Raw genomic sequence first — 54,193 nt, forward strand, 5'->3', positions numbered from 1 at the left:
TTGCGCAGGCTTCCATCGCCACGATGCAGGGCGGCTGCGCGCTCAACAGCTGGATCAGCTTCGTGCGGGACACCGTTCGGTTGAACAGAACCGCCCCGCCCCGATCCGTGCCGCAAACCTGGAAACTCCGCTTGGCCAGGTCGATCGCAAGGACATGAACATCTGGCATGTGCTCCTCCCCTGAAAGCGCCACCACGGCGCTGCCCGGACACAATACGTGCCCGCTGGAGGGGGCATCCACACCATCAGTTCATCCTGCTGGCCGTGGTCGATGGCCTGAAGGGCTTCCCTGAAGCGATTGCCGCGGCCTATCCCGAGACCATCGTGCAGACCTGCATCGTCCACCTGCTGCGCCACAGCATGGAGTTTGCGTCGTGGAAGGACCGGAAAGCCATCGCCGGTGCCCTGAAGACAATTTACGACGCCGTGGACGACAAGGCGGCCGCGGCGGCGTTGACCGCCTTCGAGGTCGGGCCTTGGGGCGAGAAACACGCCGCCAACGGCAAGGCCTGGCGCCGGGCGTGGCAAGAGGTCATTCAGTTCTTCGTCTTCCCGCGCGAAGTCCGGCGGATCCTTTACACCACGAATGCCATCGAGGCCCTGAACTCCAAGCTGCGCCGGGCAGTCCGCACCAGGGGCATTTCCCCAATGACGAGGCGGCCCTGAAGCTGCTGTTCCTGGTCTTGAACCGGGCGGAGAAAGATTGGAAAATGCCACCGCGCGAATGGATGGCTGCGAAGGCCCAGATGGCCGTCATATTCGGCGAGCGGTTCTCAAAGGCGATCAGCGCCTGAATGCGAAACCGCCCCCGCCGAGCACGAAATTCCTGACAGTCCCCCGCCGGCCTCGTGATCATCGTCGGGTACTCGACGGTGTCTTCTGGATTGCCCGAACCGGTGTTCAATGGCGGGATCTGCCCGAGTTTTTTGGCAAATGGTCCTCCGTCTACCGCCAGTTCCGCCGCTGGGCGCTCTCCGGCCTCTGGGATCTGCTGCTCGAAGTGCTGAACGACACCGAAGGGGTCGGCGAGACGGTTCAGATGATCGACAGCACCGTCATCCGGGCGCACCACTGCGCCGCCGGCGCAAGGGGGACTCCGAGACAGGGTCTCGGGCGCTCGCGAGGTGGGTTTTCGACCAAAATTCATCTCCGCACCAACGGCGCCGGCCTCCCCGTAGCCGTCGACATCGCGCCGGGCCAAGCCTCCGACTACACCGGCGCCCTGCCTCTCCTCGGCGCCGATGGGCCAGAGCCGAAGGTCCTTCTGGCCGATCGTGGCTACGATTCCGACCACATCCGAGAAGAGATGGAGGCTCGCGGCGTCACGTCGATGATCCCGACGCGTCGCAGCCGCAAGGTCCAGATCCCCGTCGACGATTACGTCTATGCCCTGCGAAACAGGATCGAGCGCTGCTTCGACAAGCTGAAGAACTCCCGCCGTCTCGCGACCCGATACGACAAGACCGCCGAGAGCTACCTCGGCTTCGTCCTCATCGCAGCCGTCAGGCTATGGACGCACGCGACGAGGTTCCGGTCATGGTGGGCCTGCGCCTGTTTCTGCCGGAGAGCTGGACCAGCGACCCCGACCGCATGAACCGGGCGCGTGTGCCGGATGCGCGCCAGTCCTATAAGACCAAGCCTGAGATCGCTCTGGAGGAGATCGACCGCATCCGGACGGCAGGCGTGCGCTTCGGCTGTGTGCTGGCCGACGCCGGCTATGGCCTGAGCGCCCCGTTCCGCCAGGGCCTGAGCGCGCGCGGCCTCATCTGGGCTGTGGGCGTGGGCGCGCGCCAGAAGGTCTATCCCGCCGGCGTGGCCCTGACCTTCCCCGTGGCGGGGCGGGGACGGCCGCGCAAGACCCCCGTGCCCGACGTGACCTCGCTCTCGGCGGAGAAGACGCTGGCGAGCGCCCCCTGGCGCACGCTGAGCTGGAGGCGGGGGACCAAGGGCCCGCTCAAGGCCCGCTTTGCCGCCGTGAGGATCATGGTGGCCGACGGACCGCCCCAGAGGATCGGCGCCATGGGGCAGCAGCATCAGCCGGGGGAAGACGCCTGGCTCATTGGCGAGCAGCGGTCCACTGGCGAGCGGAAATATTATCTCTCCAACCTTCCCGCCGATACGCCACTCAAGCGCCTGGCCGGCGCGGTGAAGGCGCGGTGGGCCTGCGAGCAGGCGCATCAGCAACTGAAGGAGGAGCTCGGGCTCGACCACTTCGAGGGCCGATCCTGGGGCGGCCTGCACAGGCACGCCTTGATGACGATGATCGCCTACGCCTTCCTGCAGAACCGTCGCCTGCGTCAGGCGAGCGGGGGGAAAAAGGATCTCCGGCCCCCCGCCGCAGCCGAACCTGCCAGCGATCCGCCAGGCCATCCTGGATCAGATCTTCACGCCGGACACACTCAGATGTCCACACTGCAGGGCGCGCCTCAGGCATAAAATGCCAAAGTAGTGATAGGGGAGTTGCATGCGAAGGGTGTTCGATGGGGGCGGATTTGACATCTGCAATGCACTGAAGCTGCGTCTGGCATGATTTATCCGCGCCCGACGATAAGTTGTTTATTGAATTGAAGATCCATACCCCGCCCCTGGGCACCATTTCCTTTTCCAGATATCTGAAAGCAAAGCTGTTCCGGCGTCTTCCGGCCGCGTGTGGCGCGGAAGAAGGCGCGGGAGGAGACATGCTGTCCTGCTGGACGGTGCCGCCAAATGGCGGTCCGTTCAGTCCCGGCGAGCCTTGGCGGTAGCGCCAGCGCTCTGGCGGTCCGAGCCGGCCACCGTCATCGCCAGCGCGGCGCCGGCCATCAGGCCCGCCGCCAGCATGACCGGCAAAGCGTGCCCCAACCCGCCCAACGCGCCCGACACCAACGAGGAAATGCCCCATCCCATGGCGGCCGTCGAGCCCACCATGCCCAGGATCCAACCTTGCCGTTCCGCCGCCACGCGGTCCGACAGCAGGGTCACGATCGAGGGATAGGCGACGTTCACGGTGATGCCGGCAATCAGCGCCACGGCATAGGCCTGATAGATGGAAGTCAGCATCAGGCAAAGCACCATGGTCGCCGCGTTCAAGCCGAGTCCCGCGACGGCCAAGCTGCGCATGCCGAACCGCTCGGCGAGCGCGGGCTGCACCAGCCCGTTGGAGATGCAGAAGCCGATTCCCATGATGGACATGAAGGCACCCACCTGGGTCAGGCTCATCTGGAGGCCGGAGGTGCCCATCAGATAGATCGAGACGAACACGAAGAAGCTGCCCCAGGCCACCTGCATCAGCAGGAAGCAGCCGAGGAGGCCGCGCACCGCCCGGTCGCCCGCCGCGTCTCTGAAACAACGCACGCCTTCCCAAATCGAAATGCTCGACCAGTCGACCTTCCGTCCGGGCTTGTCCGCCTCCCGATAGCTGGCCAGCAGCAGCACCAGGGCAATCAGCGTCAGCAGCGTGCAGAGGTGCAGCGGCGCCGAAAACGAGATCGTGGACAGCGCCGAGGCTACCACCGGCCCCAGCACGAAGCCAAGCGAGGAGAACAGCATGCTGTAGCTCAGGAGCCGGGCCTTGTTGCTGCCCATGTCCACCAGCGCCGCTTGCGCCGATGGCTGGGCGCCCGCGGTCGCGCCGCCGATCAGGCGGCTCAGGAACAGCAGCGGCAGCAGGTGCAGCTCGATCGCGATGCCGGCCAGCAGATTGCCCAGCAGCACGCCCGCCCCGCACAGCAGCAGCACCGGCCGCCGGCCCCACTGGTCCGACAGGCGCCCCAGCACCGGCGCCATGTACAGCATCATCAGCACATAGACGGCGACCAGCAGCCCGCTGACGAAATTGCGCAGCGGCAACGCGGCGTCCGGCAGGAACACCAGCGTCGCCGGCTCGATCAGCAGCGGGCCGAGCAGCGGAATGATCACGGTCGCGCTGATCGAATCGACCAGGATGAGCAGGAAGAGCGCGATCATGCCTGGCTGGCGACCGGCTCGTGCAGATGGGCTTCAAGGCTGGCACGCATCCGCTCGGCCAGGCCGCGGATGGTCTCCTCCCGATAATTGAGGGAGGAATACTGGAACCGGATCATCAGCTTGCCATCGTGGATGATGGCTACGAGATACAGCCAGAAATCGGCGGGGTTGTCGGCGAAGGCGTGGTTCTTGAGGTAGAGCAGATCGTCTTCGGGGGGCTCGAGCACCGCGCCGTGGAAGCTGCTGTCCCAGGTCTCGCCGAAGAAATTGTACAGGATGCCGACCTTGTCCTGCGCAGCGAGTTCGGTTCCGCGCGGGTGGTAGGCGCGCAGGGCGCCGTGGGCGATGCCGTGCTGCGGCATGGCGTGGAGCTGCCCGGCCACGTCGGTGAGCCCACCCGCCAGCACGATCGGTGTATGGGTGGTGAACCAGCCGCACAGGCGGGTGGGATCGACGTCGGCCACCACTGGCTCCCGGCCGTGGCCGACCACGTGCAGCATCAGGCGGTCCTGCCCCGATGCGTCCACCAAGGCGGCGGCGACGCGCTCATAGGGGTGGTTGGGCGCCTCATCCAGCATGGGGCTCAGGAGCGTGACGATGTCGCGCTGCCGGGCGCCGGGCTGGTGGCTGTCGGGCGTGAATGTCGGCCCTTGCTGGTCGAGCCAATAAGGCAACTGCGCCTCGGCCTCCGGGGTCGCCGCGAAGCGGACCAGCCCCTCGACCCAGGACTTGTAGGTGCCGCCCGACGGCGCCAGCGTCTGGCCGAGATACGCACGCTGCAAATCCGTCACTACCGCGCCCCAGGACAGGCCGTCGGTCACCAGATGATGGCAGATCAGCACCAGGCGCTGCCCCTGTTCGGTGGTGAACAGGCCTGCGCGCATGATCGGGCCCTGCGCGATGTCGATGGTCTCCTGCATCTGCGCGGCCCGCGCGCCGACTTGCGCCAGCGGGATGTCGGCGCACTCCAGCGGCACGTCCACGCCGGCCTCGGCATAGAATTGCTTTCCGTCCTTGAACCGGAGCCGAAGCGCATCGTGGTGCGCCACCAGCGTCTGCAAGGCGGCCTTCAGCCGCTCGGGCTCCAGCGCGCAGCGGAATGCGGCGGAGACGTTGAACTGCTGCGGCCGCTCCGTCGCCCAGGTGAAGTAGTAGCGCTGCATGGGGGACAGCGGTACCTCGCCCGTGGCTTCGTCGGCGCGCACGGTCCGGGCGGGCTCCAGATGCTGCACCAGCTCCGCGATGGTGGGCGTGCGCTGGAGCGCGGTGGGGTCGAGCGGAAGCCCCGCTTCCCGTGCCTTGATGCCAAGCTGTACGGCCAGCAGTGAATCGCCGCCGAGCGCGTAGAAATTGTCGTGGATGCCGACCGGTTCGTGCTTCAGTACGGCCTGCCAGATGTCCACCAGCGCCGCCTCGGTCTCGGTGCGCGGCGCCACATAGGGCAGCTCGCCCGGCATCTGCGCCACATCCGGCCGGGGCAGGGCCTTGCGGTCCACCTTGCCATTGGCGGACAGCGGGATCTGCTCCAGCGCCACGAACACCCGCGGGATCATGTAGTAGGGCAGGCGATCCTGGAGCGCGGCGCGCATCTGCGCGGCGTCAGGCGCCTTGTCCGACACCACGTAGGCCACCAGGAATTTGCCCTTGCCGTTGGGCTGCTCCTGCCCGTCCACGAGCGCGGCCTTCACGTCCGGCAACGCCTGGATCGCGCCCTCGATCTCGCCTAGCTCGATGCGGAAGCCGTTGATCTTCACCTGGAAGTCGGCGCGGCCTAGGAACTCCACCTGGCCGTCCGGCAGCCAGCGGCCGAGGTCGCCGGTGTAATAGATGCGCTCGCTGGTGGCTGGATAGGTGACGAAGGCGGCGTCCGTCTTCTCCTGGTCCTTCCAATAGCCGCGGGCCAGGCACACGCCGCCCATGAAGATCCGCCCCGGCATGAAGGGCGGGCAGTGGTTGAGGCCCGGATCGAGCACGAACATTTTCTGGTTGGGCATCGCCCGGCCGTAGGGGATGGTGGTCCAGATCGGATCCACCGCACCGATGCGATACCAGTTGGAGATGATCGAGGTCTCGGTCGGGCCGCCGACGCTCCAGATCGCCGCGCCGGGGGCGAGCGGGCGCATGCGCTCCGGCAGGTCGGTGGGGATCTTGTCGCCGCCCATCATGAACACGCGCATGCTGGGCAACGCTTCGCCCGACTGCACCCACATGTCCACATACATGGGCACGCTGGTCCAGATGGAGGCGCCATGCTGGCGCGCGATCTCCACCCAGTGCGGCGGCTCCAGGTGGCGGTCTTCGTCCGGTATCACCACGCCGGCACCGGCCGAGAGCATGCCGAAAATGTCGTAGACCGAAAGATCGAAGGCGAAATCGGAGAGCTGAAGCGACTTGTCGCCCGGGCCGATGCCATGCTGCTCGTTGGCGTTGCGCAGCGTGTTCATGACGCTGAAATGGGTCAGCGTCACGCCCTTCGGCTTGCCCGTGGAGCCGGAGGTGAACAGCACGTAGCAGATGTCGCCGATGTCGTTGACCGAGGCGAGGCGGGTGTCCGGCTCGTCCGCCCATGGCGCGGGGTCGTCCACCGCGAGGGCCGGCCGGCTGAGGCGGTCGATCACGCGCTGCTGGCTCAGCACGATCTCCACGTCGCCTTGCGCGATCACACTGTCCATGCGCTCGGCCGGCCAGGCGGCATTGATCGGCAGATAGCCGCCGCCCGCCTTCAGGATGGCCATGCAGGCCACTGCCTGCTCCCAGCCTTTCTCCATCATGACCCCGACCAGCGTGTTGGGCTTCACGCCCCGCCGGCGCAGAGCGTGCGCGATGCGGTTGGTCAGGCGGTCCATCTCGCCATAGCTGATCACGCGGTCGCGCATCAGCAGCGCGGGTGCCTCCGGTTGGCGGGCTGCCCAATCGGAGAAGGCATCGTGCAGCAATTGCAGGTCGGTGCGCGGGGCGGGCGGCGGTGTCCACTCGGTTTCGATCCGCTGCACCTCGGCATCGCTCGCGAGCTTCAACTGCGACAGCGGTGTCTCCGGATGGGCGATCACCTGCTCAGCGAGCAGCGCCAAATGTGCGGCCAATTGCTCGGCGAAGTCGCGGGTGAACTGCGCCGCGCGATATTGCAGCCGCACGTCCAGCCGCTCGCCCTCGGCGAAGCAGAGGAACAGGAGGTCGTTCTGGCAATCCACCGTCTCCAGCGGCAACGGCGTGCCCAGGGCGAACGGCCAGAGGGGCTTCGCCCAAGAGACGGAGACATTGGGCAGCTGAATGGCCTCCGAGGGCCGCGCCCGGCGCAGGCCCGCAATGACTTCCTGGAACGACAGACGGTCGTGCTCCCGGGTCGCGCGCCGCTGCTCCTGCACCTGCTGCACGAGCTGGGCGAAGGTGAGGTCCGGCGTGAAGCTGGCGGTGGCGATCAGTGAATTGACGAACGAGCCCATGGAGCGGGCGAACGGCTTGCCGCGCAGGTCGGTGGGATAGAGCACCGCCACCATCTCCTGCTCGGTGTAGCGGTGGACCAGGGCTTGGATCAGGGCGAGCGTGGTGATGAACGGGCTGACGTTCATCTGCGGCAGGGGGAGCGAGAAATAGAGATTGCCGTCGCTTTCGCCCCGGTAGCTCACGCGCCGTGTCGGCAGGCCGGCATGGAAATCGGATTGCGCCAGGGCCTGAGTCCAATAGGCGCGGTCGGCGTCATGTTCTGGGCTTTCCAGATAGGCGCGCTCATGAGCTTCCCAGGCTGCGGGATCGGGGCCGGGCTGCGGTGCCGGCTGGTCGTGATAGCGCGCGCCGACCTCTTCTAGCAGCAGCTGGATCGAGCCGCCGTCCAGCACCATGTGGCTGCCGTTGATGACGAAGATGTCGCCGCACAGCACGAACCGGAACAGCGGGCCGTTCTCCACGTCGAACGGCTGGGTGATCGCCCATTCCCAGCTGTCCGAACGCTCCAGCACCCGCGCCGGCGTGTCCCGGATCACCTGGTAAGGCTTGCCGTCCACCTCGTGAATCACCGAGCGCAGGGCGGGTTGGGCGTCGACCGTCTCGCGCAGCGCCCGCTCCAGCCGGTCGGCATCGACGCCGGGGTTCAGGCGGTAGACGAACGGCACGAAATAGGCCGAGCTGTCCGGGGCGCGCTTGCACTCCAGCCAGATGCGCTGGGTGACGATGGCAAGCGGAATGGGGGCCATAGCGACGTCCATCGTGGCGTTACCGATGCTGGCGCGCAGCGCGACCGCGCGGAGTGGATGGAGTGGGTGAGGCGGAGGTAAGCGGGCCGGATTGAGGCAGGAAATCGGCCGGCTGGCAAGGAGAATGAACCGGCCGTTGCGGGAGAGGCATCGGCGATTTGTTTGCTGGGGAGCAAGGATGCGCCGCGGAGCCCTGCGCCACTCTGCGCCCTTCCGATAAGGCAGGGGGAAAGTTCGATGGCTACCGATAAACGCACGTTTCCGCTCGCCTATTCCTGCTCGGGCTGCTCCAGCGCCGCGCAGATGGCGAATTACGTGGCGCTGTGCCTCGATCGCGCGGGCGATGCGGAAATGTCGTGCATCGCGGGCGTTGGCGGCGACGTGCCTTCGCTGGTCAGGATCGCCACGTCGGGGCGGCCGGTGGTGGCCATCGACGGCTGCCAGTTGCGCTGCGTGCGGCAGAGCCTGGCGCGTCACGGCGTGACGCCGGCCGTGGACGTGGTGCTGACCGATCTCGGCGTGAAGAAGCGCTTCCATGCGGAGTTCGACGAGGACGAGGCGGTCCGGGTCTATCGCAGCACGGTCGCCGCATTGCAGGCGCTGCGCCCGGGCACGGCCGGGTCCGGCGAGCGCCAAGACCGCTGAGCCCAGAGGCCTTCGCACGATCTGTTTGCGTGCCGACAAAGAAGGCGGGTCGGACAGACGTGAAGATCGTTGTGTTCACGAGACGACACCCCCATGCCGATGCCCCCCGCCCTCGACCCCGAACTGCTCTCGTGCCTTGAAGACGTGCTGGATCCGGAAGTGGGTCTCAGCGTCGTCGATCTCGGCCTCGTATACCGGGCATCCCGATCGACGGACGCGGTCGATGTTGCGATCTCGCTCACCACGCGGGCATGCCCGCTTGGCGAGATGATCCTCGACGATATTCGGGAGCGGATCAGCGAGCGATTTGGCGAGGTCAAGGTCGTGAACGCCAGTCTGGTCTGGGATCCGCCATGGACTCCGGATCGCATCACCGATCGCGGCCTGGAACGGCTCGGCCGCCCGCCCCGGAGACCTCCCGATGTGCACCTGCGAGACCACTGAAACCGTCATCGACGTCAGGCAGATCGCGCCGCGCCTGCGCCATCCGCTGATCTTCGGCACCTTCGGGCTGCTGGGCTCCGGGGAGGCGTTCCTGCTGGTTAACGACCACGACCCCAAGCCGCTCTTCTACCAGTTCAGCGCGGAATATCCCGGCCTGTTCGGCTGGGACTATCAAGAGGAGGGGCCGGATGTCTGGCAGGTCCGCATCAGCCGTCTCGCCGCCTGACGAGCGGCCGCTCGTCGGCGGCGCGATCCACGGGCGTAGGAGCCTGCGCGTCGGGCTGCTCGCCCTCGGCGCGGTGAGCATGATCGCCGGTCTGTGTGGCGGGCTCTGGCGCCTCGGCTGGACCCTGCCGCACGGCGTGGGCCTCGCCGCCCTTCACGGGCCCCTGATGATTTCCGGCGCCTTCGGTGCCCTCATCAGCCTGGAACGGGCCGTGGCGGTCGGTCGCGATTGGTCCTATCTCGCCCCTATCCTCGCGGCAGCCGGCAGCCTCGCGCTGCTGGCGGGCCTGCCGCCCGAGGTCGGGGCGGCGGGCTATGTGCTTGCCAGTGGTGTGCTGTTCGCCGCGACATTGCTCATCGCCTGCCAGCAGCCTGCTCTTTTTACGGCTGTGCTGCTGCTGGGGGCCGCCGCTTGGCTGAGCGGCAATGTGCTTTGGCTCCTCGGGCGGGCGGTTCCGGATGTCGCCGGATGGTGGCTTGCCTTCCTCATCTTCACCATCGGCGGCGAGCGGCTGGAAATGAGCCGGCTGCTGGAGCGTAAACGCGGAAGCGAGGTGCTGTTCCTCTTCGCGGCTGGCCTCGTCGCGGCGGGCGCGCGCAATGGCATCACGACCCATGACGGCGCGGTGCTGTTCGGGCTCGGCCTGCTGGGCACGGCCGCCTGGCTCGCGCGTCACGACCTGGCGATGAAGACCGTCCGCCTGTCCGGCCAGGCGCGGTTCTGCGCGACGGCCATGCTGGCGGGCTATGCCTGGATGGCGGTGGCGGGTGTCGCGCTGATTGCGCGGGGGCCGGATGTGGCGCCTTATGGCTATGATGTCGCGCTTCACGCGGTGCTGATCGGCTTCGTGCTCTCGATGGTGTTCGGGCACGCCTTGATCATCATTCCCGCCGTGGCGCGGGTGCGCCTGCGCTATCAGCCCGTGCTCTACGGGCCGCTGGCCCTGTTGCATCTCTCCGCGCTCCTGCGGGTGGCGGGCGGCCTGCTGGAAATAGAGGAGATGCGTCGCGTCAGCGGCCCGCTGACCCTGCTGGCGATGGTGGCCTTCGCCGCCTGCCTGTTTTATGGCGCACGCGCCAAGGGCCGCCGGCCGGTCACGGCGAACTGAGGGGGAGTGCCATGCGTCTGGAACGCGATGCCCATGGGGATTATGTGGTCGATGCGGTTTATCTCGCCGCGCAATTGTCGCTGACGCCCGAAGCCTTTCGGCGCCGCCAGGACCTCGGCCAGATCACGAGCCGGGTCGAAGCCGGCGAGGGCGACGATGCCGGTTCCTGGCGGCTGACCATTCGTGCCGGAGGAGCCGCCTGGCAGGCGATCGTAGACGGGAACGGAGAGGTGATCCGCGAAGTCGCGACCGAGGGAGCGCCCCTGGCCAAGCTCGTGCGGCGAGCGATGGTGCCACCGCTTCCCGGCAAATCCGATGCTGGTGAGCCGTAAGGGCTCAGGACCCCTGGTCCACTTGTCGTAGCGCTGCCGCGCCCGCCGTGGCGCAATTGGCGATCTCGACGAACAGCAGCGCCATTTCCTCGAATACGGAACGGTCGTTCTCACCCTCGGTGATCTGGTCGAGTTCGGACAGGAAGGCGAGCAGGGCGATGATGCGGCTCTTATGGTCACGCGCCTCGGTGATATGGTGCCGCGAGACCCGCCGCCGCTCCATGGCTGCGAAACGATCGATCGCCTCGGACAGCGATCTGCGGCAGTCACAGTCGAGCTCCACCAGGGTGAGGATGGTTTGCAGGCGCGCGATGAGGTGCCCGGTGTCGCTTTCCACTCGATGTGCCTGCGCCGTCACGATCCGTCTCCTCGCAGGGCCGCGCTCCGGGCCCCATGCCGATTGTCATTGGGCGGGGTCGCTGATCACGCTCCGCCGGCTCGGGCCCCCGCCACGCGGGATGCGCCCGGTATCCCGTGGAGGAAGCCGTTGGCGAAGGGGACGGCGGGATAAAGCGTGGCGAGCGCTTCGCTTCCCGCCTCCGCTTCGCTCCGGCCATCCAGGACATCACGGAACGTCCGTGCCACCTCCACCATGTCGCAATGCTGCGGCGACAGGCGCAGAGACCGCACGCCCGCGTCGGCCAGCGCGGGCGCATCGCCCAGGAGGTTGGCGCAGGTGTGGGACAGGGTCTGCACGCCATTGACGGTCAGGAAGCCGTCCCCGTCGAGCGTGCTGACAGGCAGTCCGTCCGGGTCCTGTTCGCAGATGAACCGGCAATTGTCCTTCGACAGGCCGTGGACGCGAGCGTGATAGCAGCGCGCGGAGATGGCGAGCGGTACCTTGCCGAAGGCGAAGACCTCGAAGACGGTGTCCGGCAATGCCGTCGCGATCGCACGGACCGAGGCGAGGGGGAGTTCCGGAGGAAGGCAGATGCGTTCCGCGCCCCGGCCGGCGAGGAAGGCGGCCGTCGCCTCGTTGTAGACGTTGACGAACGGGCCGATGGCGTGCCGCCGTCCCGCCAGGGCCGGCATGCAGGAGAGATCGTTCACCTCGACCAGATGTTCCGCCTCCACGAGGTCCGCCATCTGCCGGCGCTCACGCGGCAGCGAGACGAGGACCAGCGAGCCCAGCAGCACGGTCTTTCCCGCCGCCGTCAGCCGGTCGATCACCGATGGCATGTGATCGAGGAAGAACGGCAATCGCTTGGAGCAGACGATTTCTCCCACGACGACGGTGTCGACGGGGGCCTCGTCCGCCATGCGGAAGTAGAAGTCGCGCCAGGCGCCGGCATCCCAGTTGAACAGGACGGGACCTAGGGTCAGTCGCATACCGCCGTCCCGGCCCGCGGACGCGCCGGAGGGCGCCGCTTCTTCCGCTGTCTTCCCGTCAAGCCTTGCCATCGCACATTCTCTTGGAAACGGATTGTCGCCGTAGTGTCCGCGCATCGGGACGCTGGTTCGTTGCCGCGCCTGTCAATGCCCGCGCTTTCACCGCCACGTCTTGCGGTATGCGCCGACGGTGGTGGTCTGGCCTTCGGTCAAGGCGGTCAGCGAGGCCGCCTCCGCCACCACGCCCGCGTCCAGCGCGGCAATCGTCTGGCGGAACGAGCGCACGACGCTCTCGATATAGGCCCGGCTGCGTTGCCGGCCTTCGATCTTCACCGCCGTGACGCCGGCCTTGCGCAGGCTCGGCAGCAGCGTCGCGGCGTCGAGGCTGGCGGGTTCCTCGAAGATGTAGCCCGCCCCGTGGCTGGTGGCGAAGCGGCCTTTGCACAGGGTCGGATAGGCTGCCGGCTCGCCGTCCGCGAAGGCATTGATGGTGAAGGCGCCGAGCCGCGAGACGACCTTCCCCTGCGCCTCGCCGTAGGTCACGTGGCTCGGCGGGGAGCACACGCCTTGCATGTTCGGCGAGCGGCCTGTGGCGTAGGAGGAAAGGGAGCAGCGCCCCTCCGCCATCACGCACAGGCCGCCGAATACGAACGCCTCGGTTTCGCAGGCGATCTCGGAGGTGATGACGGCGATCTCGGGCACGGTCAGGACGCGCGGCAGCACCACCCGCCGCGCGCCGAACGCCTCCACGTAGAAGCGGATCGCGTCGGCATTGGCTGCGGCGGCCTGGACCGAGACATGGAGGCGCTGGTCGGGATGGTGCCGGGCGACATAGTCCATCAGGCCGACGTCGGCGAGGATCAGGGCGTCGGCGCCGAGCGCGACGGCGTCATCGACCGCCCGATGCCAGACATCGACTGCACCGGCGCGTGGAAAGGTGTTGATCGCCACCAAGACCTTGGCGCCCCGCTCGTGCGCGAAGGTGATCGCCGCGCGCAATTCGTCACGGCTGAAATTAAGGCCGGGAAAGTTGCGGGCGTTGGTCTCGTCGCGGAAGCCGCAATAGACCGCATCGGCACCGGCATCCACCGCCACCTTGAAGGCTGCGGGCGTACCGGCGGGGCAGATCAGTTCCATGAGGTCGCTCCAGCCTCGGGTCCGGCTGCTCGGCGAGGCGGCCGGAGCAGGCTGCGCAAGGCGCGCTCGGCCGGCGCTTTCAGCGGCCCCAGCCCCCTGACGACTTCGCCGACCAGGTCGATCTCCGCATCGTCGATGGCGTTGCGCAGCGCGAGAACGGCCTCCACATCGCCATCGACCCGCAGGTCGCGGGAGAAGAACAGGGCGTCGCCGTCGAAATCCCCCTCCACCAGCCCGATCAGGCCCGCCAGCGGGCCGGCGATGCGCACATTGAGGGAGGCCGGCAGAGCCCGCACCGCCGAGACGGCGGGGCTGTTGGGATGCGGCGTGAGAACGAAGGCGAACGGCAGGTCGGTCGGATCGATGCCGAAGGACTTGTCGGCATGGGCGCCCAGTCGCTCGAAGATCTGCGGATGATGCCGCCGAATCCGGGAGATGAGCACGGCGAGCACGGGCTGCAACGGCAGCAGCGGCAACGGTCGCATCAGGCTGGAAAGGAACGGCGGTACGGTCGGAATGGCCGTTTCGGAAGCGGGCATCGGGTCACCTCGAGGACGACGGATACACGCTCCGTCTGCCCCCTTGATTGCGCTGGCGCAAAGAGCAGGGCCGGCCCGCATGGGAGGGATGTCGCACCCCAGGAGGCCCCTTTGCTGCACCGAGACGTTGCGCCGTTCCGCGATCTGCGGAGCTTCCTCACGCACCTTGATCATGCGGGACAGGTGGTGCGGATCCATGAGCCGGTTTCCGTCGTGCATGAGATCACCGAGGTCCACCGCCGGGTGGTGAAGGACAACGGGCCGGTGCTCTGGTTCGAGCGCCCGGTTCGGCCGGATGGTTCGCTTTCGCCCATGCCCCTCGTCACCAACCTCTTCGGCACGGTGGAACGCGTGGCGTGGGGGCTGGGCATCCAGCCCGAGGCGCTTGGCCGGTTCGGCGAGGCGCTGGCCGAACTGCGCGAGCCGCGCCCCCCGCAGGGCCTGGCCGATGCGTGGCGGAAACTCCCGCTTGCCCGCGCGGCGCTGGCGATGCGGCCGCGGACGCGCTCATCCGCACCCGTGCAGGAGCGGATCCTCATCGGGCAGGACATCGACCTGCGGGCGCTGCCGGCGCAGATCTGCTGGCCGGGCGAGCCCGCGCCTCTCATCACCTGGCCGCTGGTCATCACCCGGCCGCCCGAGGCCTCGCCCGCCGACGAGGGCAACATGGGCGTCTACCGCATACAGATTCTGGGGCGGGATCGCGCGATCATGCGCTGGCTGGCCCATCGCGGCGGCGCCAAGCATCATCACCAATGGCAGGCGCTCGGCCGTGACATGCCAGTGGCGATCGTGATCGGGGCCGATCCGGGAACGATAATGGCGGCAGTCATGCCCTTGCCGGAAACCCTCGCAGAACTGAAATTCTCCGGCATCCTGCGCGGCGAGCGGCCGGTTCTCACGCCCTGTGTCACCGTGCCCCTGATGGTCCCAGCGGAAGCGGAGATCGTCATCGAGGGGCTGGTTTCGGCGGCAGAGACAGCGCCGGAGGGCCCCTATGGCGACCACACCGGCTATTACAACGCCGTTGAGGACTTTCCGGTGCTCACCGTCACGGCGGTGACGATGCGGCGGAACCCGCTCTATTTGTCGACCTTCACCGGCCGGCCGCCCGACGAGCCGTCGCGGATCGGCGAGGCGCTGAACGAGGTCTTCCTGCCCTTGGTCCGCCGCCAGTTCCCGGAGATCGTCGACCTGTGGCTGCCGCCGGAAGCCTGCTCCTACCGCGTGGCGGTGGCTTCCATCTCCAAGCGCTATCCCGGCCAGGCGCGGCGGCTGATGATGGGGCTCTGGTCCATGCTGCCGCAATTCACCTACACCAAGCTCCTCATCGTGGTGGATGCGGATATCGACGTGCGCAACTGGGCGGACGTGATGTGGGCGGTGTCGACCCGAGCGGACAGCTCGCGCGATCTCCTGACCGTCGCCGATACGCCCATCGACTATCTCGATTTCGCTTCGCCCAAGCCCGGTCTCGGCGGCAAGCTCGGTATCGATGCGACTACCAAGATCGGACCAGAGACTGAGCGGACCTGGGGTGAGGTGCTGGCCATGGATCCGGCGGTGACGGCGCGCGTGGACGCCATGTGGTCCACGCTCGGCCTTGCTCTCGGCGGGCAGGGCGGTCAGCGTGTGCCGCGCGCGGCCACCGACCAGGCGAAGGCAATGGCCATGGCCCCGATCCAGGCCAGCGCGGCCAGCGGATAGGCGAGGCCGGGAAACAGGAAGACGCCGGCGCGGGCAAGGCCGGCGAAGGACATCAGCGCGGCGGCTGAGCCGATGACCCCGGCGGGCATGGGTCTGCGGTCGCGCTGGACCGCGGTCTTCACCATCATGGTGACGGTGGTCAGCCCGATGCCGCCGATGGTGATGAGGTGGAGCGGCGCGCTCTCCGGCCACGGCGGGTCCAGCACCCGCGCTCCCAGCCCCGCGAGGCCGGCGGCGATGAAGGCCTGCGCCAAGACGAGGGCGAGCAGATCCAAGCTCGCAAGGCGCAGGCCCGCCCGCCAGTCGGCGAGCCGGGCCAGGATGGCGGCGCAGCCTATCCAGGCGCAACAGGCGAGCAGGGCGGCGGGCGCGCCGGCGAGAAGGGACAGGGCGGTTGCCAGCAACGCCGCCAATATCACCAGTTCGAGGCCGGGGCGCGGCGGAAGCCGCTCGCCGCCGGACCGCTGCGCCAGGCCCGACAATGCCGCGCCGAGGATGCGTCCGCCCATGGCCAGGATCAGCCCGACCACGGCGAAGACCGCCACCATGACGGCGGCCGCTCCGATCCGCGGGCTTCCTCCCACGGCCGGGACCTGCGAGGTGGCTTCGCACAGGAGGAGAACCGCCAGGGGAACCGGGAAGACGTAGTTCTGGCCGCGCTTGATCCCCCGCAGAAAACCGCGGGCGCCGATGATCGCGATGGTGCCCGTCGCGGCCATGGTCAGCACGGCCTGGGGGAGGGCGAATGGGTCGGGCGGAAGGAACCATGCCAGCCGCGCCGCGGTCCATAGGGCGAGGGCCGTGAGGATGGTTTTCGCCGTGGCCTTGGTGAACAGGAAGCCGGCCGCCACCGCCAGCGTGTAGCCGAAGACCAGTTCGTGCGCATGCCAGAAGGGGGTGGCGAAGCCGGGCGGCGCGAAAATCCAGACCCCGACGGCCGCGACGGCCTGGAGCATGGCGGCCGGAAAGAAGAGGTGATGTGCCGCGATCGCCATCCCGCCCGCCTCAAGGTTACGTGCAGGATCCCACGGCAGGAGCGGCCGATCCATGGCAATCCACGGTCGCCCTCCCTGCGGCCCCGCATCCTGCCGGGCGAGGGCAAACCGGTCCCGAATGGATGCCCGACGACCTCCATCCGGATACTAACTTCCGGCTCCGGCTGCGGCTGCGCGTCTGCGCGTCTGCGCGGGCTACTTGCTCGCCGTTTTCGTGGCGTCCAGCTTGCCGAACAGGGCGGCAAAAGTCTGCTTGGCCTTGCCGGGATGGCTGACCGTCTTGGCGGCATCCTCATTCCCGGGCTGCCCCACGACAATCAGGCCCACCATGCCCATGCCGTAGTGCGGCTTGCAGCGGACGCCGTAGACGCCCTCCTTGTCGAAGACGACCACCACCTCCTCGCTGATCTTGCCGGCGATCGGCTTTGCGCCCTCCGGCAGCATGCCGTCGATCGTCTCCACATTGTGGCCCTTGTCGGCCGGGACGAACTTGACGGTATCGCCGGGTTGAACCTTGACCAGGGCCGGTTCGAAAACCATCACGCCTTCGGCCCCGCGATTGAGCAGCTTCACTTCCACCTCGGCGGCCGAAGCCGTTCCCGCGGCGCTCAAGAGAGCGACCATTGCCCCGAGCATGAGAGCCTTACGCATCGTTCTTCTCCTGTCGAATGGGGGGCGTTTCGCCGGACATCCGCGACGTCAGCGAAACCTGTTGCGCGTTATAGGCAGAGCGGGTCGGGGCGTTCTTGTTGCGGCGCAAATACCCTGCGATTTATGCCTCGGTGGAACCGGCCGAGCCAGCGCCTGTTGACTGTTCGCCGGTGCGCGTTCGGCAGGACGAGGTCCGCGCGCATCCGGTTTGCTGCGGGCAGGCGGATTGGCGGCAGGTTCGCAGCTGCTTGACTTGGTGGGTCAAAAGAATATTCGAGGCCCTGCGCGGAACAGGCAGCGTGCCCTCTCAGGGAGAGCCATCGAATGGCAGCAATTGACCGTTCGCTCGTCGCGGAACTGCCCTTGTTCCAGGGCCTCGGCCCTGGCGATCTCGACGACATTCTCTCCATCGCACGCTCCGTCCGCTATCCGAAGGGCAGCAATGTCTTCACGCAGGATCAGGTCGCCGAATGGTTTTTCGTGCTGTTGCACGGCCACCTGCGGGTGGTGAAACTGACACCCGCCGGGCGGCAGGTCGTCGTGCGCCACGTGGTTGCCAGCGAGATGTTTGGCGTCGCGATGGCCATCGGCCGCTCCACCTATCCGGCCACAGCGACCGCCATCGTCGACAGCATCGCCTTGGTCTGGCCTTCGGCGGCCTGGTCGGGGCTGGTAGCGAAATTCCCGTCCCTCGCCCTCTCCACGCTGGCGACGGTGGGCGCGAGGTTGCAGGATGCCCATACGCGTGTGGTGGAAATGTCCACGGAGGAAGTCGAGCGCCGGGTTGCCCACGCGCTTCTGCGGTTGGCACAGCAGGCGGGGCGCAAGACGGAGAGCGGCATCCAGATCGATTTTCCCATCAGCCGCCAGGATGTCGCTGAGATGACCGGAACCACCCTGCACACGGTCAGCCGCATTCTGAGCGCCTGGGAGGACCAGGGCCTCGTGGAGGGGGGGCGCCAGAAGATCGTCATCCGCGATCCTCACCGGCTGTTCCTCCTGGCGGAAAGCTCATCGGACTAAGTCGATGGCACCACAACGGGCTTGCGGCCCCTCTCCGTCCTCCACGCCCTTGAGGGCGGCAAGGAAGACCCCTGGATCAACATGGTGCTCCCTGCATGCGTCCTCCACCGTGTGAAAGCAGCCGATCGGGCAGCCCACGCAGTGAAAACGGTGGTCGAGGAACACCCGGATGGTCTGCGGCCATCGTCGCATGATGTCGTCGACCAGCTGATCTGACGTGATCGGCATGGCGGCCTCCTCTCAGAGCTTCAAAGCTACGCCAAGGACCCGCTGGTCTCTTTGTCGCGGCACAACCATCCCGCGTGCCGTCTGTCCCGCCGAGATCAAGGCAGATGCGCCGCTCAGGCGGTCAAGGTCTCGAATCCTTGCGGGCCCAGGAGATGGACCTGCCCCCCGCCGATCGCCGCCAGCGTCCGCACGATGTCCTCGCGGGGCATCAGGCTGAACGCGGTGGACAAGGCGTCCGCCGCGGTGGCGGTCGGCAGGACCGTGGTCACGCTCCCATAGCGGCTGGCGCATTGCCCCGAATGGGGATCGAAGAGATGGTTGAGGCGACCGTCGGGATCGAAAACGAAACCGTAGGCCCCCGATGTCGCGACCGCCTGGTCGACAGCGGGCAAGGTCTTCACCGTCCGGCCCGGCGCGGCGGGATCGGCGATTGCCACCTGCCAGGGACGGCCCAGGGGATGGCTGCCGAGAACGCGCGTCTCCCCCATGTCCACGAGGCTGTGGTCGAGGCCCTCCGACCTCAGCAGGGCGACGATGCGATCCGTGACGTAACCCTGGGCGATGCCATTGAGCGTCAGTGCCGTGCCGCGGGGCATCACGATGCGATCCGCGTCCACCGAAACCCGCTGGTAGCCGACCCGCGCGAGCGCCGCAGCCCTGGCCTGCGGCGAGGGGCCGGAGGGATCGGCTCCGGCCGCCGAAAAATGATCGAGATAGAGGGTCCACAGTGGCTGGACCGTCGGATCGAAGGCGCCGCCGGTCACCTCCGCATAATGCAGCGCCGCCGTGAGGAGCTCCACCAGCTCCGGAGGCGGTCCCTCAAGGACGCCAGCCCGGTTCAGCCGGTTCAGCGATGATGTCGGCTCGTAGAGGCTGAAGATGTAGCCCAGCCGCCGCACTTCATTGAGCGCCCGCCCGATAAGCCGGTCCGCCGTGGCACGGACGGGATGGTGGATCTGCATGACGGCGTCGGCGCCGAGCGCAGTGCCCTGCCAGGTGACGAGATTCTCCTGCGCATGAGCTGCCCGGCCGGCGGGAAGGAGCGCCAGCCCGGCCGCCGCCGCACTGATGCCGATGAAGCGCCGGCGGGATGGTGCGTGAGCCATGGGTGTTCCCCTCAATTCTCGACATGGCGCGTCGGCGCGCCCGCGGGCAAGGCCTCGGTCTGGGTATCGCCGCCCAGCACATAGTCCCTCGGAACTTCCGAGAACCCGACCACGCGACCGCCGTTTCTGGCCGCAAATGCGGCTGCGGCGACAGGGTCCGAGAACGGCACCGCCTCATCCGCGCCCATGCCGCTTTTCTGCCGGCTGCCGATCACGAACACCGCCTTGCGGGCATCCACCCAATTGTCCGCGCCGGGGGCGTCCCAACTGGGTGCCTTGCCCATGTCGGAGACGTAGATCGCCAGAATGTCCTTGGGCTCCTCTGGGAGCATGGTGAAGGCGAAGGCGTCGCGGGCCGAGGAGAACCAGAACGGCGTGATCGCGCTGGCGACGATGATCTGCCCCTTGGGGCCGGGGTGCTCGAGCACGTTCATGCCGCAATAATTGCCGATCGCCTCGGCGGTAAGGCTCTGCGGCGGCGGCTGAACCGTCGCGGACTGCTTCTCGTTGCAGCCGAGAAGCGCCAGCGTTGCGAATGCGAGCGCGGCAGCCATCAGCAGCTTCATAACTCTCTCCTCGAGAATGCGAACGTCGCCAGAGCCAGCGGCAGGAAAACCCAGGCGGCGAGCGTGGCCAGCAAGACGCGCGGCCCCAGCCCGGCGGTTCCGGCCAGCCCGGCCATGCCGGCGAAGGTGCTGACGCTGGCGAAGCCGGTCAGGTTGAACAGGCGATAGGCGTCGGTGGGATTGAGCAGGAGCAGTGCGTTCAGCGCGCCGCCCGAAATGATCTTGCCCTGATCCACCACCAGAAGCCCCAGCAGCGCCATGTCGTAAATCAGCACGAACAGCAGCCAGATGCCGATCGCCAGCCCGGCTGCGGTGCCGCGATCGCGCGCGAGGGCACTGACGAGATAGCCGATAGCGATGAAAATCGCGCCGAGCAGGATGGACGAGCCGATCATCGAAGCGAATGCGAGCCAGCTCGCCGCATCCACCACGGCGCCGGTCAAGGCGAGCGCGAGCGCCGCGGCGCCATAGCCCAGCACGGTAGCGAAGGCGAGGATCGCGACGTGACCGACGAATTTGCCGAGCATCACCTGCCAGCGCCCGATGGGATAGCTCAGCATCAGGAGCATGGTGCCGCGCTCCATCTCTCCGACGATGGCGTCGTGCGAGATCAGCAGCGCGATCAGCGGCAGCAGGAAGATCGTCAGGCTGGAGAGGCTGACGATGACGACGTCAAGCGCCCGGACGCCCACATTGCCGGTCGGCGCGCTGCCGAGGAAGGTGAGTGACAACGCCAGCCCGGCCAGCAGCAGAGTGGTGGCAAGGACCCAGCGGTTGCGCAGGCCCTCCTGGATTTCCTTGCCCGCGACGATGAGAATGTTTCTCATGCCGGCATCTCCTGCGACATCAGGAAATGAGCATAGAGATCGTCAAGGGTTGGGGGGACGATGTCGAGGTCGTCGACCGTCCCGTGCGCGACCGAGCGCTTCAGAACCTCGATCTTCTGCTCCAGCCCCACCTGGACCTCCACGACATGGCCATTGATGCGGCGGCAGGTGCCGATCGGACCAACCCATTCGGGAATCGCCGCCAGACTGTCCGCCGGCGCGGCGATCCGGATGCGCACCGGCAAGCAGGCGATACGACGCAGGTCGTCCACGGAGCCATTGGCCACCATGATGCCGCGGTTCATGATGATCACCCGCTCTGCACGCTCTTCCAGCTCCGTGAGGGCGTGGGACGACAGGAGCACCGTCGCTCCACGGTCGCGCAATTCCTGGATGATCTCGTAGAAGCTGTGTCGCAGCGCCGGGTCCAGCCCCGTGGTCGGCTCGTCGAGCAGCATCACGGCGGGAGCGCCGATCAGCGCCTGGGCGAGGCCGAGCCGTTGGCGCATGCCCTTGGAGTAAGTCCCAACCCGGCGATCCGCCGCAGCGCCGAGGCCGACGCGATCGAGAAGATCACCCATCCGGGCCACCGGTTCGCGCTTCAGGCGGGCATAGAAGGCAAGCGTCTCCCGCGCGGTCAATGCGGTGTTGAAGGCGACGCTCTCCGGCAGGTAGCCGAGGCGCCGGCGAGCGGCAAATTGCCCGGCGGCGGGGTTCTCGCCCAGCACCTGGACCGTCCCGGCGGTTGGATGGATGAGCCCGAGCATCAGTTTCATCAGCGTCGTCTTGCCCGCGCCATTGTGGCCGACGAGCGCCACCGTCTCGCCTGGGGGGAGCGCGAGCGAAACCGCGCGCACAGCCTCGATGGCGCCGAAGCGGCGGGTGACGTCCTGGAGGTTTATCGACGCGGTCACGGCTGGGCTCCGTCGGTTCTCGGACGGCGCCCGGGCGGCGAAATCAGCGGATGGGTGTCGACGACACCTCCCGGCAGCAAGGCGGGGAATTGCGACTGGGCCCAACGGATCACCTGGACCGCGGGGCTGTTGGCAAGCACCTTGGCCTGCGGATTGGTCCACAGCACCTTGTCCATCAGGTCGTTCGGCCGATAGGCGGTCTCGGCGATGCCGTCCCCGTTCAGGTCGAACGCCGGATTGTCGCTCCAGTAATTGCCGCGCCCGCCCCTCGACCAGTCCAGATACCTGCTGCCCACGTATTTCACCTGGTTCTGGTTGCCAACGAAGGCGTTGCCGACGATCTCGTTGCCTTCCGACCCGGCAGTGAAATGAATGCCGATCTCGCAGCCTTCAAACCAGTTGTCGCGGAATCTGTTTTGGTTCGCATTATAGATGAAGACGCACTTCTCCGGTCCCACGCGGGCGCCCTGTGCACCGGTGGCGGGGGGCTCGTCGGGGGGCGCCATGCCGCGCTCCGCCGGATCAGTGGCGCGCATGCCGGAGGTCGCCCAGCGTTCCGCCGGCTGCACTCCGCCGAGCACCGCATTGCCGGTGATCTCGGAGCCGTTGGCGAAATTGAACAGGAAGCCGCGATCGCGGTCATGATCGGAGACGTTGCCGCGGACCACCAGCCGATTGGAGAACATCAGCGCAAAGCCGACGGTGTTTCCGACGGAGCGATTGTCCGTGATGCGGCTGTCGTTCGTGTACATATAATGAACCGCGAATCTCAGGTCGCGAAAGGTGTTTCCGCTGAACACGTTGTTCTTGCTGCTGATGGAAAATATGCCGTCGCGGCCGTAGCTGATGTCGTTGTCGAGCACCTGCGCACCGGGCGCGTTCCACACCGATACGCCGTTTCCTGCCTCGTTCACCCGGCCGGTCTTGATGCCGATGATGCGGTTCCGGCGCGCGACGGCATCCGGCGCGCCGTGCAGATAGATGCCGTAGAGATTGCCCTCCAGCACGTTGTTCTCGACCACCGCGCCGGCGGCGTCCTGCTCGACGAATACACCGGAGTCCATGGCCGGAAGATCTGTTCCGGATCCCCGGATGGTCAGGCCGCGCACCACCGCGCCGGGCGCCGACACGAGGATGACGTTGCCGGTCCCCGATCCCTCCACCACCGCGCCCGGCTCGCCCTCAAGGATGAGCCGATGGGAAACCCGCAGAGGGCCGAGATGCCTGCCCGCCCTCAGGGTAATGGTGTCGCCGGGAGCGGCATGGTCCAGCAAGTCCTGCACGCCCGCGTCGCCGGGCGCTACGCGGAGTTGTGCAGCCCATGCGGGCATGGCGAGGGTGGCGGCCAGTGCGGCCGCCACCCCCAATGCTGCTATATCGGACCTTACGGACACGGCAGTCTCACGCGTTCTTCGGCTCAACGAACATCCGGCCCCGCATTTCCATGTGCATGGCGTGGCAGAACCAGGTGCAGAAGAACTAGTACACGCCGGCGGCGTCGGCCGTGAACGTCACGGACGATGTCTGCTGCGGCCCGATCTCCATGTTGATGCCGTAGTTCACGATGCAGAAGCCGTGGGTCAGGTCTTCCACGTCGTCGATATTCGTGATGTACACGGTGACCTCGTCGCCCTGCTTGACCTGGAAGGTCTCCAGGCCGAACGCGGGGGCGCTCGAGGTCATGTAGACGCGGACCTTGTTGCCGTCGCGGATGACCGTGGAATCGGCTTCGAGGTTCACCTTGTCGAGCGCCGCCTGCTTGCGGGCGTCCTCAAAATATGGGTCGTCCCGCTTCCAGATGCTGGCGATCTTGCCGTCCAGCTTGGAGCGGTGGACGATCACCGCGTCATGCGGCTCGGCGAAGCTCGGCCCGTCGTGAACTACCACCATCTTGTCGCCGGAAATATCGATCAACTGGTCGTTCTCGGGCTTCAACGGGCCAACGTTGAGGAAGCGGTCCTTGGAGAACTTGTTGAGCGAGATCAGCCACCGGCCATCCGCCTCCTTGGTCTCGCCCATCGACGCATGGTTGTGGCCGGGCTGATACTGCACGTCCACCTTCTGCGAGACCGGATTGACCTTCTCGCCCTTGTAGGCGCGCTTCGCCAGATCGATGTTCCACTTGACCACCTGGCTGTCCAGGAACAGCGTCGTATAGCCGTTTCCGCGCCCGTCGAAGGCGGTGTGCAGCGGGCCGAGGCCGAGTTCCGGCTCCGCCACCACCACATCGCGCGGCTTGATCTTGTCATCGAACAGATTGTCGAACAGCCGGACGTCGAAGACGGTGACGGTGGGCGACAGCTTGCCGTTGGCCACCACATGGATGCCGTCGGGCGAGGTGTTGATGCCGTGCGGGCTGTTGGGCACCGGAACGTAGCGCGTATATGGCGACCCCTTCCGGCCGTCCAGCACCGGGACGCCGTTCATCTCCTTGAAGTCGCCCTTCTTCACCCCTTCCTCGATCCGCCTCAGGTTGAAGATGACCACCCAGTCCTGCTCCTTGGCCGTCATGTCGGCCAGGTTCATTCCCATCTCGGAATTGTAGCAGGTGGAGAAGGCGTACTTGCCCTGGAAATCGGCGTCCGTGTTGTCGAGGTTGCCGTCGACCACCACCTGCCAGGCGATCTTCATGCTGTCGCCGTCCACCGCGCTGAACACCGAGCGATACTGCGACTTGTCGTCGAGGACCTTGCCGTCGTTCGGCAGCGGCACTTCGTATTCGCCATTGCAGAACACGTAGCCGGTGCGCGGATACTTCTGCGGCCGCATGCCGTGAATGGTGTACTGGTTGGGCAGCTCGATGATCTTGTCGCACTTCATGACGTCGGTGCGGATGCGGGCGAGCCGTGTATTGGCCTTGTCGTTGATGAAGATGTAGCGGCCGTCATAGGTGCCGTCCGTGAACGACATGTGGGGATGATGGCAGTCACCGTTCATCCATACGCCCAGGCGCGTCTTCAGGCGCTCGCGGGTCGCCGGAAGGAGGCCCTCGGTCATGATCTTCCGGCTTTCGTTGGTCAGGCCCCAGCCGGTCGCGCTGCAACGGTTGAACACGGGAATCCGCATGAGCTCGCGCATGGAAGGCAGGCCGATGATGCGCAACTCGCCGGTCTGGCCGCTGGAGAAGAAGACGTAATATTCGTCGAGCTCGCCTGGGCCGACCTCGAACTTCTGATGGCCGGGACCGGCGGTGCGCGCGGCCTGGGCCGCGGCGGGGGAGGAGAGGGCGAAGGGCCCGAGGCCGGCGCCGGCGGCCGCGCTGGCCGCGCCGGCGACGACGGCCGTACCCAGAATGTGTCGACGATTGACGCCGGCGTTGTCATCTCTGTTGGTCATGGTGGACTCCAGGGCTCAAGAGGTGGGGGGAAGGGGCGCGTCCACGGTTGCGGGCCGATCGATCGGCCGGCCGTTGTGGGTAATGGTGGGCTTCGCTTTGCCGCCGCTGAGCATCGAGGGCGACGAAAGGGCTTCGAACCGCTCCCGTTTCAGGCGCACCTGGATCATGTGCGGGCAGCGGTGGTCGTCGTGGTAGAGCATCTGGCAGTGCATGCAGTAGATGCACTCGTTGACGTTGATGTGCCCTTCGGGGTGAATGGACTGAACCGGGCATTCCTTCGCGCAGCGCTGGCACGGCGATCCGCATTCGGACCACCGCTTCAGCCATTCGAACGTGCGCATCCGGCCGGGAATGGCGAGCGCGGCGCCCAGCGGGCACAGGTAGCGGCAGAAGAACCGCTCGATGAACAGTCCCGCACACAGCAGGGTGAGGGCGTAGACCACATATGGCCATTCGCGCGCGAACTTCAGGATGATCGCGGTCTTGAAGGGCTCGACCTCGGCCAGGGTCTCCGTCAGGGCGACGGAGTAGAGCGAAAGCCCGAACAGGCCGATGAACAGGATGTATTTTATCGGCCACAGTCGCTCGTGCAGGCCCCAGGGTACCGTGACCTGAGGGACCTTGAGCCACTTCGCCACCGTGCTGAGCAGTTCCTGCAATGCCCCGAACGGGCAAAGCCAGCCGCAGAACGGCCCGCGCCCCCAGAACAGTAGGCCCACCGCCACCGCCGACCACAGGATGAAGGTGAGCGGCGAGGCAAGGAAGAACTCCCATTTGAACCCGGTGATGAGGGCGCTGGTGAAGGTGACGACGTTCACCACCGATAGTTGAGCATTGGCATACCAGCCGAGCCAGACGAGGATGAAGAGCAGGAACGCCCGGCGCACCCACTCATAGACGGCCGGGCGGCGGACCAGCGCATCCTGAAAGAAGAAGATGGCCGTCAGGGCGAGGAGGGTGAATGCGGTCAGCCCGATGGCGGCGACGTTGCCGCGCCAGATCCGCATCCAGAGCGGATCCTCCAGCAAGTCTCCCGCAGGGGCCGCCTGTGCGGCCGGCGACATTGCGGATGCGGCCGCCTGGGGCGGGGAAGGGGCCGGGCGTTCCTGCTTGAGATAAGTGTCGGGGAGCGCATATCCCAGCTCGAACGTCTGGAAGGCCTTCTCGCGGGTGGCTGTCGCCCGCTGCACCAGGAGCTGGATTTGCCAGGGCGCTGCGGGGTCGAGGGTGAGCTCATTGGGCACCACGAACAGCGACACTTCGCGCAGAACGGGCGCGCCCTGGGCGGCAAGGCCACCGAGACGGGTGTGGTTGCGATCGCGGAAGCGGGTGCTGGATCCGTCCTGCAACAGTTCGATGCGGTCGAAAATGCCGCCCCGGACGTAGCCCGACCCCTTGAAGGAATAGGCGCCGTCCCCGGCGATCAGGATGGCCTGCTGGCCTGGCTTCAGCTGCGCCATCAGGCGGTCGTAGCCGTCGTTGCCCAGCAGGCTGCGGCCGATGGTGGGGACGGTGACGAGCGCGGCATAGAGATCGATGAAGACATCGTCCTCTGCGCCCGGCTCCGGGTTTTCTGCCGCGGTCTTGTTGCCGGCCTTAGCGAAGGCGTCGCTGACCTCGCCGATCGAAAGGTGGAGGCGGCGAACCGATCCGTCGCCGAGCAGGTCGTTCCAGTCGCGAATGTCACTCTTCGTGAAGTCGATCGCCTTCTGCGGGAGCGCCGCGCCGGTGCCACCGCCCGCCACGCTGCCCCCGGCCACCCGTCCGCTGCGGATGAGCCGCACGGCAGAGCGCACCACGCTGTCGGCCATGACCAGCACAGTGACGGTCGCGCCACTGACGATGTCGACCTGAGGCGGATTTTCGGCGCCCGTGGCGATCGGCCGGATGTCCCGGCCGATCAGGGAATTCATCGTGGCGATGATGCGCTGTACCGGAATGCCGATCAGGACGATCGGCTCCTTGTGATCCACCAGCTTTATGCCGGAGATGACACCGTTGGTGTCAATTCCGACAAGTAAGCTGATTGGCTTTCCTGAATATCCGGTCGCATTGGCGAAGTCGGTATTGAGATAAAGGTATCCGCGCAGCCGCTCCCCGCTGAAGACAGGAACGATGGGCGGCGAGCCCTCTGGGGGCCCGAAGCGATCCGCGTCAGCAAAAAACTCGCCCGGCTGCGCGGCTCCCAAATAATCCTTCAATTCAGCGGCAGCGTGGGCTGGCGCTACAAAGAAGACCGCACCTGCCGCGAGTACAATGATGCCGGCTAGGCAGGTCGTCGAAAATCGTATGCTCGCAAGCTGAACAGCCGCAAACAGTCGAATCCGCGCAAGCCAAACCAGGGCGCGAGATAGAACAGGCAATGGCCGACTCCACAGCGTCCACCGCCCGTGGCGGTGCTTCTCGTTCGGAGGTGCGGTTGGTCGCTACGCTGGGACCGGCGCCCGCCTCTGTTCAACGCCTAGCACAAGGCAACGATGCCTTTTTGAGCCACGACAAACATAACTCAGATAAGATGATTTTGTAATGACGTGAGCGATTGATAATTTCGGTCCCGGCGGAGGGCGAGGGCATGGCGCTGCTGGAATGCGAGCCTGGGGGCACCGTGCGCTCGCTGGCGGAATTTTTTGCGCTTGCACAGGCGATGGTAGCGGACGCGGCGGCGGGCTACGAAGCGCTGGCTGCCGCAGCCCGCGCGCGGGGGCAGGGAGCGGTGGCCGATCGGCTCGATACACTCGCGGGCGAGGAACATGTGCATCTGGCCAATCTCACCCGCTGGTCGGTGGATTTGCAGCATAAGATCCCGGACCCATCGGCGATGCCGTGGGCACCGCCGCACGCCATGGACCCGGAAGCCGGCGCGGAACTGGCCTCATCCCAGTTGATGACGCCCTATCGGGTGATGGCCCTGGCGGTTCGAAACAAGGGGCGAGCCTTCGCCTTCTGGAGCTACGTCGCCGCGCAGGCCGAGCCGCGCGAGGTCCAGGATGCGGCGGAAGCTATGGCGCGGGAGGAGCTCCGTCGAGCGGCGACCTTGCGGGTGGAGCGGCGTCAGGCCTTTCACGCGGCCCGGCGGACCGTGGCGGATGCCGCCACACCTGATGCGCGGGGCGAGGCTGAGCCGGTGAATACGATCGCCGCTCTGGAGACGCAGCTCGCCCAGCTCTTGGAACAACGTCTGCCGGCGCTGGAGGGGGCCATGGCCGACCGCTCCCGTGCTTTCATCGCCGACGGGCGCGCTGCCGCAATGGACATACGGGCCGCCGCCCCGGGAGCGATGGGCGATGGCCAGAACACGATGTCGGAGGTCGCCGAGCGTCTCGTCGCGCTGTATCTCGAAGCGGCGGAACGCAGCACGCATTACGCGCATCTGGTCTGGGCCCAGGCACGCGCCGAGGCGGCGCTGACCCGGCTGGCTTGGCTGCGGACCCTGCCGTGAGAGGGCCCCGGTGATGTGAGAACGTCCGTCCGATCTGCGCACCGTGGGAGAGCTGAGGCCGGGCATAAGCCCTCGCCCGGCCGGCCCTGCCTCAGGCGGCGTTCCGGCCCGCCATGAGCGCCGCCTCGATGGATGTCACCAGCCTCTCGAACGTCTCGGGCTGGGTCGATGCGGCGGCGAGGTCGCTGGCCCAATTGGGGTGGCGCAGCGTGTAAGTGGTGAAGGCCACGTGGGCGCCGGTCTTTTTCAGCAGATGGTCCGACACCCGCGAAGGCAGTGCCTCCCGCACGAAAAACAGAAGGCCGGGATGGCTTTTGTCGAATGTCGCAATCTCGCCGGATGCCTCGGCGTAGGCGCCTTCCGCGATCAGGCCAGAAACCCGATCGATCAAGTCTATCACTTCCGGCTTGTGCTTGCTCGTCCCAGTCACGCTGACCATCGTTTCGCCTCCTGCTGACGTCCCGCCGAGGAACGGTAGAAGTGATATGGGCGCGCGAAAGAGCGAGTCAACGGGATGGGCAGGCGGGGGCAATCGCAAGGCTGTGGCCATTCCGGGGCGGTCAGGAGGTGCGGTTGGCCGGGAGCTGAGCCGCCGCCAACGGGGAACCAAGCTGCGCCGTTGTGCGTTGTCCATGGTCTTGCAATGCGGGAAGGCTGCCCTTTCCGTGTCTCCACCGACCGTTGTGCGTCTCTCCCCACAGCGCAAACGCACCCGATGGGCCATGAACCTGCAGCACACGCCCGATGGCACAGAAGAGCCGCTGTTCCAGATCGAATCCCACGGGCCTCCGTCGCGCCCGCGCGGCACGCTGAAACAGGGCGATACGTTCGCGGTATTCGACCTCTATGGTGACATGGGCGTCTCGCCCGGCACACCGGATGGACTTTATCACGCAGATACCCGTCATCTCTCGCATTGGTCGCTGCTGATCGAGGGCCGCGAGCCGCTGTTCCTCGGCTCGACCATTCTCGACGGCAATGCCGGCCTGGCGGTCGATCTCACCAACCCCGACGTGATCGCTGACGGCCATACCCGCCTGCACAAGGACACGCTGCACGTGGTGCGCTTCTTCTTCCTCTGGCAGGAGGCTGCGCATGAGCGCTGTTCCATCCAGAATTACGGCAGCGAGGCGGTGGACGTGGTGTTCACCTATACGTTCGATAGCGATTTCATCGACCTGTTCGAGGCCCGCGGGGCGCGGCGGGTGAAGCGCGGCACTCCGCTTCCGCCGGTGATCGAGGGCGGGCACGTACGCCTTGCCTACCGGGGCCTTGACGAGGTCGAATACCATACGGAGATCGAGTTCCGCCCGCGTCCTTCCGCTGTACGCACCCGCAGCGCCGACTTCGCCATCCGCTTGGGACCGGGCGAGCGCACTTCGATCTTCGTCACCATCGCCACGCAGCCCGCGACCGAGCGGATGCGCCGCCCTTTCCTGCAAAGCCTTCAGCGGGCCTGCCGCGCCACCCGCACTGTCCGCGAGGACATGGCCCAGGTGGTGACCTCGAACCCGCAGGTGAACGGGGTGCTGGAGCGTTCCGCCGCTGACTTGGCCATGCTGCTGACGCAGACGCCGCAGGGCCTTTACCCCTATGCCGGCATCCCCTGGTATTCCACGACGTTCGGGCGCGACGGCCTGCTGACGGCCATCGCCATGCTTTGGGCCGATCCTGGCATCGCGTGCGGCGTCCTCATGCGTCTCGCCGCTTTGCAGGCGGCGACCACGGACCCCGCTGCGGATGCCGAGCCGGGCAAGATCCTGCACGAGATGCGGGGCGGCGAAATGGCTCGCCTGAAGGAGGTGCCGTTCGCGCTCTATTACGGCAGCGTGGATTCGACGCCGCTGTTCGTGCTCCTCGCCGGGCGCTATTACGAGCGCACCGGGGATTTGGAGACCATGCGCGCCTTGTGGCCGGCGATCCTGGCGGCCCTCGCCTGGATCGACGGACCCGGAGATCGCGATGGCGATGGATTCCTAGAATACCATCGCGCCACGGACACCGGCCTCGCCAACCAGGGCTGGAAGGATTCCTACGATTCCATCTTCCATGCCGACGGCACCCTGGCGAAGGGGCCGATCGCTTTGGTCGAGGTGCAAGCGTATGTCTATTCAGCGAAACTGGCGCTTGTTGACGTTGCGCAGGCCCTCGGTGACGACGTCTTCGCCGATCGGCTGAGGCGGGAGGCTCTCGCGCTCGCCCAGTGTTTCGAGGCCGCCTTCTGGGCGCCGGAGATCGGCACCTATGCGTTGGCGCTCGACGGCGACAAACGGGCCTGCAAGGTCGCGACCTCCAATCCCGGGCATGCGTTGTTCTCCGGCATTGTCCGCCCCGACAGGGCGGGAGCGGTGATCCGCCGGCTGATGGACAGCGATGGAGCGTCGGGCTGGGGCATTCGCACGGTGGCGCGGGGCGAGGCGCGCTATAATCCCATGTCCTATCACAACGGCTCCATCTGGCCGCACGACAACGCTGTCGCCGCGCTCGGCATGGCACGCTACGGACACACCCAGGCCGCCGTCGAGGTGTTCGAGGCGATGCTGGACGCCGGCGGAGCTATGGCGCTCGGCCGCCTCCCTGAACTCTATTGCGGCTTTCGCCGGCGCCACGGGCGCGGGCCGACGCTCTATCCCGTCGCCTGTGCGCCTCAGGCCTGGGCGAGCGCGGCCGTGCTCGCCTGCGTCCAGGCGTGCCTGGGCATCGAGTTCCGCCCCGCCGCCGAAGAGGTGGTGTTCCGCCGCCCCCGCCTGCCACGGATGATCGACGAACTGTCGATCCGCAATCTGCGCGTCGGGGGGACGCAACTGGACGTCACGATCCAGCGGCGGGGCTCGGATGTCGCCGTCGGCGTCGACCGGCGCTTGGGTGCGGGGCAGGCGATCGTTCTGCTTTGAGCCGGGGCGCGCCGCCGCGGCCGCCCCGACAGTTACAACGCCCGACAGAGGATTTCCGATGTCATCCATCCTCAGCGGCCGGCTGATTGCCGGTTTTCTGCTCCTGGCGCTGTCGTGCCCTGCGTCCATGGCTTTCGCCCAAGCGCCGGACGCACCGGCCGCCGTCACGCCTTCGGCGGTGCCGCCTCCAGTTGCACCATCCCCCGCCCCCGCGCCGGCCACGGAACCCACGCCGGCCCAGCCTGCGGCGGCTTCGTCCCCGCCGTCGCCGTCCGTCTCCGTGCCGCCACCCGCCACGGAGACGCCGGCCATGGTGATCGACGGCGCCGCCGCCGATACGCTTCTCGGAAAGCCGGTGCAGAGCGCTGCCGGCGAGGACATGGGGCGCATCGTCGATGTGGTGATCGACCGGGCCGGCGTGATGCGGGCCGTCATCATCGATTTCGGCGGCTTCCTCGGCGTCGGCAGCCGCAAGATCGCGGTGGACTGGCGCGTGCTGCATTTCCCGCCCGGCGGCGCCATGGACAAGGCGGTCGCGCAGCTCCAGCGCAATCAGCTCCGGAGCGCGCCCGTATTCAAGCAAGGCGAGCCGATCGTCGTGGTGGGGCGCGCGGAAGCGGCATCTTCGCCGGCATCGCCCCAGGCTATGCAGCCCGCTGCCGCGCCTGCGCCCGCGTCCGTCCCCCCCGCATCAAGCGGCCAAGCCCCAGGCGTGCCGCCCGCCGCAGCGGCGCCTTTGTCACCCACATCCGATCCATCGCCGAAGCCGTGACGTGAACAGCCCTCGGAAGGTGCAGGAACAGGACAGCGTGCCTGGTCCCCCCGGTGTGGACCCCGCATATCCAGACGGCGGCACGCCACCCTCGGCGCGCAGCCGGCATGGGCTGGACTGGTTCGTGTTCTGCGTGGCGGACATCCAGACCGGCTTCGGCCCGTTTGTCGCGGTGTTCCTCACCACGCAGAAATGGACACAGCTCGACATCGGCCTGGTGCTGACCATCAGCGGCCTCGTCAGCCTCGTCGGTCAGATCCCGCTCGGCGCGATGGTGGATGCAGTCTGCTCCATCCGCGCCATGGCGGTGCTCTCGCTGATCGCCATCGGGATCAGCGCCGTCGTCTTCGCCGCATGGCCGATCTTTCCCGTGGTCCTCGCCTCGCGCGTGCTGCATGCGGCGGCGAGCTGCGTTCTGGGGCTGTGCCTCGTCTCACTCAGCCTCGGCTTGGTTGGACCGGCTGGCATCAGCGCGCGCCTCGGCCGCAATGCCGCTTTTGCGTCGGCCGGCACCGGCGTCGCGGCGCTGACCATGGGCGGGCTTGGCTACTACGTGTCGAGCCAGGCGGTGTTCTTTCTTGCGGCGGCCCTTGTCGTGCCGGCGCTTACCGCTTTGCTGCGCATCGATGCGGCGGAAATCGCGGCGGCCCCGCGACCACGCGAGGCGAGCGGCGGCAGTTGGACGGCGACCATCGCGGGCGTGCTCAGCCTCGGGCGGAACCGGCGGCTGGTAATCTTCTGCGGCTGCGTGGTCATGTTCCACCTCGCCAATGCGGCCATGCTGCCTCTGGCTGCCAGCATGCTCACGCTACGCTCGAGCGAGGCGGCCACCGTCATGGTGGCCGCGGCGATGGTGGTGCCGCAATTCACCGTGACGCTCCTGTCCCCGCTGGTCGGCCGGGGCGCTCAGAGATGGGGGCGCCGGCCGTTCCTGCTTATAGGCTTCGCGGCGCTGGTGGTACGTGGCGCCTGCTTTGCGCTGACGGGCGAGCCCTATTTCCTGGTGGCGATCCAGGTGTTGGACGGCGTGTCCGCGGCAGTGCTTGGCGTACTCGTTCCGCTCACCGTGTCGGACCTCACCCGCGGCACCCATTTCAATCTGGCGCAGGGCACCGTGGGCTGCGCCATGGGGATCGGCGCCTCATTCAGTACCGTCATGACGGGATATGTGGCGGATACGATGGGAAGCTACACCGCCTTCCTGACCCTGGCGGTCGTCGCTGCGGCGGGGCTCGCGTTGGTGGCGTTGGTCATGCCCGAAACGCGACCGACCGAGGCTGGGGAGGGGCGGCAAAGTCGGGGCTGAGCGGAATGGAAACGGTTCGTGTCGATTTTGTTTCGATCGCGAGCCCCGAGATCGACCTCTGAGCAGTATTTCGGCGGAGTGGCTCTCCGCCCCGCCGAAATACTGATCGGGTAGTCATTTGTAGGTATCCGCTGCTCAGATGGCCGAGACGAGGTGCGGCCGCATGCGCCCGCCATCCACCATGCGGCGGTAGAGCGTCAGATAGCGCTCGGCCATGCGCCGCGCCGTAAAACGCTCCTCGAAGCGTTCGCGGATCGTCTCCCGCGAGAGGGTCCGCAGATCGCGGACGGCGCCAGCCGCGCTGATCTCGTCTTCCACCACGAAGCCGGTGACGCCGTTCTCGATCACCTCCGGCACCGAGCCGCGATTATACGCGATCACCGGCGTACCGCAGGCCATGGCCTCGATCATGACGAGGCCGAAGGGTTCCGGCCAGTCGATGGGGACAAGCAGGGCGTGGGCGCCGCTGAGGAAATCGGATTTCTGCGCGTCTCCGATCTCGCCGATGAACTCGACGCCCGGGCTGCCGATCAGAGGGCGGATCTGCTCCTCGAAATGATCTTCGTCCGCACGGTCGATCTTGGCTGCGACCTTGAGCGGGATGCCGCAGCGCTGGGCGATGCGGATGGCGCGGTCGAGCCGCTTCTCCGGCGAGATGCGGCCGAGGAAGGCGAGGTAGCTGGGAGCCACGGCGGTGGGCCTCAGCAGATCCGCCGGCAAGCCGTGATGCACGGTCTCGACCCAATTGGCATTGGGCACGGGCCGGCGCTGGGCATCGGAGATCGACACCACCGGAATGGAGGAGAAGGTGTTGAACAGCGGCTGGTGCTCCGGCAGGTCCAGGCGGCCGTGCAGGGTGGTGACGAAGGGCGTGGGCTGGCGCGACATCAGGGAGAAGGGATAATAGTCCATGTGGAAATGCATGATGTCGAAGTCGCCGGCGCGACGGTAGACATGCTCCACCATGGCCATGTGCAGGGCGTTGGGATCACGCACCGTGCCGTCCAGGCGCAGCGCGCGGGGCCACATAGCCTCCAGGCGGGCGGTGGTCACGGAATCCCCGCTGGCGAAGAGGGTGACGTCGTGACCCATGGCCACGAGTTCTTCTGTGATCCAGGACACCACCCGTTCGGTGCCCCCGTACAGCGTCGGCGGTACGGCTTCGGTCAACGGGGCAATCTGTGCGATTTTCATGAAACGAAAGCCCTTCGTCACAGTTAAGTTCACGGCCAGCCGATGACTGTCTGACTGGATCGGATCGGGCCGCCGTCTCAAGAACCGCGAACGGAAGGCAGGCCTTGTATCGCAATGCAGCATCCGCCCGAATGTTCCCGCGCAGCTCACGAATGATGCAAAAGGGCGCCAGGGCCGCCCCGGCTACCGCGCAGGACCTCACCCGCTTTGCTGAGCGCCCGATCGCGTTCCTGGGCCATTACGTGCGCCGACGTCCCATCAGCCATGCGGTGATCCTCATCGCAGTGCTCGGGGCGGTGGCCTGCTCGGTCAGCACGCAGTATGGCGTGAAATTCCTGGTGGATACGCTGTCGGGGGAGCCAGGCCAGGGAACCAGCCCATGGATGGCCTTCGCGCTGCTCGTGTCCTTCGTCGCCGCCGACAATCTGCTGTGGCGAGTGGCGAGCTGGACGGCGAGCTACGCTTTCGTCCACGTGACCGGCGATCTGCGCTCCGACCTGTTTCGCCATCTCACCGGGCATGCGCCGAGCTATTTCGCCGATCGTCTGCCGGGCGTGCTGACGAGCCGCATCACCGCCACCTCGAACGCGGCCTTCCAGATCGAGAACATGTTCGTCTGGAATGTCCTGCCGCCCTGCGTCGCCACCGTGGGCGCCATTGCCTATCTCACCCTGGTGAGTGTCCAGATGGCGGTGGTGCTGGTGGTGGTCGCGACCGCCGTGATGCTGGTCATGTTCCGCATCGCCTCCGCCGGGCGCCCTCTGCACCATGCCTTCGCCGACAAGGCGGCGGCGGTGGATGGCGAGATGGTCGACGTCATCGGCAACATGTCCCTGGTGCGGGCCTTCGGCGGCATCACGCGCGAGCATTCCCGCTTCGACACCACGGTGAATGACGAGATGGTGGCCCGTCGTCGCAGCCTGCTCTATCTGGAGAAGCTGCGGCTGACGCATGCGCTGGTGGTGGTTGTGATGACCCTGGCTCTGCTCGCCTGGGCGATCACGCTGTGGCAGGCTAGGCAGGCGACGGCGGGCGACGTGGTGCTGGTCTGCACGCTAGGGCTTTCCGTGCTCAGTGCCACGCGCGACCTCGCCGTGGCGCTGGTGGACGTGACGCAGCACATGGCCCGGCTTTCCGAGGCGCTGTCCACGCTGCTCTCTCCGCATGAACTGCGCGATCATCCGGAGGCGTCCGCTCTGGTGCCGAACGGGGCGAGCGTGACCTTCGAGGCGGTCTCGTTCCGCTATCCGGCCGGAAAGCAGGTGTTCGACGGTCTGAGCCTCCAGGTCGCGGCCGGGCAGCGGGTCGGGCTGGTCGGGCCGTCGGGCGGCGGCAAGTCGACTCTCGTGGCCCTGCTCCAGCGCTTCTATGGCGTCAGCCAGGGGCGCATCCTGATCGACGGGCACGATATCGCGCGGGCCACCGACGAGAGCCTGCGGCACGCCATCGCTGTGGTGCCGCAGGACACCGCCTTGCTGAACCGCACGCTGATGGAGAACATCCGCTACGGACGACCCGACGCCACCGACACGGAGGTGTGGGAAGCGGCCATCGCCGCCCGTTGCCGCCCGTTCATCGAGACCTTGCCGAAGGGCCTGGAGACCATCGTCGGCGATCGGGGCGTCAAGCTGTCCGGCGGCCAGCGCCAGCGCATCGCCATCGCCCGCGCCTTCCTGAAGAACGCGCCCCTGCTGATCCTCGACGAGGCGACGTCCGCCCTCGACACCGAGGCGGAGGAGAGCATCCGGGAGGCGCTGGAGAGCCTGATGACCGGGCGGACGGTCATCACCATCGCTCACCGCCTCTCCACGCTGCGGAACTTCGACCGTATCCTCGTGCTCAAGGGCGGCGCAGTGGTGGAGGACGGGGCGCCTGACGACCTGATGCGGCGCGAGGGCGTGTATCGCGAGATGATCGAGCGCCAGCGGGACGGGTTGGAGCAGATGGTCTCGGGCTAGAGCCCGCTCAGCCGGCCAGCGCCGCTTTCTTGGCGCGGGCTTGCTCCAGCAGCCAGCTCTGGTCGGAGCCGCAGATGAAGGCGCTGTAGCCCTCCGCCGTGCGCTGTGGAATCTCGACCGTGCCGGGGATGAACAGGCCGGCCGTGACGCCCGCCGCACGGCAGGCCTGGCCCACCGCATGCACCGCCTCCGCGACGCGCGGATCGCCTGTGCCGGCGGCGCCCAGCGACAAGGCGAGATCGGCGCGACCGACGAACAGGCAGTCCACGCCGTCCACCGCGGCGATGGCGTCGAGCCGATCTAGCGCCTCGGCATCCTCGATCTGGCACCAGACCGAGGTCTCGCCGTCCGCGGCCGCGAGATAGGCGTCGGCGCCCCGCGTGCCGTAGCCGCCGGCGCGGACGGAGGGGGAGAAGCCACGTCGCCCGGCATATTTCGCCGCCGCCACGGCAGCGCGCGCCTCCTCCGCCGAGCGTACATGGGGCACCAGGATGCCAGTCGCGCCCATGTCGAGGCAGGCGGCGATGGGCGCGGGATCGAGCCCGGCCACCCGCACCAACACGGGCAGCCCGCCGGCGCGGCCGGCCAGGATCATCCGGTCGAGGTCGCCGGGCGAGAAAGGGGCGTGTTCGGCATCGATCACCACGCAATCGAGGCCGCCCAGCGCCAGGATTTCCACCATCTGGTAGGAGGCCGACTTCACGAAGGTGCCGAGCAGCGGCTGGGCGAGCCGGGCGCGGAAGGAGTTGGCGGTCATCATGCGGCTCCAGCGCGCTGCTGCGCGCGGGCGTCGCGCTGGCGCAGCTCGGTCTTCACCACCTTGCCGTAATTGTTCTTCGGCAGGGCTTCGACGAACACATACTGCTTCGGCCGCTTGAAGCGGGCGATGCGCGACAGACAGAGGGCGTCGAGCTCTCCCTCCGGCGCGGTGCCCACCACATAGGCCACCACCACCTCGCCCCATTCGGGATCGGGCCGGCCGATGACCGAGACTTCCTGGACGGCGGCGTGGGTGAGCAGCACCTCCTCCACCTCGCGGGGATAGATGTTGGTGCCGCCGGAGATGATGAGGTCCTTGGAGCGGTCCTTCAGCGTGAGGTAGCCGGCGTCATCCATCACGCCCATGTCGCCGGTGTGCAGCCAGCCGCCCTTCAGCGCGCGGGCGGTGGCATCGGGATCGTTCCAATAGCCGGACATGACGGTCGGGCCGCGGCAGATGATCTCGCCGGTCTCGCCCGGCGCCGCGGGCCGCCCCTGGCCATCCACCAGCGCCACGTCGAGCATGGCGAACGGCCGGCCCACTGAGCCCAGCTTCTCGCGCCAGCGTGGATCGCGCCGGTTGGCGATGTCCTCGCGGCCGAGGGTAGTGATGGTCATGGGCGTCTCGCCCTGGCCATAGATCTGCACCAGATGGTCGCCGAACGCGTCGAGCGCGGCGATGGTGTCCTCCACATACATGGGGCCGCCGCCATAGACGATGGAGCGCAGGCGCGCGGGATCGAAGGCGATACCTGAGGCCACGAGCCGCTTGACCATGGTGGGCGCCGCGAACAGCGAGGTGCGGCCCCAGTGCGCGGCAAGGCCGAGCATCTCGTCGGGCTCGAAGGCGCCGCTCTCCGGCACCACGCTGACAGCCCGGCGCATCACATGGGCCATGATATAGAGGCCAGAGCCGTGGCTCATGGGCGCGCCGTGATAGAGCACGTCGCCCGGCGCGATGGGGTCCACCTCCGCCGCATAGGCATAGGACATGGCCGCGAGATTGCCATGCGAGAGCAGGGCGCCCTTCGGCCGACCGGTGGTGCCGGAAGTATAAAACAGCCAGGCCAGGTCGCCGTCGTCGCGGGGCGCGGCGGTCAGGGGTTCGGCGGCGAACAGCGCCTCATAGGCCGGGCTGCCGATCACGATGGCCTGGCGCAGGCTGTCGGGAGCGAAGGGGGCGATGGCGCTCTCGACGTCCGGCGAGACGAAGGCGATCCCGGCGCCGGAATGCTCCAGGATGTAGCCGAATTCCGCGCCGTGCAGCTTGGCATTCACCGGCACCGCGGCGGCGCCGGCGAGCCAGATGCCGTAGAGGATCTCCAGATATTGCGGCATGTTCTTGGCGATCACCGCCACTCGCCCGCCGGTGGGAACGCCGAGCCCCTCCCGCAGCGCCCTGGCGAGGCGCGCGGCGCGCCCGGCGAGCGTCTCGTAAGTCTGGTGGACGGCGGTTCCGTGGCCGACAGCGGCCGCCTCGGGGCACTCGCGCCCGGCGCGTTCCAGCCATAGTGCAAGGTTCATGGAAGTCCTCCCGGTGCGCGGCGCGGTCCGCTCAGGCGTATTCGGGGCGGCGGGGGGTGAAGACGTCGAGGTTGATCACGGGCTCATCGCCTACCACCTCGCCCCAGTGGCGCACGTTCGGCGGGATGACGATGACCCCGCCCGGGCCGACGAGGTGCTCCTCCTCGCCCACGAAGAAGCGGATGGTGCCGGAGACGATATAGGCGATCTGCTCGTGCGGATGGCTGTGCGGGCGGGGCTCGTGGCCCGGCATCAGGCGGTGCAGCGCGAGCGTGGCGCCGTCGCCGGACACCGCCTTGCGCTCGACGCCCTCGCGCACCGGCGTCCAATCCATCGCGTTCCAGTTGACGTTGGTGATGTCCATGAGAAAAATCCCTTGCGGTCAGGCGCTTATTTCGCCGCGCCCAGCAGGCCCGAGGGCCGGATGAAGAGGAACAGCAGCAGAACGGAGAGCGCGGCCACCGTCTTGAGCCCGGCGCCGAAGCCGAGGATGGCGAGCGACTGCACGAGCCCCAGCATGAGCCCACCGAGGAAAGCGCCGAACGGCCGCCCGAAGCCGCCGACGATGGCGGCGATGAAGCCGGAAATGGCGAATGGCACGCCCACGTTGAAGGCGGTGTACTGGGTCGGCGTGATCAGGATGCCCGCCATGGCGCCGAGCGCCGCGCTGATGGCGAACGCCGCCGCCAGCATACGCGAGACCGGGATGCCCTGGAGTGCCGCCGCCTCGCGGTTGATGGCGCAGGCGCGCATGGCCTTGCCGGTGCGCGTCAGGCGGAAGAAGGCGGCGAGCGCCGCCACCGCCAGCAGCGAGGAGCCGACGATCCACAGCAACTGGTAGCTCACCGCCACGCCGCTGACCTGGATCGGCGGCAGGTCGGTGAACATGGGCAGCGTCTTGGGCTGGTCGCCGCCCACCAGCAGGGTCACCCGCTCGATGACGATCTGCGCCGCCAGCGTGGCGAGGATCATGGTGAACATGGTCGCCTTGCGGTCCCACAGCGGGCGGACGACGACGCGCTCCAGCACCACGCCGAGCAAGGCGACGATGGCGATGGCGACGAGCGCCGCCGGCAGCAGGGGCAGGCCGTAGCGCTGCAGCAGGCCCTGGGTGAGCATGCCGCCCAGCATGACGAAGGCGCCCTGGGCGAAATTCACGATGCCCGAGGCATTGTAGATGACGCAGAAGCCGATGCCGATCAGCCCGTAGACGCAGCCGATGCCCAGCCCCGACACCAGCACCTGGGGAATGTAGGAGAAATCAGCCATGGCGTGCGTCCTTCCGGGCGATTGGGGCCGTCTCGGCGCTGCCGAGATAGGCGGCGATCACCGCCGGATCGACGCGCACCTCGCCGGGCGTGCCCTCGGCGATCTTGCGGCCAAAATCCACCACCACCACGCGGTCGGCGGTGTTCATCACCAGTGTCATATCGTGTTCGATCAGCAGCACCGTGGTGCCGGTCTCGGCGATGCGGCGGATGATGCGGGAGAGGGCGGCGGATTCCTCGCCGTTCAGTCCTGCGGCCGGCTCGTCCAGCAGCACCAGGCGCGGCTCGGCGGCGAGCGCACGGGCCATCTCCAGCAGGCGCTGCTGGCCGTAGGAAAGACCGGAGGCGGGCGTGTCCGCCTTCAGCTTCAGGCCGACGAAGGTCAGCAGCTCCAGCGCCCGCGCCTCCACCTCGCGCTCCTCCCGCCGGGCGGCGGGCGTGCGGGCGAGCGCAGCGAGGAGGCCGCTCCGGGTGTGCAGGTGGCGCCCGACCTTGACATTCTCCAGCGTGGTCAGGTCCTCGAACAGCTTCACCAACTGAAAGGTGCGTACGAGGCCGCGCCCGGCCACCTTCTCCGGCGCGAGGCCGGTGATGTCCGCGCCATCGAACAGGATGCGGCCGGAGCTCGGCGGCAGGAAACCGGAGATGAGGCTGAACAGGGTGGTCTTGCCCGCCCCGTTCGGTCCGATGACGGCGGTGACGCCGGCTTCCGGCACGGAGAAGCTCATGTCGTCTACGGCGACGAGGCCGCCGAAGCGGCGGGTGACGTTTTGCAGCACGAGCCGGTTCATGGGCGCCTCCGGATGCTGAAGAGGGAGGACAGGCCCTTGGGGGCATAGATCAGCATCACGATCAGCGCCGCGCCATAGGCGAGGTCCTGATAGTCCTTGAAGCCGCGGAAGGTCTCCGGGAGCAGGCTGATGATGAGCGCCCCCACCACGGGGCCGGCGATGGTGCCGATGCCGCCCACATAGAGCATGGTGAAGGTGAGGATGACCATGTGCAGCCCGAACACCTCCGGGCTGACGAAGCCCACCACATGCACGAACAGCGAGCCCGACAGCGAGGCCAGAGCCGCCGATAGCAGGAAGGCCAGGAGCTTGTAGCGCGCCACCGGAATGCCCAGCGCGCGGGCGGCCTCCTCGCTGCCCGCCACCGCGGACAGCGCGCGGCCGATGCGCGAACCGCGCAGCCGCGCGGAGAGGAAGGTGGCGCCGGCCACCACCGCCGCCAGCATCAGCAGCTGGCCGCGATCCGAGGTGATTTCGTAGCCGCCGATGCCGAGCGGGGGGATGCCGGAGAGGCCCATGTAGCCCTGGGTCACCGACTGCCATTCCACCGTGATCTCATAGACGATGAGGCCGATGGCCAGCGTGCCCATGGCCAGATAGTGACCCTTCAGGCGCAATGTCGGATAGCCGATGGCGCAGGCGGCCGCGACGGCGCCCAGCATGCCCGCGGCCATGGCCGGCAGCGGCTCCCAGCCATAGGTCGCCGTGAGCACGGCGGACGTATATCCACCGATGGCGGCAAAGGCGTTCTGGCCGAAGGAGACCTGGTTGGCGAAGCCCATGAACAGGTTGAGGCCGATCACGAACACCGCATAGATGAGCGCGAACGACACCACGGTCGCGGGATAGCCGCCGGCGACGGCGGCATAGGCGACCACGGCTGTCACGAAGCCATAGGGCAGGGCCACACGCCAGGACAGCCAGGAGCGGCGGGGCGCCTCAGGCGAAGTAATGCTGAGCGAGCTCGTCATAAGAGGTGATCTCGCGTGGATCGAGGGTGGCGACGATGCGGCCGACCGAAAGCAGGTAGGCGCGATTGGCGAGTTGCAGCGCCAGCGGCGCCTTCTGCTCCACCAGGATGATGGAGAGGCCCTCGCCGTTGAGGCCGCCGAGGGTGGCGAGGATCTCCTCGGTCACCCGCGGCGCGAGGCCGAGGGAGGGCTCGTCCAGCAGCAGGACCTGGGGTCCGGCCATGAGCGCGCGGCCGATGGCAAGCATCTGCTGCTCGCCGCCGGACATGGAGCCCGCCACCTGGGTGAGGCGCTCCTTGAGGCGCGGGAACAGTTCCAGCACCTTCTCGCGGCGATGGCGGAACTCACCGGCATCGCGCAGGCGATAGGCGCCGAGCTCCAGGTTTTCTGCCACGCTCATGGGGCCGAAGATGCCGCGCCCTTCGGGCACCAGCACCACGCCGCGCGAGGCCACCGCCACCGGATCGAGCCGGGGCAGGGGCGTGCCGCGCAGGCTGACGCTGCCGGCATTGGTCACGAGGCCGAGGATGGCGCGCAGCAAGGTGGACTTGCCCGCCCCGTTGGGGCCGAGCACCGCCACCAGCTCGCCTTCGGCCACGAACAGGTCGGTGGGGTGCAGTGCCTCCACGTGGCCGTAGCGGGCCGAGAGGCCGCGCGCCTCCAGCACCGGGATGGTGCCGGGGGCGGGGCTGAGCATGGCGGACGCCGCGCTCATTGCACCACCTTGATCTTGCCGTTCACGATGGTGGCGAGCACGAACGGGTTCTCGGTGATGCCCTGGTGCACCTCGGGCGAGAAGTTGTAGACGCCGGTGGTGCCCTGGAAGCCCTTGATGCCTTCATAGGCATCGCGCACCGCGGCGCCCTCGAACGACTTGCCCGTCTCCACCGCGGTGGCGGTGAGCATCAGGCCGTCCCAGCCGCGCGAGGCCCAGTTGGGATCGCGGTCGCCATACTTGGCCTTCCAGGGGCCGAGGAACTTGGTGATCTCCGCCTTCAGCGGCCCCTCGGGCAAGGCGTCATAGACCTGCGAGGGGGAGGCGACGAAGAAGAACTTGTCGCCCAGCACTTCGGCCACCGGGCCGAACACGGCAAGGTCCTCCAGGCTGGTGAGCAGCAGCATATCGGCGCCGAGCTGCTTGATGTTCTTGGCGGCGGTGAGCGTGGAGCCGCCCAGCCCGATCTTCAGCACGGCGCCGGCGCCGGCCGAGCGCATCTTGCTGATCTGCACCGAGAGGTCGGCGTCATCCTGCTTGTACTGCTCGATGGCGACGATCTCGATGCCGTACTTCGCCGCGACCTTTTCCGCCACGCTCTTCTGCAGGTTGGCATAGGGCGTGGGGTCGTGCAGCACGCCCACCTTGCGGATCTGCGTCTTGTCGCGCAGGTATTCCAGGCGCTTCTCCACTTCGAAGCCGGCCGGGGGCAAGGTGGAGAACGCCCATTTCAGTTGGTCCGGCTGCTGCGGCAGGATGGAGCACAGCATCATCGGCACCTTGGCGCGCACCAGGAGGCCGGCGGCGGCGAAGTTGCCCGCCGAGACGCAGCCGGACACGAACACCTGGGCGCCATCGGACGACAGCATTTTCCTGTAGACCGTCACCGCCTCCTGCGGCTCGGAGCGGTTGTCCTCCACGATCACCTGGATCTTGCGGCCCATGACGCCGCCGCGCGCATTGATCGCTTCGGCCGCGAGCTCGACGCCGTCGCGCCAGGCGCGATCGACGGTGGCGGCATAGCCGGTCAGGCCGGCGGAGATGCCGACCTTGTAAGTCTCCTGCGCACCGGCGGGCGCTGCAAGGATCGACGATCCGGCGAGCAGCGTTGCGGCGATGAAGGTGCGAAATGTCACGGCGTTCCTCCCGATGATTTTTCTTTGGGGTTGTCGCGGCCCGGCTCTTTGTGTCCGGGCCGCCTGCGCTTGGAGGCGGGGCTCGCTCGGGTTGCGGCTCAGGCGGCTTTCGGCGGGCCGAAGCCGCCGCCACCGGGGGTTTCCAGCACCACCACGTCGCCGGCCTGCATGGTGAGCTTCTTGGCCTCGCTCACCGACTTGCCGTTCACGAGGAAGCGCCCTGCCGCACCTGACGCGCCGCCGGCGATGCCGTCCGGCCCGTTCTCCAGCCGGCTGGGCACGGCGTTCAGCAGCCAGGGATAATCGGTGCGCATGTGGAACTGGATGGTCTGTCCGTCGCCCCCCTTCGTCCGGCCCGCGCCGCCGGAGCCGCGCCGCAATTCCTTGCGGTCGAACACGACGGGCATGGCCGCTTCCAGGATCTCGATGGGCACCGCCGCGACGCCGGTGGGATAGCAGGTGGCGCTGGGGCCGTCCTTCTCGGCCCGCGCACCCATGCCGCCGGAATAGTTGAACATGGAGGAGGTGAAGGGGCGCCCGTCCGTCTGCCTTCCCTGGATCTGGATGGTCCACACCGCGCCGGACCCTTCCGCCAGCACCCGCTCGGGCATGACCTGGTGGAGCGCCTTCAGGATCGGCATGGGCACATACATGCCCACCACATGCCGCGCGTTCACCGGCGCGGGATAGGTGCAGTTGATGATGGAGCCTTCCGGCGCCCGGATCTCGATGGGAGCCAGCGAGCCGGTGTTGTTCGGCAGGTCCGGGTTGAGGCAGGAGCGGATGGCGAACGTGGAATAAGCGTGGGTGTAGTTCAGCACCACGTTGATGCCGGTGGCGGTCTGCGGCGAGGAGCCGGCAAAATCGACGATGATGGAGCCGGTGTCGGTGTCCACCGTCACGGCGGTCTTCAATGTGATGATCTCACCGCCGGGCACGTCGAACTGGCTTTCGCCATGATAGGTGCCGGCCTTCAGCTTGCGGATGGCGTTGCGGGTGGCATCCTCCGAGCGCTGGATGATCTCGTCCGAGAGCGCCTCGATGTCGGCGAGCCCGGCGCGGCGGCACAAAGCGATCAGGTGCTCGGCCGCGGCCTGGCCGCTGGAGACCTGGGCTGAGAGATCGCCGAACACCGCATCCGGGGTGCGCACGTTGCGCCGGATGATGGCGTGCAGCACCTCCACCGGCTCGCCCTTCTCATAGAGCTTCAGCGGTGGGATCCAGAGGCCTTCCTCATGCACGTCGCGGGCGCCGGCGCCGATGCCATAGCCGCCGATGTCGGTGTGGTGGATGGTGGAGCCGATATAAGCGATCAGCCGCTCGTCGTCGAAGATCGGTGTGAGGATAGTGATATCGAAGAAGTGGCCCGCCGACAGCCACGGGTCGTTAGTGATGAGCACGTCGCCGGGCGCGCACTTGCCGTCGAACAGGCGCACCAGATGGGCGCCGGCGAAGGCCAGCGAATTGATGTGGCCGGGCGTGCCGGTATTGGCCTGCGCCACCATGCGCCCGCGCTTGTCGAACAGGGCGCAGGCGAGGTCGCCCGCCTCGCGCACGATGGGGCTGAAGGCGATGCGCTGGAGGGCTTTGGCCCGCTCCGTCACCACGCCGATCAGGTTCGACCACAGGATTTCCAGCTCGACGCCGTCCATTTTGAGTTCGGACATCTGTTTGTTCCTCAATTCTTGGTGGCGACGATGCAGCCGAAGCGGTCGATGGTGGCGGTCCAGCCCGGCGGGATGGCCGTGGTGGTCTCGCGCTCCTCGATGATGGCCGGGCCTGAGACGCTCTGGCCGGTGGCGAGGGTGGAGCGCTCGTAGACCGCCGCGTCCTGATCGTCCGCCCAGGCGTGCACCTTGCGGAAGGTCTTGGGCGTACCGGGTGCCTCGGAGGTGCGCATGGTGGCGTGGAAGGGCACTACCGGGCCGCGCGCGGTGACGCGCCAGGTGACGATCTCCATCGGCACGTGGGAGGGGTTCACGCCATAGAGATGGTGGTAGGCGGCGGCGAACAGATCGGCGATGGCGGTGGTGTCGCGGGCATCGCGCGGGTCCGCATCGAAGGTGACGTTCACCTCGTGCTGCTGGCCCAGATAGCGCATGTCGGCACCGATCAGGATGGTCACGTCGGCGGCCGGGCAGCCGGCCTCGCGCAACGCGGTGCGGCCTTCCGCCTCCAGGTCGCCGAGGATGCGGGCGACGCGGTCCCAGTCGAGGTCGTCGAGCCGGGTCAGGTCGGAGCGCACGAGGTCGAGCCGCACCGGGGTCACCAGTGTTCCGAAGGCGGAGAGCACGGAAGATTGGGGCGGCACGATCACCGCCGTGCTCAGCAGCAGATCGGCGACACCGCAGGCGTGCAGAGGGCCGGCGCCGCCGAAGGCGAACAGCGGCAGGCCGCGATAGTCCACGCCGCGATCAGTGGCGTGGGTGCGGGCTGCGGACGCCATGGCCTCGGTGACGATGCGATAGATGCCCCGCGCCGCCTGGACGCGGGAGACCTTCAGGTCGTCGCCCAGCCGGGTCATGGCGGCGTTGGCTGCCGGTAGATCGAGCGGCATGTCGCCGCCGAGGAAATTCTCCGCATCGATCAGGCCGAGGACCAGATCGGCGTCGGTCACGGTGGCGCCGGTGCCGCCGCGCCCGTAGCACGCCGGGCCCGGATTGGAGCCAGCGCTTTCGGGGCCGACCTTCAGCAGGCCGAGGTCGTCCACGTGGGCGATGGAGCCGCCGCCGGCGCCGATCTCGATGAGATCGATGGAGGGCACCGTGACAGGCAGGCCGGAGCCTTCCTTGAAGCGGTAGCGGCGATCCACCTCGAACAGGCCGGTGACCAGCGGCGTGCGGTTCTCGATCAGGCACGCCTTGGCGGTGGTGCCGCCCATGTCGAAGCTCATCAGCCGGTCGATGCCCAGCATCTCGGCGTAATGGCAGGCGGCGAGCGCGCCAGCGGCCGGGCCGCTCTCGATCATCCGCACCGGATTGCGGCCGGCGGTCTCCGCACCCACCACGCCGCCGGATGACAGCATGATCAGTGGGGTATTGGAGAAGCCTTCGTCACGCAGGCGCTCGCTAAGGCGGCGCAGATAAGGTTGCGAGATCGGCATGGCATAGGCGTTCACCGTGGCGGTGGAGGCACGCTGGTATTCGCGGATCTGGGGGGCCACGTCGGACGAGGTGCAGATGAAGGTGTCGTTCAGCAGCCGCTGCAGCTCGGTCGCCACCTTCGCCTCGTTGGCGCCGTTGGCGAAGGAATTGAGGAAGCAGATGGCCACCGCCTTGGCGCCCGAGGCGCGGATGGTGTCGGCGAGCGCGGCGATGTCCGCGTCCGTGGGCGCGGCCAGCACGGTGCCGTCGGCCAGCACCCGCTCCTTGATGCCGAAGGTGAGGTCGGCGGGAACCAGCGGCTCGGGGAATTCGATCTGCGGGTCGTACATGTCGTAGCGGTGCTCATTGCGGATGGCGAGCACGTCGCGGAAGCCATCGGTCACCACCAAGGCTGTGGGGAGACCCTTGCGCTCGATGAGCGCGTTGGTGACGACGGTGGTGGCATGCACGACCACGCCGTTCACCGCGTCGGCACTGACGCCGGCCTTGGCAAGCACCTGGTTAACACCGCGGAAGAAGCCTTCCAGCAAATCGTTGTGGGTGGTGAGCGTCTTGTCGACCTGGAGGCGCCCGTCGGAGTGGCGCAGCACGATGTCGGTGAAGGTTCCGCCGATATCGACGGCCAGGGAATAGGTCATGGGGTCAGCTTCTCCATCCGAGGCTTCTGGAGATGCGGCCGGCAGCGCCGGTCACCTCCATCACCTGCGCGTCTTCGGGATTGGGCGGGATGAACTGGGTCGCGCCGACGATGGCGAGCGAGCCGGCGAGCGCGCCGCGATGGTCGAACAACGGCGCGGCCAGGGTGTTCACGCCGGTGATGACCTCGTCCGGGGCGGTGGCCCAGCCACGGTCCTTCACCTTGGCGATCTCGGCGCGCAGCGAGGCGGGATTGCTGAGCGTGTTGGGGGTCCAGCTCTTCAGCGGACCGGCGAGCACCCGCTCGGCGAGGCTGGCGGGCCCGAAGGCCAGCCACACCTTGCCGTGCGCGCTGGCGTGGAAATCCAGCCGCGTGCCGGGGCGGGTGGCGAATTCGATCAGGGTGCGGCCCTGGACCAGCTCCAGCACCACCAGTTCATCGTCGATCAGCGCGCAGATGGTCACCGCGTGCCCGGTGCGGTCGCGCAGCTGCATCAGTTCGGCGCGGGCGGCGGAGAGCACGTCGAAGCGTGCCCGCAGGGCCTCGCCCAGCACCATGAGCTTCACGCCCGCCTCGTAGCGGCCGGTGTCGGGGTCCTGGCGCACGAAGCCGTGGCGCTGGAGCGTCACGAGATGGCGATAGACGGTGGCCTTGGAGGCCGAAAACGCCGCCGCGATCTGGGCGAGCGGCACCGGGCGGCTCTGTAGCGCCAGGTATTCGACCATGCGCAGCGCGAGGTCGAGCGTGCTCGTTCCGGTGGCCGAAGACGTCGCCTCGCCGGCGGAAGATGGCTTTTCACCTTCAGGCGCAGGTGTGGCGTCGCGGCGGACGCGCGTGGTCGTGCGTGGTGGCACGCTTCCATCCTTCTTGGCGTTTCCTCAGATGTTTCGTTTTGAATAATGAAACATCATTTTATTATCATCACGGTACGATGCGTTTTTTTCTTGGTCAAGAGCTTGCTGTGCTTTCTGGCGAGCCTCGGTCACGGCCACTTGTCATTGTGCGATGCAACCGTGCGGGTGGAGCAGGCGGGGCTGCGCACGGCATGCCGGGGCCGTCGCGCCGCATTCGATGCACGCGCCGTCTGCAACAGTGCTCCCTTGCTCATTAAACGACGTTGAGCGTCGCTCGCCGCTCCGCCGCTCCGCCGCTCCGCCGTGAGGCGAGGCGGGTGCGGAGGGCTGGGCGTCGGGGATTGCGGCTCGGCCGTCGTTGCGTCCGCAAGGGACGTAGGCTGCGGCTAAGGCGGTTCCGGTGGTCTTGGGAGTGGGGCGGCGCGCGGCGGTGGCGCTCGTGGCGGCGGCGGGCTCGACCCGTGCGGGGAGCAATGCTGGCGGCGGTGGAACTGAGGCCGGCGGAGCACCGTGGGGGCGCGCTGGGCGCCCCCACGGAAAGAGGTTACTCGGCGGCGATTTCCGCCAGGATCGGCTCGTCTTTGGGGGCGATGGGATGACCGGCGAGGGCGGCCTTCAGGCGGTCCTCGTCCAGTTCGCCTTCCCAGCGCGCCACGACGATGGTGGCCACCGCGTTGCCGATGAAGTTGGTGATCGCGCGGCATTCCGACATGAAGCGATCGATGCCGAGGATCAGCGCCATGCCGGCCAGCGGCACGGACGGCACCACGGAGAGCGTGGCGGCCAGGGTGATGAAGCCCGCGCCGGTGATGCCGGCGGCGCCCTTCGAACTGAGCATCGCCACCAGGAGCAGCAGGATCTGGTCCCACAGGCTGAGCTCGATGCCGGTCGCCTGCGCGATGAACAGCGCGGCCAGCGTCATGTAGATGTTGGTGCCGTCGAGATTGAAGGAGTAGCCGGTGGGAATGACAAGGCCCACCACCGACTTGCGGCAACCGGCCAGTTCCATCTTCTCCATCAGGCTGGGCAGCGCCGCCTCGGAGGATGAGGTGCCGAGCACCAGCAGGATCTCCTCCTTGATGTAGCGCAGCAGCGCGAAGATGGAGAAGCCGTTGTAGCGCGCCACCAGCCCCAGCACGACCAGCACGAACAGAGCGGAAGTGATGTAGAAGGTGAGGATCAGCAGAGCGAGGCTAGCCACGGAGCCGATGCCGTAGCGGCCGATGGTGAAGGCCATGGCGCCGAAGGCGCCGATCGGCGCGGCCTTCATGAGGATGTGCACCAGGCGGAACATCGCCTGCGAGGCCGAGTGCAGCACCTTCATGACCGGCTCGCCGCGGTCGCCGACCCCGGCGAGCGCGATGCCGAACAGCACCGAGAAGAACAGCACCTGCAGGATGTCGCCGGATTCCAGGGCGCTGATCGGCGTATTCGGGATGATGTTCATCAGGAAGCCGACGATGGTCGTGTCGTGGGCTTTGGCGGCGAAGGAGGCGGTCGCCTTGGGGTCCAACGTCGCGGGATTGATGTGCATGCCGGCGCCCGGCTGCACCACATTGGCGACGATCAGGCCGATGATCAGCGCGAAGGTCGAGAAGGTGATGAAGTAGAGCATGGCCTTGCCGGCCACGCGTCCGACCTTGCCGAGGTCGCGCATGCCGGCGATGCCGGTGACCACGGTGAGGAAGATCACCGGGGCGATAACCATCTTCACCAGCTTGATGAAGGCGTCGCCGAGCGGCTTCATTTCGGTGGCGAACGCCGGGTAGAAGTGGCCGAGCAGGACGCCGGCGACGATGGCGACGAGCACCTGAACGTAGAGATGCGAATAGAACCTGCGACGCGCGGCGGGAGCCGGCGCCGGAATGGCGTGCGCCATGGACGTTTCTCCTGTCGGCCCTTCGACGCCTCGGGAGTGCGGGCGCCGTGGGGAACCGGGTGGACTTTATGAGGCGGCCTGCGGCCCTCTCGTCCATGCCATGCGCAAGAGGCGTGCCAGACCCGCGCCGCGCGCGGTCAAAGGCAAGAGCCTGAATCTTAAGGAAAAGTTTCCGGATGAGAGGGGGACGTTTGACCTAGTGTGCGGAAAGTCGCACATTGCGGGCTTGAGAGGTGTGCGAAAATTCGCACAATTTCCAGGAATCAGCTCCCGTGACGTTCGATGTGCGCGACCGGCCGATTGCCGCTAGCCGGAAACCTCGCCCGGTTTCGTGGCTGTTTCTGGGCGTCGTCGCCATCGCCGGGCTGATCGCGCTCGACGCGCTGGCCCGGCGCGGGGCGGAGCGCTGGGCCCTCTCCCAGGTGCGGGTCTCAGCGGAAGCCGCCGTGGGGCTGCGGGTCGCCATGCTGCGCAGCGAGATCGAGAAGCAGCGCACCCTGCCGCTGGTGCTGGCCGAAGATCCGGGCGTGCGCGCCGCCCTGGAGCGGCCGGACGAGAGCCGCCTCCTGGCACTGGACAACCGGCTGGACCTGCTGGCGGAGGCGACGCGGGCGGGCGCCATCTATCTGCTCGACACCAAGGGGATGACCATCGCCGCCAGCAATTTCCGCACGCAGGAGAGCTTCGTCGGCAGCGACTATGCCTTCCGCCCCTATTTTCAGCGGGCCATGTCGGACGGACACGGGGAGCATTTCGCCTTCGGCACCGTGAGTCACCGGCCCGGCCTCTATCTCTCTCGTCGCCTGGAGGGCGCCACCGGGCCCCTCGGCGTGGTCGTCGTGAAAGCCGAGTTCGAGGCGGTGGAGGACGAATGGCGACGCTTCGCCGAGCCGACTTTCGCGACCGATGAGCGCGGCATCGTCCTAGTGGCCAGCGAGCGGGCGTGGCAGTTTCGCACCCTTGCGCCCGTTCCCGAAGCCGAGCGGGCCGATATCCGCGCCAGCCTGCAGTTCGGCGATGCGCCGCTGGACATGCTGCCGATCCGGCCGGTGCCGGAGCCGCCGGGCAGCGTCGTGGCCGACGCGCCCCCGGGCCTCGCCGGGCAGAGCTTCGTGGAGGTGGAGGCGGCGGTCCCGACTACGGGCTGGACCTTACATCTGCTGGCGCCCACCGCGCCCTCGCTGGCGCTCGCCACCACGGCGGCACGCTCGCTGGCCCTGCTGCTGGCAGTGGCGGGGCTGGGCTCGCTCGGCCTGTGGCTGGCCCGGCGGCGACGGCTGGAGGAAGAACGCGAGCTTCAGGCGACAGCCCGGCGCGAACTGGAGGCGCGCGTCGCCGAGCGCACGGTGGAGCTCAGCGCCGCCAATGAACGCCTGGTGGGCGAGATCGACGAACGGCGGCGCACCCAGGCGGCGCTCACCGAACTTCAGGACGAACTGGTGCAGGCCAGCAAGCTGGCGGTCCTTGGGCAGATCGCGGCCAGCGTGGCGCACGAGGTCAACCAGCCGGTGGCCGCCATCCGCACCTTCGCGGAGAATGCGCGCCTGTTCCTCGACCGGGGTGAGGCGGAGGCCGCGCGCGGCAACCTTTCCATCATCGGCGATCTGACCGAGCGCGTGGGCATCATCACCGGCGAACTGCGCGCCTTTGCCCGCAAGTCCCCGGCGGAGGTCACGCGGGTTTCGCTGCGCGAGGTCATCGATGGCGCCCGCCTCCTGGTGGGGCATCGGCTGCGACAGCAGGACATCACGCTCGACGTGGATATGGGCGGCGAGGAGATTGCTGTCGCCGCAGCGCCGGTGCGCCTTGAGCAGGTGTTCGTGAACCTGCTGCAGAATGCGGCGGAGGCCCTGGGCGAGCGCCCGGACGGACGCATCCGCATCGAGGCGCGCTCCGATGCCGGGCATGTCACCGTGACCGTGGCCGACAACGGGCCGGGCCTGCCGCCGGACGTGCGCAAGGCGCTGTTCATGCCGTTCGTGACCACCAAGTCCGCCGGCCTCGGGCTCGGCCTGCTGATCTCGCGTGACATCATCGCCGAGTTCGGCGGCACCTTCAGCGCCGGCGAAGCGGAGGGCGCCGTCTTCACCATGATCCTGCGGAGAGCCTGACGCCATGGATGTGGCCTTCATCGATGACGACGAGATCCTGCGTGCCGCCAATCTCCAGGCGCTGATGCTGGCCGGTCTGACGGTCGCGCCCTATGCCTCCGCCCAGGCGGCGTTGGAGGAGATTGATGCCACCTTTCCCGGCGTGGTGGTGAGCGACGTGCGCATGGCGCGCATCGACGGGCTTGAACTGTTCCGCCGCCTGAAGCGCGTGGACCCGCAGCTTCCGGTCATCCTGATCACCGGCCACGGCGACATCGCCATGGCGGTGGAGGCCATGCGCGAGGGGGCCTATGATTTCCTCGCCAAGCCCTATGCCGGCGATCGGCTGCTCGGCAGCATCCGTCATGCGTTGGAGAAGCGGCGGCTGGTGCTGGAAAATCGCGACCTCAAGCGGGCAGCGGAGGCCGGCGGCGAGGCCTTTCCGCTGTTGGGCGCCGATCCGGCCATGGAACGCCTGCGGCAGACCTTGCAGCAGCTCGCCGACGCGGACGTGGACGTGTTGGTGGAGGGGGAGACGGGCAGTGGCAAGGAGGTGGTGGCGAACCTGCTACACCGCCTCAGCCACCGGGCGGCGCGGCCGTTCGTGGCGGTCAACTGCGGTGCACTGCCGGAGACCATGATCGAAAGCGAGCTGTTCGGCCATGAGGCCGGCGCCTTCACCGGCGCGCTCAAGAAGCGGGTGGGGCGCATCGCCTTCGCCCACGGCGGCACGCTGTTCCTCGACGAGATCGAGGCCATGTCGCCGGCCTTGCAGGTGAAGCTCCTGCGCGTGCTGGAGGCGCGCGAGGTGACGCCGCTCGGCGCCAACGAGGCGCGACGCGTGGACATCCGCGTGGTGGCCGCCTCCAAGATGGACCTGCTGGACCTCGTGCGGACCGAGAAGTTCCGCGAGGACCTCTATTACCGCCTGCACGTGGCCGCCGTGCGCATCCCGCCGCTGCGCGAGCGGCGTTCGGATGTGCCGCTGCTGTTTGGCCACTTCCTCGCCAATGCCGCGCGGCGCTTCCGGCGCGATACGCCAATCGTCGGCAGGCCGGTGTTGAACCATCTCGATACGCACGACTGGCCCGGCAACGTGCGTGAACTGATGCACTATGCCGAGCGGGTGGCCCTGGGACTGGTCGACAGCCCGACTTCGACGCGGGTGGCGGAAGCGACGGGCCTCAGCCTGCCGGAGCGCATGGATGCCTATGAGGCGGAACAGATCCGCACCGCGCTCGCCGCCAGCCAGGGCGACGTGCAGGCCACCGTCAAGGCCCTCGGCATTCCACGCAAGACCTTCTACGACAAGCTGCACCGCCACGGCATCGACCAGAACGCCTTCCGCATCGCCAGATAGGATCTGATCCGACCCTAGGTGGTGTGGACAGTTACCTGATCCACAGGACGATGGCAGCGATTGTGACGATGGCGAGGTAGTTTCGCGCGGTCTTCTCGAAGCGGGTCGCGACACGCCTGAACTGCTTGAGCTTGGAGAAGCAGCATTCGATCAGGTGGCGCTGAGCGTAGAGGTGCCTGTCGAGGCTATGCTTCCTGGCGCGGGATGGATTGGACGGGATGACCGCCTGCGCGTTCCTTGCCGCGATTGTGGCGCGCAGGGCGTCGCTGTCATAGGCGGTATCGGCCATGACG

44 protein-coding genes and 4 pseudogenes are annotated in these 54,193 nt (G+C 67.5%); 17 read left to right on the forward strand and 31 right to left on the reverse strand.

The features are described from left to right. Positions 1 to 252: 252 nt before the first annotated feature. The 3 pseudogenes from YU1_RS30615 to YU1_RS30625 form a co-directional block, all read left to right on the forward strand. Positions 253 to 794 (forward strand): annotated as a pseudogene (locus YU1_RS30615) (IS256 family transposase); the annotation flags it as partial. A gap of 44 nt (positions 795 to 838) precedes the next feature. Next, a pseudogene (locus YU1_RS32885) lies at positions 839 to 1,513 on the forward strand (IS5 family transposase); the annotation flags it as partial. Positions 1,514 to 1,515: 2 nt separating this feature from the next. Next, a pseudogene (locus YU1_RS30625) lies at positions 1,516 to 2,436 on the forward strand (IS701 family transposase); the annotation flags it as partial. 282 nt (positions 2,437 to 2,718) lie between these two features. Here the strand turns inward: YU1_RS30625 and YU1_RS0121715 are convergent. Beyond that, a complete protein-coding gene (locus YU1_RS0121715; protein ID WP_029005875.1) occupies positions 2,719 to 3,945 on the reverse strand; it encodes an MFS transporter in 1,227 nt (408 codons plus the stop codon). After that, positions 3,942 to 8,135 carry a non-ribosomal peptide synthetase gene (locus YU1_RS0121720; RefSeq protein ID WP_029005876.1) on the reverse strand — a complete coding sequence of 1,398 codons (4,194 nt, stop codon included), beginning with the start codon at positions 8,133 to 8,135 and terminating at the stop codon, positions 3,942 to 3,944. The genes YU1_RS0121715 and YU1_RS0121720 overlap by 4 nt, the downstream gene beginning before the upstream one ends. 237 nt (positions 8,136 to 8,372) lie before the next feature. Between YU1_RS0121720 and YU1_RS0121725 the strand changes: the two genes are divergently transcribed. The 5 genes from YU1_RS0121725 (at position 8,373) to YU1_RS32170 (ending at position 10,890) form a co-directional block, all read left to right on the forward strand. Next, entirely contained in the window at positions 8,373 to 8,780 is a 408-nt protein-coding gene (locus YU1_RS0121725) for a putative zinc-binding protein (protein ID WP_029005877.1), read from the forward strand. Positions 8,781 to 8,873: 93 nt separating this feature from the next. Beyond that, the gene (locus tag YU1_RS0121730) at positions 8,874 to 9,224 is read left to right on the forward strand and encodes a metal-sulfur cluster assembly factor (protein ID WP_035716271.1); all 351 of its coding nucleotides are present in this window, start codon (positions 8,874 to 8,876) and stop codon (positions 9,222 to 9,224) included. Further along, complete coding sequence (locus YU1_RS0121735; protein ID WP_029005879.1) at positions 9,202 to 9,450, forward strand: DUF2249 domain-containing protein; 249 nt, start codon at positions 9,202 to 9,204, stop codon at positions 9,448 to 9,450. Before YU1_RS0121730 ends, YU1_RS0121735 begins: the two co-directional genes overlap by 23 nt. A 79-nt stretch (positions 9,451 to 9,529) precedes the next feature. Next, on the forward strand, positions 9,530 to 10,558 hold the full coding sequence (locus tag YU1_RS0121740) for a hypothetical protein (protein WP_051357163.1): 1,029 nt from the start codon (positions 9,530 to 9,532) through the stop codon (positions 10,556 to 10,558). A gap of 11 nt (positions 10,559 to 10,569) precedes the next feature. Next, positions 10,570 to 10,890: a DUF6522 family protein gene (locus tag YU1_RS32170; RefSeq protein ID WP_051357154.1), complete on the forward strand. Its 321-nt coding sequence runs from the start codon at positions 10,570 to 10,572 to the stop codon at positions 10,888 to 10,890. A gap of 4 nt (positions 10,891 to 10,894) precedes the next feature. Here the strand turns inward: YU1_RS32170 and YU1_RS0121750 are convergent, their stop codons facing one another. The 4 genes from YU1_RS0121750 to ubiT all read right to left on the reverse strand — a co-directional run bounded on the left by YU1_RS0121750 (position 10,895) and on the right by ubiT (position 14,093). Then, positions 10,895 to 11,248 (reverse strand): hypothetical protein, encoded by a 354-nt coding sequence (locus YU1_RS0121750; protein WP_051357156.1) that lies wholly within the window; start codon positions 11,246 to 11,248, stop codon positions 10,895 to 10,897. Between the two features lie 65 nt (positions 11,249 to 11,313). Then, positions 11,314 to 12,219 (reverse strand): ubiquinone anaerobic biosynthesis protein UbiV, encoded by a 906-nt coding sequence (gene ubiV / locus YU1_RS0121755; protein WP_029005882.1) that lies wholly within the window; start codon positions 12,217 to 12,219, stop codon positions 11,314 to 11,316. A gap of 159 nt (positions 12,220 to 12,378) precedes the next feature. Beyond that, positions 12,379 to 13,356, reverse strand: coding sequence for a ubiquinone anaerobic biosynthesis protein UbiU (gene ubiU, locus YU1_RS0121760; RefSeq protein ID WP_029005883.1), 978 nt, complete (start codon positions 13,354 to 13,356; stop codon positions 12,379 to 12,381). Continuing rightward, positions 13,347 to 14,093 carry a ubiquinone anaerobic biosynthesis accessory factor UbiT gene (ubiT, locus tag YU1_RS0121765; RefSeq protein ID WP_342447009.1) on the reverse strand — a complete coding sequence of 249 codons (747 nt, stop codon included), beginning with the start codon at positions 14,091 to 14,093 and terminating at the stop codon, positions 13,347 to 13,349. The genes ubiU and ubiT overlap by 10 nt, the downstream gene beginning before the upstream one ends. Here ubiT and YU1_RS30635 point away from each other — a divergent pair. Further along, the gene (locus YU1_RS30635) at positions 14,007 to 15,602 is read left to right on the forward strand and encodes a UbiD family decarboxylase (RefSeq protein ID WP_084540032.1); all 1,596 of its coding nucleotides are present in this window, start codon (positions 14,007 to 14,009) and stop codon (positions 15,600 to 15,602) included. The genes ubiT and YU1_RS30635 overlap by 87 nt on opposite strands. Here YU1_RS30635 and YU1_RS0121775 read toward each other — a convergent pair. Next, positions 15,521 to 16,597, reverse strand: a complete 1,077-nt coding sequence (locus YU1_RS0121775; RefSeq protein WP_029005885.1) for an NnrS family protein — start codon at positions 16,595 to 16,597, stop codon at positions 15,521 to 15,523. The two genes, YU1_RS30635 and YU1_RS0121775, sit on opposite strands and share 82 nt — an antisense overlap. A 195-nt stretch (positions 16,598 to 16,792) precedes the next feature. Next, positions 16,793 to 17,248, reverse strand: coding sequence for a pseudoazurin (locus YU1_RS0121780; protein WP_029005886.1), 456 nt, complete (start codon positions 17,246 to 17,248; stop codon positions 16,793 to 16,795). Between the two features lie 324 nt (positions 17,249 to 17,572). Between YU1_RS0121780 and YU1_RS0121785 the strand changes: the two genes are divergently transcribed. Beyond that, positions 17,573 to 18,271 (forward strand): Crp/Fnr family transcriptional regulator, encoded by a 699-nt coding sequence (locus YU1_RS0121785; RefSeq protein WP_029005887.1) that lies wholly within the window; start codon positions 17,573 to 17,575, stop codon positions 18,269 to 18,271. Here YU1_RS0121785 and YU1_RS30640 read toward each other — a convergent pair. The 8 genes and pseudogenes from YU1_RS30640 to YU1_RS0121825 all read right to left on the reverse strand — a co-directional run bounded on the left by YU1_RS30640 (position 18,260) and on the right by YU1_RS0121825 (position 27,510). Next, positions 18,260 to 18,499 carry a DUF1858 domain-containing protein gene (locus YU1_RS30640; protein ID WP_084540034.1) on the reverse strand — a complete coding sequence of 80 codons (240 nt, stop codon included), beginning with the start codon at positions 18,497 to 18,499 and terminating at the stop codon, positions 18,260 to 18,262. The two genes, YU1_RS0121785 and YU1_RS30640, sit on opposite strands and share 12 nt — an antisense overlap. A 113-nt stretch (positions 18,500 to 18,612) precedes the next feature. Continuing rightward, a complete protein-coding gene (locus tag YU1_RS0121795; protein WP_029005888.1) occupies positions 18,613 to 19,605 on the reverse strand; it encodes an FAD:protein FMN transferase in 993 nt (330 codons plus the stop codon). Positions 19,606 to 19,616: 11 nt separating this feature from the next. Further along, the gene (locus YU1_RS0121800) at positions 19,617 to 20,171 is read right to left on the reverse strand and encodes a nitrous oxide reductase accessory protein NosL (RefSeq protein ID WP_029005889.1); all 555 of its coding nucleotides are present in this window, start codon (positions 20,169 to 20,171) and stop codon (positions 19,617 to 19,619) included. Further along, the gene (locus YU1_RS0121805) at positions 20,168 to 20,998 is read right to left on the reverse strand and encodes an ABC transporter permease subunit (RefSeq protein ID WP_029005890.1); all 831 of its coding nucleotides are present in this window, start codon (positions 20,996 to 20,998) and stop codon (positions 20,168 to 20,170) included. Before YU1_RS0121805 ends, YU1_RS0121800 begins: the two co-directional genes overlap by 4 nt. Next, on the reverse strand, positions 20,995 to 21,912 hold the full coding sequence (locus tag YU1_RS0121810) for an ABC transporter ATP-binding protein (protein WP_029005891.1): 918 nt from the start codon (positions 21,910 to 21,912) through the stop codon (positions 20,995 to 20,997). The genes YU1_RS0121805 and YU1_RS0121810 overlap by 4 nt, the downstream gene beginning before the upstream one ends. After that, positions 21,909 to 23,243 (reverse strand): nitrous oxide reductase family maturation protein NosD, encoded by a 1,335-nt coding sequence (locus YU1_RS0121815; protein ID WP_035716294.1) that lies wholly within the window; start codon positions 23,241 to 23,243, stop codon positions 21,909 to 21,911. Before YU1_RS0121815 ends, YU1_RS0121810 begins: the two co-directional genes overlap by 4 nt. 70 nt (positions 23,244 to 23,313) lie before the next feature. Next, positions 23,314 to 25,248 (reverse strand): annotated as a pseudogene (gene nosZ / locus YU1_RS30645) (TAT-dependent nitrous-oxide reductase). Positions 25,249 to 25,263: 15 nt separating this feature from the next. After that, positions 25,264 to 27,510, reverse strand: coding sequence for a NosR/NirI family protein (locus tag YU1_RS0121825; protein WP_245263413.1), 2,247 nt, complete (start codon positions 27,508 to 27,510; stop codon positions 25,264 to 25,266). Between the two features lie 311 nt (positions 27,511 to 27,821). Here YU1_RS0121825 and YU1_RS0121830 point away from each other — a divergent pair, with 311 nt between their 5' ends. Continuing rightward, a complete protein-coding gene (locus YU1_RS0121830) occupies positions 27,822 to 28,688 on the forward strand; it encodes a ferritin family protein (RefSeq protein WP_029005894.1) in 867 nt (288 codons plus the stop codon). 91 nt (positions 28,689 to 28,779) lie between these two features. On the opposite strand, the gene YU1_RS30650 is transcribed toward YU1_RS0121830, so the two are convergent. Beyond that, a complete protein-coding gene (locus tag YU1_RS30650; RefSeq protein WP_156922358.1) occupies positions 28,780 to 29,127 on the reverse strand; it encodes a hypothetical protein in 348 nt (115 codons plus the stop codon). A 283-nt stretch (positions 29,128 to 29,410) separates the two neighbouring features. On the opposite strand from YU1_RS30650, the gene YU1_RS0121840 reads away from it, so the two are divergent. From YU1_RS0121840 to YU1_RS0121850, 3 genes are all read left to right on the forward strand, one after another. Continuing rightward, complete coding sequence (locus tag YU1_RS0121840) at positions 29,411 to 31,582, forward strand: amylo-alpha-1,6-glucosidase (RefSeq protein ID WP_029005895.1); 2,172 nt, start codon at positions 29,411 to 29,413, stop codon at positions 31,580 to 31,582. A 310-nt stretch (positions 31,583 to 31,892) separates the two neighbouring features. After that, positions 31,893 to 32,354: a PRC-barrel domain-containing protein gene (locus YU1_RS30655; protein ID WP_245263410.1), complete on the forward strand. Its 462-nt coding sequence runs from the start codon at positions 31,893 to 31,895 to the stop codon at positions 32,352 to 32,354. Further along, a complete protein-coding gene (locus YU1_RS0121850; protein ID WP_084540035.1) occupies positions 32,335 to 33,660 on the forward strand; it encodes an MFS transporter in 1,326 nt (441 codons plus the stop codon). Before YU1_RS30655 ends, YU1_RS0121850 begins: the two co-directional genes overlap by 20 nt. Before the next feature lie 135 nt (positions 33,661 to 33,795). Here the strand turns inward: YU1_RS0121850 and YU1_RS0121855 are convergent, their stop codons facing one another. Then, on the reverse strand, positions 33,796 to 34,854 hold the full coding sequence (locus tag YU1_RS0121855) for a glycosyltransferase family 4 protein (protein WP_029005897.1): 1,059 nt from the start codon (positions 34,852 to 34,854) through the stop codon (positions 33,796 to 33,798). A gap of 152 nt (positions 34,855 to 35,006) precedes the next feature. On the opposite strand from YU1_RS0121855, the gene YU1_RS0121860 reads away from it, so the two are divergent. Next, positions 35,007 to 36,812: an ABC transporter ATP-binding protein gene (locus YU1_RS0121860; protein WP_245263412.1), complete on the forward strand. Its 1,806-nt coding sequence runs from the start codon at positions 35,007 to 35,009 to the stop codon at positions 36,810 to 36,812. 7 nt (positions 36,813 to 36,819) lie between these two features. Here the strand turns inward: YU1_RS0121860 and YU1_RS0121865 are convergent, their stop codons facing one another. The 12 genes from YU1_RS0121865 to YU1_RS0121920 form a co-directional block, all read right to left on the reverse strand. After that, positions 36,820 to 37,569, reverse strand: coding sequence for an HpcH/HpaI aldolase family protein (locus tag YU1_RS0121865; protein WP_029005899.1), 750 nt, complete (start codon positions 37,567 to 37,569; stop codon positions 36,820 to 36,822). After that, the gene (locus YU1_RS0121870; RefSeq protein WP_029005900.1) at positions 37,569 to 39,095 is read right to left on the reverse strand and encodes an AMP-binding protein; all 1,527 of its coding nucleotides are present in this window, start codon (positions 39,093 to 39,095) and stop codon (positions 37,569 to 37,571) included. The genes YU1_RS0121865 and YU1_RS0121870 overlap by 1 nt, the downstream gene beginning before the upstream one ends. A gap of 31 nt (positions 39,096 to 39,126) precedes the next feature. Beyond that, entirely contained in the window at positions 39,127 to 39,459 is a 333-nt protein-coding gene (locus YU1_RS0121875) for a cupin domain-containing protein (protein WP_051357159.1), read from the reverse strand. 26 nt (positions 39,460 to 39,485) lie between these two features. Further along, positions 39,486 to 40,364, reverse strand: a complete 879-nt coding sequence (locus YU1_RS0121880; RefSeq protein WP_029005902.1) for a branched-chain amino acid ABC transporter permease — start codon at positions 40,362 to 40,364, stop codon at positions 39,486 to 39,488. Further along, complete coding sequence (locus tag YU1_RS0121885; protein ID WP_029005903.1) at positions 40,357 to 41,154, reverse strand: ABC transporter ATP-binding protein; 798 nt, start codon at positions 41,152 to 41,154, stop codon at positions 40,357 to 40,359. The genes YU1_RS0121880 and YU1_RS0121885 overlap by 8 nt, the downstream gene beginning before the upstream one ends. Beyond that, on the reverse strand, positions 41,151 to 42,125 hold the full coding sequence (locus YU1_RS0121890; RefSeq protein ID WP_084540036.1) for a branched-chain amino acid ABC transporter permease: 975 nt from the start codon (positions 42,123 to 42,125) through the stop codon (positions 41,151 to 41,153). The genes YU1_RS0121885 and YU1_RS0121890 overlap by 4 nt, the downstream gene beginning before the upstream one ends. Continuing rightward, a complete protein-coding gene (locus YU1_RS0121895) occupies positions 42,094 to 42,840 on the reverse strand; it encodes an ABC transporter ATP-binding protein (RefSeq protein WP_051357161.1) in 747 nt (248 codons plus the stop codon). Before YU1_RS0121895 ends, YU1_RS0121890 begins: the two co-directional genes overlap by 32 nt. After that, positions 42,837 to 43,976, reverse strand: a complete 1,140-nt coding sequence (locus YU1_RS0121900) for an ABC transporter substrate-binding protein (protein WP_029005906.1) — start codon at positions 43,974 to 43,976, stop codon at positions 42,837 to 42,839. Before YU1_RS0121900 ends, YU1_RS0121895 begins: the two co-directional genes overlap by 4 nt. 98 nt (positions 43,977 to 44,074) lie before the next feature. Then, positions 44,075 to 45,643: a hydantoinase B/oxoprolinase family protein gene (locus YU1_RS0121905; RefSeq protein WP_029005907.1), complete on the reverse strand. Its 1,569-nt coding sequence runs from the start codon at positions 45,641 to 45,643 to the stop codon at positions 44,075 to 44,077. 11 nt (positions 45,644 to 45,654) lie between these two features. Then, positions 45,655 to 47,718, reverse strand: coding sequence for a hydantoinase/oxoprolinase family protein (locus YU1_RS0121910; protein ID WP_029005908.1), 2,064 nt, complete (start codon positions 47,716 to 47,718; stop codon positions 45,655 to 45,657). 4 nt (positions 47,719 to 47,722) lie between these two features. Next, complete coding sequence (locus tag YU1_RS0121915) at positions 47,723 to 48,571, reverse strand: IclR family transcriptional regulator (protein WP_156922360.1); 849 nt, start codon at positions 48,569 to 48,571, stop codon at positions 47,723 to 47,725. Positions 48,572 to 49,115: 544 nt separating this feature from the next. Continuing rightward, entirely contained in the window at positions 49,116 to 50,450 is a 1,335-nt protein-coding gene (locus tag YU1_RS0121920) for a dicarboxylate/amino acid:cation symporter (protein WP_035716278.1), read from the reverse strand. A gap of 272 nt (positions 50,451 to 50,722) precedes the next feature. Here YU1_RS0121920 and YU1_RS34795 point away from each other — a divergent pair, with 272 nt between their 5' ends. Beyond that, positions 50,723 to 52,561 (forward strand): sensor histidine kinase, encoded by a 1,839-nt coding sequence (locus YU1_RS34795; RefSeq protein WP_280790722.1) that lies wholly within the window; start codon positions 50,723 to 50,725, stop codon positions 52,559 to 52,561. Positions 52,562 to 52,565: 4 nt separating this feature from the next. After that, complete coding sequence (locus YU1_RS0121930) at positions 52,566 to 53,900, forward strand: sigma-54-dependent transcriptional regulator (RefSeq protein WP_029005912.1); 1,335 nt, start codon at positions 52,566 to 52,568, stop codon at positions 53,898 to 53,900. A gap of 31 nt (positions 53,901 to 53,931) precedes the next feature. Here the strand turns inward: YU1_RS0121930 and YU1_RS0121935 are convergent. Further along, positions 53,932 to 54,193: IS5/IS1182 family transposase (locus YU1_RS0121935; protein WP_029004508.1), on the reverse strand; the 262-nt coding region annotated here is incomplete at its 5' end.

The sequence above is a fragment of the Azorhizobium doebereinerae UFLA1-100 genome (assembly GCF_000473085.1).
Taxonomy (GTDB): domain Bacteria; phylum Pseudomonadota; class Alphaproteobacteria; order Rhizobiales; family Xanthobacteraceae; genus Azorhizobium; species Azorhizobium doebereinerae.

Bases quoted from the DNA above. Each gene is read 5' to 3' on its own strand.
- YU1_RS0121715 (WP_029005875.1), bottom strand. From the start codon at position 3,945: ATGATCGCGCTCTTCCTGCTCATCCTGGTCGATTCGATCAGCGCGACC.
- YU1_RS0121720 (WP_029005876.1), bottom strand. From the start codon at position 8,135: ATGGCCCCCATTCCGCTTGCCATCGTCACCCAGCGCATCTGGCTGGAG.
- YU1_RS0121725 (WP_029005877.1), top strand. From the start codon at position 8,373: ATGGCTACCGATAAACGCACGTTTCCGCTCGCCTATTCCTGCTCGGGC.
- YU1_RS0121730 (WP_035716271.1), top strand. From the start codon at position 8,874: ATGCCGATGCCCCCCGCCCTCGACCCCGAACTGCTCTCGTGCCTTGAA.
- YU1_RS0121735 (WP_029005879.1), top strand. From the start codon at position 9,202: ATGTGCACCTGCGAGACCACTGAAACCGTCATCGACGTCAGGCAGATC.
- YU1_RS0121740 (WP_051357163.1), top strand. From the start codon at position 9,530: ATGATCGCCGGTCTGTGTGGCGGGCTCTGGCGCCTCGGCTGGACCCTG.
- YU1_RS32170 (WP_051357154.1), top strand. From the start codon at position 10,570: ATGCGTCTGGAACGCGATGCCCATGGGGATTATGTGGTCGATGCGGTT.
- ubiV (WP_029005882.1), bottom strand. From the start codon at position 12,219: ATGCGACTGACCCTAGGTCCCGTCCTGTTCAACTGGGATGCCGGCGCC.
- ubiU (WP_029005883.1), bottom strand. From the start codon at position 13,356: ATGGAACTGATCTGCCCCGCCGGTACGCCCGCAGCCTTCAAGGTGGCG.
- ubiT (WP_342447009.1), bottom strand. From the start codon at position 14,093: ATGGATCCGCACCACCTGTCCCGCATGATCAAGGTGCGTGAGGAAGCT.
- YU1_RS0121775 (WP_029005885.1), bottom strand. From the start codon at position 16,597: ATGGCGATCGCGGCACATCACCTCTTCTTTCCGGCCGCCATGCTCCAG.
- YU1_RS0121780 (WP_029005886.1), bottom strand. From the start codon at position 17,248: ATGCGTAAGGCTCTCATGCTCGGGGCAATGGTCGCTCTCTTGAGCGCC.
- YU1_RS0121785 (WP_029005887.1), top strand. From the start codon at position 17,573: ATGGCAGCAATTGACCGTTCGCTCGTCGCGGAACTGCCCTTGTTCCAG.
- YU1_RS30640 (WP_084540034.1), bottom strand. From the start codon at position 18,499: ATGCCGATCACGTCAGATCAGCTGGTCGACGACATCATGCGACGATGG.
- YU1_RS0121795 (WP_029005888.1), bottom strand. From the start codon at position 19,605: ATGGCTCACGCACCATCCCGCCGGCGCTTCATCGGCATCAGTGCGGCG.
- YU1_RS0121800 (WP_029005889.1), bottom strand. From the start codon at position 20,171: ATGAAGCTGCTGATGGCTGCCGCGCTCGCATTCGCAACGCTGGCGCTT.
- YU1_RS0121805 (WP_029005890.1), bottom strand. From the start codon at position 20,998: ATGAGAAACATTCTCATCGTCGCGGGCAAGGAAATCCAGGAGGGCCTG.
- YU1_RS0121815 (WP_035716294.1), bottom strand. From the start codon at position 23,243: ATGCCCGCATGGGCTGCACAACTCCGCGTAGCGCCCGGCGACGCGGGC.
- YU1_RS0121830 (WP_029005894.1), top strand. From the start codon at position 27,822: ATGGCGCTGCTGGAATGCGAGCCTGGGGGCACCGTGCGCTCGCTGGCG.
- YU1_RS30650 (WP_156922358.1), bottom strand. From the start codon at position 29,127: ATGGTCAGCGTGACTGGGACGAGCAAGCACAAGCCGGAAGTGATAGAC.
- YU1_RS0121840 (WP_029005895.1), top strand. From the start codon at position 29,411: ATGAACCTGCAGCACACGCCCGATGGCACAGAAGAGCCGCTGTTCCAG.
- YU1_RS30655 (WP_245263410.1), top strand. From the start codon at position 31,893: ATGGTGATCGACGGCGCCGCCGCCGATACGCTTCTCGGAAAGCCGGTG.
- YU1_RS0121855 (WP_029005897.1), bottom strand. From the start codon at position 34,854: ATGAAAATCGCACAGATTGCCCCGTTGACCGAAGCCGTACCGCCGACG.
- YU1_RS0121860 (WP_245263412.1), top strand. From the start codon at position 35,007: ATGATGCAAAAGGGCGCCAGGGCCGCCCCGGCTACCGCGCAGGACCTC.
- YU1_RS0121865 (WP_029005899.1), bottom strand. From the start codon at position 37,569: ATGACCGCCAACTCCTTCCGCGCCCGGCTCGCCCAGCCGCTGCTCGGC.
- YU1_RS0121870 (WP_029005900.1), bottom strand. From the start codon at position 39,095: ATGAACCTTGCACTATGGCTGGAACGCGCCGGGCGCGAGTGCCCCGAG.
- YU1_RS0121875 (WP_051357159.1), bottom strand. From the start codon at position 39,459: ATGGACATCACCAACGTCAACTGGAACGCGATGGATTGGACGCCGGTG.
- YU1_RS0121880 (WP_029005902.1), bottom strand. From the start codon at position 40,364: ATGGCTGATTTCTCCTACATTCCCCAGGTGCTGGTGTCGGGGCTGGGC.
- YU1_RS0121885 (WP_029005903.1), bottom strand. From the start codon at position 41,154: ATGAACCGGCTCGTGCTGCAAAACGTCACCCGCCGCTTCGGCGGCCTC.
- YU1_RS0121890 (WP_084540036.1), bottom strand. From the start codon at position 42,125: ATGACGAGCTCGCTCAGCATTACTTCGCCTGAGGCGCCCCGCCGCTCC.
- YU1_RS0121895 (WP_051357161.1), bottom strand. From the start codon at position 42,840: ATGAGCGCGGCGTCCGCCATGCTCAGCCCCGCCCCCGGCACCATCCCG.
- YU1_RS0121905 (WP_029005907.1), bottom strand. From the start codon at position 45,643: ATGTCCGAACTCAAAATGGACGGCGTCGAGCTGGAAATCCTGTGGTCG.
- YU1_RS0121910 (WP_029005908.1), bottom strand. From the start codon at position 47,718: ATGACCTATTCCCTGGCCGTCGATATCGGCGGAACCTTCACCGACATC.
- YU1_RS0121920 (WP_035716278.1), bottom strand. From the start codon at position 50,450: ATGGCGCACGCCATTCCGGCGCCGGCTCCCGCCGCGCGTCGCAGGTTC.
- YU1_RS0121930 (WP_029005912.1), top strand. From the start codon at position 52,566: ATGGATGTGGCCTTCATCGATGACGACGAGATCCTGCGTGCCGCCAAT.